Origin of the sequence: Bradyrhizobium sp., from assembly GCF_022844465.1 — a bacterium.
Lineage (GTDB): Bacteria > Pseudomonadota > Alphaproteobacteria > Rhizobiales > Xanthobacteraceae > Bradyrhizobium.
In genome coordinates this window covers 54,284-110,620 of sequence record NZ_JALHLP010000009.1, presented here as the reverse complement: position 1 = coordinate 110,620, position 56,337 = coordinate 54,284, and the positions used below count along the sequence as shown (strand labels likewise).

Sequence of the window (56,337 nt, the reverse complement as noted above, 5' to 3'; positions counted from 1 at the left end):
TCCTGATGCTTTGAAAGGCCGTGTTGAAGGCCGAACCTGAGCTACCCGAAAGCGGCAAATGGGATTTGTCCCGCCTGCGGCCAGCCGCCCGGAACAGGGCGGTTTCTAGGCCATCGCCGCCCCGAATGTCAATCCGAATAGGCCGTTTACAGCTCCATTCGATGCCGACTCCGCTTGCGATCGTGGCGCCGGCGGCTTGAAACGGCTGGCCAATTCAGTCCTGCGGAAACTCCACCATGGCCTCCCCGGTGGCGACCTTCTCGCCGGCCTGGTTCCGCACCATCACGTCGATCAGGACCCAGCGCGAATTCTTCGTCACCTGCTTGGATTTGACGACGCCATGCGGCTGGATGGTGTCGCCGGGGCGGACCGGCTTCACCCAGCGCGTCTCCAGCCGGCGGTGAACCGCGCCGGCGGGATAGGCCCAGTCGGTGATCATGCGCGAGATCAGCCCGAAATTGTTCATGCCGTGCATGATGACGCCGCCGAAATTGGTCTTGCCGAAATTGCCCTTCATGTAGTCGTCGTCCAGATGCAGCGGGTTGTAGTCGAGCGAGGCATCGCAGAACAAGCGGATGGATTCGCGGCTGACCGCGAATGCCGGCCCGTCGATGCCGTCGCCGGCCTTGAGACTTTCGAAGGTGGTGGTCATCGCGCGCTCCTCTAGCTTTTTCATTCGGGCCGGATGGTCCAGCCGCGGCCCGAGCAGATCACCTCGCCGCGCTGGTTGAAGAACACGTTGTCATGCACCACGAACAGCCGCTCGCGCTTGATGAACTTGTCGAGCGCACGGGCCTGCAGGGTGATGACGTCGCCTGCGCGCGCGGGGATATTGTAGCTCCAGGATTGTCCGGCATTGACGGTGCCCGGCGAACGCATCCAGTCGTCGGCCGGTGTGCAGGAGAACATCAAGAGGATATGGATTGAAGGTGGCGCGATCAGCCCGCGATAGCGAGTGGTTCTGGCATAGGCCTCGTCGAAATAGATCGGATGGTCCTCGCCGACCGATCTGCAGTACAGTTCGATCGCTTGCCGGGTCAGCGTGTAGGGAATGGTCTTGCGCGGCGCGCCGGGTACGATGTCGTCCCAGGCTTTACGCAAATTGGCGTCTTTCCAGAAATCGGTCTCGAAGGCTTCCGTCTCGGCCATACCGTCCTCCCTCTTGCGAGCCATTTGCCTCTGCCGCCTTGCGGAACTTGTTATATCGTATAATCAATTTCCCATAGTACGAAATCGCCTTGCCGGAAACGCCGAATGCCCAAGCTCAAACTGCCCGAAATTGACAGCGTCGTCGCCATCGACATCCACACCCACGCCGAAGAGCCCTGCGGCATGCATGGCGACGACGGCTACGATGATTTCCAGGCACGCATGGCCGACTATTTCAAGTCGCCGCACCAGCATCCGCCGACGGTCCCGGAGACCGCGGCCTACTACCGTTCCAAGAACATCGCGGCGGTGATCTTCCCGGTCGACGCCGAACGCGAGACCGGTTTTCGCCGCTACAACAATTACGAGATGCTGGAGGCGGCTTCCGACCACCTCGACGTCCTGATTCCGTTCGTCTCGATCGACCCGCACAAGGGCAAGCTCGGCGTCCGCGAGGCCAGGAAGCTGATCGAGGAATACGGCGTTCGCGGATTCAAGTTCCACCCGACCATGCAGGGCTTCTACGCCAACGACCGCATGGCCTATCCGCTCTACGAGGCGATCAGCGGCGGCGGCGCGATCGCGCTGTTCCACACCGGCCAGACCGGCGTCGGATCAGGCATGCCCGGCGGCATGGGGATGCGGCTGAAGTACTCCAACCCGATGTATATGGACGACGTCGCGGTGGATTTCCCCGACCTCAAGATCATCCTCGCGCATCCCTCGTTTCCCTGGCAGGAAGAGGCGCTGTCGGTCGCGACCCACAAGCCAAACGTCTATATCGACCTCTCCGGCTGGTCCCCGAAATATTTTCCGCCGATCCTGGTCCGCTACATCAACTCGATCCTGCAGGACAAGATGCTGTTCGGCTCGGACTGGCCGGTAATCACCCCCGACCGCTGGCTGGCCGATTTCGCCAAACTCGAGATCCGCGACGAAATCCGGCCCAAGGTGATGAAGGCCAACGCGCGGAAGATTTTGGGGATATAAAGGAACGGTCCCGATTGCAGTCCGAGCGGGAGGTGGTCGATGACGAGCCTCGCCAGAATTGCTGCCACCGCCGCCCTGCTCCTGAGCGGAAGCGCGACAGCGTGTCCCGCCGCCGATAGCTCAGACGGCCGTGTCGTCGAGATCGAAAATCCGCTGGCGAGTTCGCAGCCGCTGGTGGGTTACCTGCGGCAGCCCCGTGACGCCGGACCGTCTCCCGCGGCGTTCCTGCTTCATGGTTGCAACGGAGGCTGGCGGCGACTCGATGAGCGCTGGGGCCCACGAATCGTGTCGTGGGGTTATGTGACGCTGACCGTGGACCGCTTTGGTCCGAGCGGCCTCACCAGCACCTGCACCAGTGGCCCGCCGGCCTCGACCGTCTTCGACGCCTATCGGGCGCTGAGCTTCCTGCTGCAGCAGCCCTTTGTCGATCCCGACCGTGTTGTCGTGATCGGCTTCTCGCAAGGTGGCTTGCTTGCCCTCTCCTCGGTGGAGCGCGGCGCAATCGAGCGCACGTCAAAGGAAAAATTCCGCGCCGCCGTCGCCTTTTATCCGCCCTGCCTCGGTCTCAAGGACAGCATGACCGTTCCGACCCTGATCCTGGTCGGCGAACTCGACGACTGGACCCCGGCCAATGAGTGCCGCAACCTGGCGGCAGGCCGCGACGATTACGGAATCTCGCGTCAAGCGGGCCTCGGCGTTCCGATCGAACTCGCCGTCTATCCCGGCGCCTATCACGGTTTTGACGTGCCCAGTCTGGCGACACCCCAGCAGTTCCTCGGCCATCGCCTCGAATTCAACGAGGCGGCGCGGGACCAGTCCGTCGACGCACTCAGGAAATTCCTGTATGCGACAATCGGAAAAGAGAAACTCCCGTGACCATCAAAGCCGTTGTGTTCGATGCCTATGGCACGCTCTACGACGTCCAGTCGGTGGCTGAAGTCACCGAAGACGCCTTTCCCGGCTATGGCGGGATCATCACCCAGGTCTGGCGCATCAAGCAGCTCGAATACACCTGGCTGCGTTCGCTGATGCGGCGTTACCAGGACTTTTCCGCGGTCACCCGCGACGCGCTCGCCTATACGCTCAAATGCCTCGGGCTCGACTACGACGCCGAGACTTTTGAACGCATCATCGCGAAATACCTGAACCTCGATCTGTATCCGGATGCGATGGCGGCGCTTGAGGCGATGCGCGACCGCAAGCTCGCGATCTTCTCCAACGGCAGCCCCGACATGCTCGATGCGCTGGTGAAAAATTCCGGCCTCGCCGGCGTGCTTGACGCCATCATCAGCGTCGATGCAGGGAAGGTTTTCAAGCCGAGCCCGGACGCCTACACCCTGATCGAATCGAGGCTTCACACTCCGCCCTCAGAGGTGCTGTTCGTTTCCTCCAATCCCTGGGACGCCTGCGGCGCCAAGGCGTTCGGGCTCAACGTCGCCTGGATCGAGCGGGTGAGCCCGGAAGCGATGGCGCTGGCTTGCCTTGAAAGCGAGACGCTGCCGCCATTGACGATGTTTTGGGCGTTGCGTACCCAGATGGATGAACTCGGCGTCGTGCCCGACCATCGCATCCACAGCCTTGCCGAACTGCCCGGCCTGGTGTCTGCTATAAGGTCCTGAAATGAGTCTTGAGTCCGTCCGCGCTTTCTTCGCCGGGAAGGCGCCCGACATCACCGTGATCGAATCCCCGATGAGTTCGGCGACCGTCGCGCTCGCCGCCGAGGCCTATGGCGTCGAGCCGGCGCGGATCGCCAAGACGCTGTCCTTGCGGATCGGCGAGCGCGTGGTGCTGATCGTGGCCGCCGGCACCGCGCGGATGGACAACAAGAAGGTGAAGGCGCAGTTCGGCGGCAAGCCGAAGATGCTCGGCCTCGACGAGGTCGCCGAGATCACCGGCCACGAGGTCGGCGGCGTCTGTCCGTTCGGGCTGAAGACGCCGTTGCCGGTCTATTGCGACGTGTCGCTGAAGGCATTCGACGTCGTGGTGCCCGCCGCAGGCTCGACCCACAGCGCGGTGAAAATCACACCCGCGCGGATGGCGGAACTGACCGCGGCCGAATGGGTCGACGTCTGCGAGCACAGGCCCGCGCAGGAAACGCCGGCCTCCTCCCCCCAAGCCTGAACCGGCACGTTATTCCACCTTGCCGATCTTCTTCACCGCCGCGACCAGCCGCGCGCTGTCTTCCGCGACGAATTTGGAAAATTCCGGCGCGTCGAGATAGGCGACCGGGCTGCCGGCGGTCTCGAACGTCTTGATCACCTCGGGCGCCTTCACCGCCTGCGCCATAGCCTCGCGCAACTGCTTCATGATCGGCGCCGGCAGCGCACTCTGCGCGAACAATCCGGCCCAGATGTAGAACTCGACATCCCGGTAGCCGAGTTCGCGGAAGGTCGGCAGGTCGGGGAAACTGGTGATGCGGGCCGCGCCCCAGTTCGCCAGCACCCGCATCTTGCCGTCGTCGACCTGCTGCTTCAGCGTCCCCGGCGCGGAGGCCATCGCCTGCACGGTGCCGCCGAGCAATGCTGTCAGCGCCGGGCCGGCGCCGCGGAACGGCACGTGCAGCAACTTGATGCCGGCGCTCGCCGCAAACATTTCCATCGCCACATGCAGCGTGCCGTAGGGACCGGACGAGCCATAGGGGATTTGTCCGGGACGTTTTTTGGCGTCGTCGACGAAATCCTGCAGCGTCTTCCATGGCGCCGAGGCCGGCACGGCGAGCAAGGTCGGATCGGCGAGCACGCGCGCCACCGGCGCGAACTGCGAGACTTCATACGCCACCGGGCGGTCGAACAGCCGGTCGGCTTCCGGCAGCACGGCGAGCGAGGACAGCGTCATCAGCAGCGTATGGCCGTCGGGTTCGGCGCGCGCCGCCGCCGCATTGCCGACCGATCCGCCACCGCCGCCGGCGCGGTTGTCGACGATGACGGGCTTGCCGAGGATTTTCTCCAGCGCCTGCGCGACCGGCCGCGCCGCCAGATCGGCCTGCCCGCCGGGCGGAAACGGCACGATCATGGTGACGTTGCGCGAGGGATACGGGCTTTGCGCGAGGGCGGCGCTGGCGAGTGCGGCTTTTGCCAGCGGCAAGGCTGCGGCGGCCTTGAAAAGTTCGCGGCGGTTCATGGGCGTTCCCTTCCCGATCTTGTCTGGGTCGGTAGCGTAGAGGTTTTTCGGTTTCGATGGAATCGAAACCGGGCCGGGTTTCGACAAAGCGATGTGATGGTCCGCGAACTGCGTCGACAGCCGTCAGGCGACCGCGCTTTTCAGCCCTGATCCGGCATCGGGTTGCAGCGGCGGCGAGGCCAACGCCGGTTCGGCCCGCAACAGGTCGGCCATTTTCTCGGGTGGCAACGGCCTGGAGAACAGGAAGCCCTGCATCTCGTCGCAAGCGTGATCGCGCAGGAAACTCTGCTGATCGACCGTCTCAACGCCCTCCGCGACCACGGTCATTCCGAGCGCCTTGCCCATGCTGATGATGGCCTGCGCGATGGCCCGGTCCTCGGAATCGAAATGCAGATCGCGAACAAAGGAGCGGTCGATCTTGATGGTGTCGATCGGGAACTGCTTCATCAGCGACATCGACGAATAGCCGGTTCCGAAATCGTCGATCGCAAGGCGAATGCCGCGGCTCTGGATCGAGTCGAGCACCTTGACCGTCCGCGGCACGTTGCTCATCACCATGCCCTCGGTGACTTCAAGCTGCAACAGCAACGACGACATGCCGCTCGCCAACAGCGCCGCGTCAACGTCATGCAACAGGTGCGCATCGGCGAACTGACGGGGCGACAGGTTGACGGCCATCGCCACCGGCCGCAAGCCGCGGCGCTGCCAGGCCATGTTTTGCGCGCAGGCCTCCTTTAGCACCCAGCGTCCGATCGGGATGATCAGTCCGGTTTCCTCCGCCAGCGGAATGAATTGCGCCGGCGACACGCTACCGAGTTCGGGGTGATTCCAGCGCAGCAGCGCCTCGACGCCGGTAATCGCGCCGCTCACCATGTCGACCTTGGGCTGATAGTGCAAAGAGAACTGGTCGCGCTCCAGCGCGCGGCGCAAGGCGTTCTCCAGCGTCAGTCGCTCGATTGAAAGCGTCTTGAGTCCCTTGGCGAAGAAGTGAAAACCGTTTTTGCCGTCCTCCTTGGCAAGGTACATCGCCATGTCGGCGTTCTTGGTCAACGTCTGCACGTCGAGGCCATCGGTCGGGTACATCGCTATCCCGATCGATGCCGTGGTGTGGCATTCGTGGCCGCTCAACCGCATCGGCTGGCTGAGCACGGCGAGCAGCTCGCCGGCAATGCGCTCGACCTCATGACGTCCGGCGACTTCTTCCAGAATCACCACGAACTCGTCGCCGCCGAGCCGCGCGACCGTGTCGCTCGACCGCAGCGCGCGGCGCAGCCTGCCGCCGATCTCCACCAACAGCATGTCGCCGGCATCATGCCCCAGCGAATCATTGACGACCTTGAACCGGTCGAGATCAATGAACAGCAGCGCGAACGGCCGCTGGTGGCGTTGGGCCACGATCATGGTGTGGCGAAGCATGTCGTTGAATTTCTCGCGATTCGGCAAGCCGGTAAGGCTGTCGTGCGAGGCCAGGTACTCGATCCGCTCGTCCGCCCTGGTCTTCTCGTCGGCGCGGTCAAAATTCTCCAGCGCAAACGAAACGTTGTCGGTTAGACGCTGCAGCAGCTCGGCAAACTCCGGCGTGAACGTGTCCTTCTCGGAGGAAATAAAGAACATCACGCCGACGGGTTGACCCGAAACCATGAGCGGAAACGCCGCGCCTGACCTCGCGCCATCGGCGTGAACGAATTGTCGAAACGCGACGCCTCTGGGATCGGCGCGCAGATCGTTGGAAATGCAGGCCTGCCGGGAGCGGAACGCGTTTCCGAACAGCCCGCGCCCTTCCGGATGGTCCGCGTTGATGGAAACCCTCACCTGGCGCATGTTGGCGGCGGTCGGTCCGGCCACAGCCGCCATATCGGCAAAATCGCTGTCAGACCTGGCCAGCAGAATACCGGTGGAATTGAACCGACCACCCTTCGCCGCGGCTTCGCATACCAGCGTGAACAGCTCCGCGCGCGACGTCGCACGAATGATCGCCTCGTTGGTCGAGCTGAGCGCCGCCAGCATGCGCGCCAGCCGTTCTTTTTGCGCATCGGCCCTGGCCTTTTCGCCGGCGCGTTCAAGGCTCTCGAGCGCAAAGGAGACGTTGTCCGCGATCCGGGCCATCAGGGCGACGATCTCGTCGTCCTCCGCCCATGACCTGCCGACAAAGAACAGCAGTACGCCAATGCTATCACCGGCCTTGACCAGCGGGACGGCGACGCAAGCGGCGACGTTGGCCTCGCGCGCCGCGGCTTGCCAGGGCTGCGCCTGCGCGGATTTGAGAACGTCGGGGTTGACACACGGCTTCTGCGTCCTGAACGCCCGGCCGCAGATGCCGTTGCCGTAGGGATTGTCGGCATCGATGGAGTGTCGCGTCCGCGTGATCTGTTCGAGCGTCTCTCCCGTCCCGGCGACCGGCTTCAACCAGATGGAGTCGGGCTGCGCGAGCAGAACCAGCATGGCCGTTGAATTTCCGCTATGCACGGCAGCATCACAAACATGCTGATAGAGATCCTGTTCGGTCCTGGCGCGGAGGATGGCTTCGTTGGTCGCGATCATGGCGCCGAACATCCGGTTCAACCGCCGCATGGCGCGCTCGCCGTTCTTGCGGGCGGCCTCGCGCCCGAAATTATCGAGCGCGAACGAGACGTTCGCCACCACCCGCTCGAGCATGGCGACAGTCTGACCGTCGATCGAGCGCGTTTCGCGCAGCGTGACCAGGAATACGCCGACGCCTTCCCCGTTGCAGGTCAGCGGCAGCGCCGCCGCCGCGCCGACTTCGGCGAGTCTGGCACTCTCGTGCCAGACCTGCAAGCGCGGGTCATTCGGCACATCGTTGCTGACGCTTGTCTGTTTGTCGCGAAAGGCGCGACCGCAAACGCCCGCACCCTCGGGCGCATCGGCCGCGATCGAAATGTCGACGCCGCGCAGGCGGGCGACGTCGTCGCCGAAGCCGGCGACCAAGCGCAACAGATCGGTTTCGCCCTCCCGCAAGAAAATGGCGGCAGCCAGGAATACGCCGCTGGAGAAGGCGGCCTCGCAAACCTTCCCGTACAGTTCTTCGGGTGATTTGGCGTACAGAATCGCTTCGTTGGTGGCATTCAACGCCGCTAATGTCCGCGCGATATCGGTCTTCAACTCTCCGGCTCCCTGCCGACAACGCTGAGTTGTCTTTACCGGACTTTATGCTTGTCAGATGCTAACCGGCGTTATCGGCGGCCAGAAGTTCCGATTCAGAGTAAATGAGCGAACAATGGCAGCGCATACGCCGAGAAACGCCGAGGTTTCGTTCACGATCTATCAGCCATACGCGCGGCCAGGCGAACGCTTCGGACCGGGTCGATGTCCCGCGTTCAGCGCTCGGGGGCGGGTTGGCGGCATGTCAAAGCGGCTTTCTGCCCTTGCCCTCCCGTCACGGCTTTGAGACGATGTGGACGCCGCCCATAAGCAAGACCCGCCGCTGACGCGGGCGCGACGAGGAAATCCCATGCCGCTGGTTCAGGCCGACCGTCTCACCCGTATCGGCGCGGCGCTGCTCCGGGCCGCCGGCGCATCGGAGGAAGAGGCCGGCGCGGTGGCGCTCGGCTGCGTCAACGCCAATCTCGCCGGCCACGATTCGCACGGGGTGATCGCGATCCCGACCTATATCGACCGCATCAAGGCCGGCCACATCGTTCCCGGCGCCAAGTGGACCATCGTCCAGGAATCGCCGACCACGACCGTGATCGACGGCCATTGGGGCTTCGGCTTTCACGTCAACGCCAAGGCGATGGCGATGACCATCGAAAAAGCGAAAACCGCCAACGTCGCCGCCTGCACGGTGTTCCGGCAGAGCCATGTCGGACGGCTCGCCGCCTACCCGTTGATGGCAATGCGGGCCGGCATGATCGGAATCGCCGCCGCCGATTCCGGCCGATCGCCGAAGCATGTCGCGCCGTTCGGCGGCCGCGAGGCCCGGCTCGGCACCAATCCGATTTCAATCGCGGTGCCGTCCGATCTGGAGGCACCGTTCTATCTGGACATGGCGACCTCGGCGGTGGCGGCCGGCAAGATCGCGCTGTCGGTGGCGCGCGGCGAGCAGATTCCACAGGGCTGGATCATCGACGCCGAAGGCCGCCACACCACCGATCCGACCCAGTATCGAAAGGGCGGCGCGTTGCTCCCGCTCGGCGGCAGCGAGGGCTACAAGGGCAGCGGCCTGGCCGCGATGGTCGAGGTGCTGTGCGGCCTGCTGACGGGCCTGGGCTTCGGCGTCGAGCCGACCGGCCGCCACAATGACGGATGCTTCATGGCGGTGTTCAACGTCGCCGCGTTCCGGCCCTTGAAGGATTTCGAGCGGGAGGTGGGCGAGTTCGCGCGCTATCTGAAATCGACGCCGCCCTCGGAAGGTTCGCCCGGCGTGTTCTATCCCGGCGAACTCGAGTATCTCCGCGAGCAGCAGCGCAGGCGCAACGGCATCGAGATCGAGGACGCGACCTGGGACAGGCTGAAGGTGCTCGCCGCCGACTACAGGCTGGCCGACACGCTCGACCTGCGATGAAATCCTATCCCCCCCGCACAAGGAGAACGGCATGACGCGGCAAATGGCGCTGGTGGGTTTCCTGCAGGCGCAAAACTGCACTAATTTGCCGAGTTCATGGCGGCATCCGCAATCGCGCGACGATTCGATGTCGGCCGACTATTACCAGGAGATCGCCCGGATTCTCGAGGCCGGCAAGTTCCACATGGCGTTCTTCGACGACCGGCTGGCGATGCCGGACCGCTACGGCAACGACCACGCCCACACCGTCGAATACGGCATCCGCTGCGTGAAAATGGACCCGCTGATCGTGCTGACCACGATGGGCATGGTCACGACCAGGCTTGGGCTGGGATCGACCTGCTCGACCACCTATTACGAACCGTTCGATGTCGCGCGCCGTTTCGCGACACTCGATCTGATGTCGGACGGGCGCGCGGGGTGGAACGTCGTCACCTCGCTCAACGATGGCGAGGCCCACAACATGGGCAAGGACGCCCATCTCGAACATGACTTCCGCTACGACCGCGCCGACGAGTTCATGGAAGTGGTGCTCGGCCATTGGGACACCTGGGAAGACGGCGCGGTGATCATGGACAAGACCAGCGGCCGGTTCGCCGATCCGGCCAAGGTGAAGCGGCTCGACCACAAGGGCGCGTTCTTCAAGTCGCGCGGGCCGTTCACGGTGCCGCGCTCGGCGCAGGGCCATCCCGTCATCATCCAGGCCGGCGCGTCCGGCAGGGGCCAGCGCTTTGCTGGGCGATGGGGCGAGGTGATCTTCACCGCCGCGCGCAATCTGGCCGCCGCCAAGGAAGGCTATGCGGCGGTCCGCAACGAAGCGGCCAAAGCCGGCCGCGATCCCGAGCAGATGCGTCTCTGCAACCTCACCACGCCGGTCTGCGGCGCGACCAGGGCCGAGGCCGAGGACAAGATGGCCCTCATCAACAAGCTGCCGCTGCAGATCGACGCGTTGTCACTGCTCGCGGAGGCGCTGAATTACGATTTCGCCTCCAAGCCGCTCGACGAGCCGCTGACCACGGAAGAGCTGCAGGGCATGCAGGGCATCCTCGGCATTCGCGACGGCGTGCTGAAGACCTCAGGCAAGAGCAATCCCAGCGCGCGCGACTTCGTCACCTTCTCCGGCCGCGGCCAGGTGCATGACGCGATCGTCGGTGGTCCGAAGGAGATCGCCGACATTCTCGAGGAAATGTTCGTCGGCCGCGGCTGCGACGGCTTTGTCATCGCCGCCACCATCGTGCCCGGCTCCTACGCCGATTTCGTCAGGCATGTCGTGCCGGAGTTGCAGCGCCGCGGCCTGTTTCACAAGGATTATGCCGGCAAGACGCTGCGCGAAAATCTCGGCCTGCGGCGCCCTGCTGCCGGCGCCTGGAAAGCCAGGCCGCAGGCCGCCGCCCAATAAAAGCAAAGGATACTTTCATGCGCTGGCTCAAATTCACCGCCGCCGGAAACACATCATGGGGCCTCGTCGAGGGCGAGCGGGTGATCGCCGTCAACGGCGATCCGTTCGGCGAATGGCGGCGCGGCGCGCAATCCTACCCGCTCAAGGACGTCAAGATCGAGCTGCCGCTGATCCCGCGCACGTTCTATTGCGTCGGGCTGAACTACCTCAAGCACCTCAAGGAGGCCGCCGACAAGGCCGGCACGGTGCCCAGCGTGCCGGACCGGCCCGAGATCGGCTATCGCGCCCAGAACGCGCTGATCGCCCATGACGAGGACGTGGTAATTCCGGCTGCTGCGACCGAGAAGATCCACTACGAGGGTGAACTTGTGGTCGTCATCGGCAAGAAGGCAAAGCACCTCACCGAGGCCAACGCGATGTCCTGCGTGTTCGGCTACAGCATCGGCAACGACGTCAGCGAACGCAGCTGGCAGAAGGCCGATCGCGGCCTGTGGCGCAGCAAGAACGCCGACACCTTCAAGCCGATGGGCCCGTGGATTGAAACCGACGTCGATCTCGAGCAGATGGAAACCGTGATCCGGGTCAACGGCCGGGAGACCGGCCGTTTCCGCACCAACGACATGATCTTCGGCATCGTGCCGTTCATCGTCGAGCTGACCAAATACTTCACGCTGTGGCCGGGCGACGTGATCTGGATGGGCACCGACGGCGCCTCGCCCGACCTGAAGGCCGGCGACGTCGTCGAAATCGACATCACCGGCATCGGCACCTTGCGGAACAAGTTCGTGGCGGAGAAGATCTAGGGCCGCCTTACACCGCGGTCGCCCTGGCGAAGTCGACATAGATCTCGCGCAGCCGGCTGGTCATCGGACCGGGCTTGCCGTCGGCGACCGGCTTGCCGTCGATCGACACCACCGCCTGCACGAACACGGTGGCGCTGGTGATGAAGGCTTCCTTGGCCGCCAGCGCTTCCTCGACCGAAAACGCCCGCTCCTCGACCCGGAGCTGGCGCTCTTCCGCCAGCGCGACCACCGCCTTGCGGGTGCAGCCGGGCAGGATCGCGCTGCCGTTCTGCCGCGTCACGATGACGTCGTCCTGGGTCAGGATGAAGCAGGATGACGAGCCGCCCTCGGTCACCTTGCCGTCCTCGATCATCCAGGCCTCGCCGGCCCCGGCCGCCGCCGCCGCCTGCTTGGCGAGCACCTGCGCCAGCAGCGCCACGCTCTTGATGTCGCGCCGCGCCCAGCGCAGGTCCGGCACCGTGATCACGCCAATGCCGGTCCTGGCCGACGGTGCGTTGACGATATCCTTGACCGAGGTGAACATGACCAGTGTCGGCTTGACGCCCGTGGGAAAGGCAAAGTCGCGCCCGGTGTCGGCGCCGCGCGTCACTTCCAGGTAGACCATGCCGTTGACGAGGCTGTTGCGCCTGACCAATTCCTGCTGGATTTCCTGGATGCGCGGCAGGCTTTCCGGCAAGGCAAGCGATATCTCGCCGACCGAACGCTCCAGCCGCGCCAGATGCGAGGCGTTGTCGATCAGTTTTCCGTCCAGCACGGCGGCAACCTCATAGATGCCGTCGGCAAACAGGAACCCGCGGTCGAGGATCGAGACCTTGGCGTCGGCCAGGGGCACGAACGAGCCGTTGACGTAGGCAATCTGTTCCAAAGCGAGTTCTCCTGGAGGTAGCACAAAGCGGTTTGGCGGACTTTACAGGTAATTTGGTGAGGATGAACCCTCCCCCCGTCATTCCGGGGCGATGCGAAGCATCGAACCCGGAATCTCGAGATTCCGGGTCTGGTCCTTCGGACCATCCCGGAATGACGGCGGGACTAATGCGACAATATCTTCGACAGAAACTGCTGGGCGCGCTCGCTGCGCGGGCTGCCGAAAAATTCGGTCTTCAGCGCGTCCTCGACGATCTCGCCCCTGTCCATGAAGATCACGCGGTGCGCCACCTTGCTGGCGAAGCCCATCTCGTGGGTCACGACCATCATGGTCATGCCCTCGTGGGCCAGGTCGACCATCACGTCGAGCACCTCGCTGATCATTTCCGGATCGAGTGCCGAGGTCGGCTCGTCGAACAGCATCGCGATCGGGTCCATCGCCAGCGCGCGCGCAATCGCCACCCGCTGCTGCTGGCCGCCGGACAGTTCGGCCGGATACTTGCTCGCATGCGCGGTCAGCCCGACGCGCTCAAGCAGCTTCTCGCCCCTGGCCACGGCCTCGTCGTGCGAGCGGCCCAGCACCTTCTCCTGCGCCAGGCACAGATTCTCGATGATCCGCAGATGCGGAAACAGCTCGAAATGCTGGAACACCATCCCGACCCGGGCGCGCAGCTTCGGCAGGTCGGTCCTGGGATCGTTGACCTTGATGCCGTCGAGAATGATCTGGCCCTCCTGGAATGGCTCCAGTGCGTTGACGCATTTGATCAGCGTCGACTTCCCCGAGCCTGAAGGGCCGCACACCACCACCACCTCGCCCTTGGCGACGCGGGTGGTGCAGTCCTTCAGCACCTGGAAGTTCGGCCCGTACCATTTGTTGACGTGGCTGATTTCGATCATGCACCCTCACCGAATCTCTTCGTGAGCATGATCTCTTCGGAAAACCGGTTCCCACTTTTCCGGATCATGCTCTCACCGAACGATGGCAATGCGCGCCTGCAGGCGCCTAACGCCATAGGACGCCAAACAGGAAATCGCAAAATAAACCGCGGCCGCGAACAGGTACATCTCGACCAGCCGCCCGTCGCGCTGCGCCACCTTGCTGGCCGCGCCGAGAAAATCCGGGATCGACAACACATAGACCAGCGAGGTATCCTGGAACAGCACGATGGTCTGCGTCAGCAGCACCGGCAGCATGTTACGGAACGCCTGCGGCAACACGATGTAGCGCATCGACTGGCTGTAGGTCAGGCCCAGCGCGCTCGCCGCCTGCGGCTGTCCCTTCGAAATGGACTGGATGCCGGCGCGCATGATCTCGGAGAAATACGCAGCCTCGAACATGATGAAGGTAACAAGCGTGGAGGTGAAGGCGCCGACGCGGATCGGCCGCGGCGCGCCCGTCAGCCACTGGCCGATATAGGGCACCAGGAAGTAGAACCAGAAGATCACCAGCACCAACGGCAGCGAGCGCATGAAATCGACATAGAGGCCGGCGATGCGGCCGAGCAGTTTGTAGCTCGACAGCCGCATCAACGCGATCAGTGTGCCGAACACCAGCCCGCCCAGCGCGGCCAGCGCCGTCAGCATCAGCGTGAACGTCATGCCGTCGAAGAACAGGTAGGGAAGCGAGCGGCGGATGACGTCGAAATCGAGGTTGTCGAACATGGCTATTTCCCCGAAATGTAGCCGGGGATCGCCAGGCCGCGTTCGAGGAAGCGCATGCCGGTCACGACCACGATGTTGATCAGGAGGTACATCACCGTTGCGGCGGTGAAGGCCTCGAACACCTGAAACGAAAACTCCTGCATCGCCCGCGCCTGGCCGGTCAGCTCGATCAGGCCGATGGTGATCGCCACCGACGTGTTCTTGATGGTGTTGAGGAATTCAGACGTCAGCGGCGGCATGATGATGCGGAACGCCATCGGCAGCAGCACGTAGCGATAGCCTTGCGCCGTCGTCAGTCCAAGCGCGGTCGCCGCCTGCTGCTGCCCGCGCGGCAGCGAACCGATGCCCGCGGCCAATTGCACGGCAACCCGCGCCGACATGAACAGCCCCACCCCGATCGCCGCCGTCCAGAACGGCGCATTGGGAAGCTGCTTCATCCAGATTCCCGCCGCGCGCGGCAACAGCTCAGGCAGCACGAAGAACCAGAGAAACAGCTGCACCAACAGCGGCATGTTGCGAAAGAACTCGACGTAGCCGAACCCGATCCAGGATGCGGTCTTCGACGGCAGCGAGCGCAGGATGCCGATCACGGTCCCGAAGATCAGCGCGATGATCCAGGCCAGCAACGCGGTCTTGATGGTCAGCGCCAGTCCCGACAGCAGCATGTCGAGATAGGAGCCGGTCCCGCTCGGGGCCGGCTCGAAGAAAATGCCCCAATTCCAGTTGTAGTTCACGCCGCACCCCGCCCGCTCGCGCCGGTAACGCCAGTGGTCCTAACGCCCCAGTGGTCCCCAACGCCCATGCAGCCAACGCCTATGCAAATGTCCGGCCATTCTTCAAGTTGAATGGCCGGACTTGCAGCGACTGGCTTACTTGTAGAAATCCGGATCCGGCGAGTCCGACGGCTTGGCGAACTGGTTCTTCAGCTCGGCGCCGATCGGCACGTTCAGGTTCAATCCCTTCGGCGGAATCTTCTGGGTGAACCATTTGTCATAGATCTTCTGGCCTTCGCCGCCGGTGAAGACCGCCGCGGTCGCGGCATCGACCACCTTCTTGAACGCCGGGTCATCCTTGCGCAGCATGATGCCGTAAGGCTCGGGCTTGGAAAACGCGTCCTTGGAGATGACGTAGTCGCCCGGCGACTTCGATCCCGCGATCAGGCTCGCCAACAGGATGTCGTCCATCACAAAGGCCACCGCGCGGTCGGTCTCGACCATCAGGAAAGCCTCGGCGTGATCCTTGGCCGGGATGATGTTGACGTTGAGATTGCGCGCCCCGTTGGCCTCGGTCAGCTGCTTGATGTTGGTGGTGCCGGCGGTCGAGACCACCGACTTGCCCTTGAGATCGTCGATCGAATTGATCTTGCTCGCCTTCTTGCTGACGTAGCGGCTCGCGGTCAGGAAGTGGGTGTTGGTGTAGGCCACCTGCTTCTGGCGCTCGACGTTATTGGTGGTGGAACCGCATTCGAGGTCGATGGTGCCGTTGGCGAGCAGCGGAATCCGCGTCGACGACGTTACCGGATTGAGCTTGACCTCGAGTTTTTCCAGCTTCAATTCCTTCTTTACGGCATCGACGATCTTGTAGCAGATGTCCATGGCGTAGCCGATCGGCTTCTGGTTGTCGTCGAGATAGGAGAACGGAATGGACGAATCGCGGAAGCCGAGCGTGATGGCGCCGGTGTCCTTGATGCTCTTCAGCGTTCCGGTGAGCTCCTGCGCGTTCGCCTGGCCCGCGCAGAGCGCGGCGGCGAGCGCGTAGCCGATCAGATGAATCCGTTTCATACTGGTACTCCTCGTTTGGTTTGCCTGGATTGATCGAGAATCTCGCCGAGCACCGGCGCAATGTAGCGGCGAAACTGTTCGGGATTTTCACTCATCGGAAAATGGCCGAGCTGCTCCATGATGGTGACACGGGCGCCCCCGATCGCGCCAGCGGTCCGTTTGGTGTCTTCCGGCGTGCAGGAAAAATCATACTCGCCGGTCAGCAGAAAGAGCGGGCAAATCCTGGTGTCGATACGCTCGACCCGGCCGCGCAGGTCGCCGTCGACGCGATAAAAATACAGGTCGCCCTTGAATACGCCCGGTCCGCCCTGTTTGTAAGCCCACAAAGTCTCGGCCCGCGAATTTTCCGGGCTTTGCGGCGCGATCAGTCCAGACACGAGCGCGGCGCAGACTTCACCGCCGTGGACGTCGGGGCGATTTAGCCAGGCCGTGTCGTACCATGGCGCCTGGAAATCGGCCGCCTCCAGCCCGATCAGCGCCCGGAATTCGCAGGCGTGGTCGATCGCGAGGTTGAGAACGATGCGACCGCCGATCGAACAGCCCATCACCACCGGCTTGTCCAGCGCAAGCGCCTGGCAGAACGCGCGGATCGTCTGCGTATAGCGCGCCGTCGTCAGTTGATATTCCGCGCCGTCCCAGCCGGCCGGCGGATTCGACTTGCCGTGCCAGGGCATGTCGAAGGCGATGATCCGGAAGTTTCTGGCGAACTCCTGATCGGCCAGCAGATGCCGCCACTGCCGCCCGTCGGAGCCCGCGGTGTGCAGGCAGACCAGCGGGATGCCCGCGCCGTTCTCCTCGAAATAGATGCGACAGATCTCGCCGCCGACATCGACGTGGACGTAGCGACCGGTGATCGGCTCGATGACGCCGCTCATGTTGCGGCCGTTACGAAATGGCGTCGGGGCAGTGCCAGCATATCCTTGAAGTACTGCAGATGGGCCATGAACGGATGCAGGTCCCCCTCCAGCACCGCCTCCCCGCGCTTGGTCAAGGCCAGCAGGTCGTGGAATCCGGGACGCGGCACGGGCCGCCAATACTCCGCCCAGGCGGCGGCCGACGCGCGATAGGAAAATCGCCATGAGCGCATCAACACCGGCGCCGGCGCCAGCTCGACGATCCGCCCCTGCCGGATCGAGGCGTGAAAGGCCCGGCTCGCCGGCCCGAGCAGGCATTCGCAGTCGAGAAGCCGGCCGCGCTGGATCAGCGCCGGCGCCTGGTCAAGCAGCGCCGGAATTCCGGCGAATGCCTCGATGACCGCGGCGTCGGTTGCGGTTGAAGCTGAAATCATGGTCTCCCGCGGGGACTCCAGCCGTGCCGTCATTGGCAGGAAAATGGAACCGGTCGATCCATGATGGCCTGAACCTCGGGGCATCGCAAGGCACCGCGACCTCCGACCTGCCATGGTCATTGCTACGGACGGTCTCCGTTAACCATCCGCGCATGGCCACCGCGTCCACACACCAGTTGCCGCATCTGCAGTTCCCTGGCCCGCGGCGGTCAATAGGCTTTTCTTCTCAGGCGATTTCAGGGATGATCGGGGCCAGGAAACAACAACAAGGTGCCTCCCGTGGGTGAGGCCACAAGGGAGCCTTCATATGTCCGGACCTAGCCGATTGACCATCGCCGTCGCCGCCATCGGCATGCTGATATCAGCCGCCGCCGGCGCCCAGGAGTATCCGACCAAACCGATCACCCTGATCGTGCCGTGGCCGGCCGGAGGATCGACCGACCTCACGATGCGCGCGATCGCTGAAAGCGCATCGAAGGTCCTGGGACAGCCGATTACGATCGACAACAAGGCCGGCGGCGGCGGCACGGTCGGACCGGCCACCATGGCGGCCTCCGCCAAGCCCGACGGATACACCATCGCGCAGATGCCGATCACTGTGTTCCGGCTGCCGTTGATGCAGGAAGTGTCGTGGGATCCGGCCAAGGACTTCAGCTACATTGTCCATCTCACCGGCTACACCTTTGGCGTCACCACATCAGCCGAATCGCCGTTCAAGACCTGGAAGGACGTCGTCGATTTCGCCAAGCAGAACCCCGGCAAGGTGACCTATGCGACCCCGGGCGCCGGAACGTCGCTCCACATCGGCATGGAGCAGATCGCGGCGCTGGCCGGCATCAAGCTGACCCAGGTGCCGTTCAAGGGCGGCGCCGAAACCAACGCCGCGGTGCTTGGCCAGCACACCATGCTGCAGGCCGACTCGACCGGCTGGCGTCCGCTGGTGGACGCCGGAAAGCTGCGCCTGCTGATGGTGTGGACCTCGGCGCGGTCGCCGAACTTCCCCAACGTGCCGACGCTGAAGGAACTCGGCTACCCCATGGTCTATGACTCGCCGTTCGGGATCGCGGGTCCGAAGGGCATGGATCCGAAGATCGTGGCCAAGCTGCACGACGCCTTCAAGAAGGCGCTGGAGGATCCCGCCGTGATCGCCACGCTTGCGAAATTCGACATGGTGCCGAACTACAAGAGCACAGAGGATTACAAGAAGTTCGTTGTCGAAGTCACCAACTCCGAACGCAAGACGGTCGAGGCGCTCGGGCTGGCGAAGAAGACGAACTGAGACGCCCGTAGGCCCGGGACCCGATGCGCCGCCGCTCCAGCGGCGCCGCAGCAGCTCGGGTCCGCACTGGACCCAGCTTCTCCCGCACTTGTTCTCCCGCACTTGGCTGCCATGCAGCACAACGACCGGTAAAGGCCGCGAGAAAACCCGATGAACGATCCTGAGAACGTAAAGCTCCGTCTCAACAATTCAGAGCTGTGGGGCGGCCTGATCGGCCTGGCGCTCGGCGTTTTCGTGGTCTGGTCGGGCCTCAAGCTCAAGCTCGGCACCATCAACGATCCCGGATCCGGCTACGTGCTGTTCTACACAGGCATCCTGATGTGCGCGTTCGCGGCCACGATCATCATCGGCGCGATCACCGAGGGCAGCCCGACATTCGCCGCGCGCTGGAAAGACGCGCGCTGGACCAAGCCGCTGGTTATCATCGCCGGCCTTACCGTGTTCTCGCTGGCGCTGGACAGGCTCGGTTTCCTGCTCTCGACCATTCCGCTGATGCTGCTGCTGTTGCGCGCGATCGATCCGGTGCGCTGGTCGCTGGCGATCCCGATCGCGCTGCTTTCCCCGCTCGGGGTATGGTGGGTGCTCAAGCGCCTGCTGCTGATCCAGTTGCCGTCCGGCATCTTCGAAATCGGCTGACTGGACCTCTGGAAATGGACACCCTCTACAACGTCGCTCAGGGGCTTGGCGTCGCCCTGCTGCCGATCAACCTGCTCTACTGCTTCATCGGCGTCTTCATCGGCACGCTGGTCGGCGTGCTGCCGGGCATCGGCCCGATCTCGGCGATGTCGCTGCTGCTTCCGGTGACGCTGTCAGGGACGCCGGAGTCCGGCATCATCATGATGGCGGGAATCTACTACGGCTCGATGTATGGCGGATCGACCACCGCGATCCTGGTCAACATTCCCGGCGAGGCCGCCTCCGTCGTCACCTGCATCGACGGCCATCAGATGGCGAAACAGGGCCGCGCCGGCCCGGCGCTGGGCATGGCGGCGCTCGGCTCCTTCATCGCCGGCACGTTCGCGCTGGTGGCGCTGATGCTGATCGCGCCATCGCTGGCGAGCGTCGCAATCGCGTTCGGTCCGGCTGAATATTTCAGCCTGATGGTGCTGGGGCTGGTAGTTCTGACCTTCCTGACCCAGGGCTCGATGGCCAAGGCGCTGCTGATGGCGTGCATCGGGATCGTGCTCGGCCTGATCGGGCTGGACAGCATCACGGCGCAACCGCGGCTGACATTCGGCCGGCTGGAACTGATCGACGGCATCGGACTGGTGCCCGTGGTGATGGGCCTGTTCGGCATCGCCGAGGTGCTGATCAACACCGAACAGGTGATCAAGCGGGACGTCATCAACGCCAGGATCACCCAGCTGCTGCCGAGCAAGGCGGACTGGAAAGCCAGCGCCGGTCCGGTCGCGCGCGGAACCGTGCTCGGTTTCCTTCTCGGGATTCTTCCCGGCGGCGGCGCGGTGATCTCGTCATTCGCCTCCTATGCGCTGGAGAAGCGGTTGTCGCGCACGCCCGAACGGTTCGGCCACGGCGCCATCGAGGGCGTCGCCGGTCCGGAGGCCGCCAACAACGCCGCCGCCGGCGGCGCGTTCATTCCGCTGATGACGCTCGGCATTCCCCCCAATGTGGTGATGGCGCTGTTGCTCGGCGCATTCGTCATCCACGGCCTGCAGCCCGGTCCACTGATGATCACGCAGAACCCCGGCCTGTTCTGGGGCATCGTCGCCAGCATGTATATCGGCAACCTGATGCTGCTGGTGCTGAACCTGCCGCTGATCGGCATGTGGGTCCAGCTGCTCAAGCTGCCCTACAACGTCCTGTTCCCGCTGATCATCCTGTTCACCATCATCGGCGTCTATTGCTCCAGCAACAACGTGTTCGACGTCTATGTCATGATCGCGTTCGGCGTGATCGGCTATTTCATGCGCAAGCTCGGCTATGAGCCGGCGCCGCTGGTGCTGGCGTTCGTGCTGGGGCCGATGCTGGAGAACAATTTGCGCAAATCGCTGATCCTGTCGCAAGGCGACCTCACGACTTTCGTGCAGCGGCCGATCTCGGCCGTCTGCCTGGCGCTGGCGGTGGCGCTGCTGGTCGCGCCGCTGCTGCCGGCGCTGCGCAAGAAGCGGGAGATCGTCGCGCTGGACGAAGGGGTCTAGCTGGAACCCTTTGCGATGGAATCGTTCTATCGCGGGCGCGGCGTCTCGCCGAGATCCCAAAACAGGCCGGCCATGATGGCAAGCGCTTCTTCCGTCACCGGCAGCAGAATATGTTCGTCCGGCGCATGCTGCGAGCAGCCGGGATAGGAATGCGGCACCCATATCGTGGGCAGTCCGAGCCCTTCCGAAAACACGTCGTTCGGCAGCGAACCGCCGAAATTCGGCAGGATCGCCGGTGCCTTGCCTGTGGTCTTCAGGATCGAATTCGCCGCCCAGTTCACCCACGGGCTGTCGAAGTCGGTACGCGACGCCGAAAAACTTTGCCCGCCGCTGACCTTCACCATCGCAAAGCCGTTGCCGTGCAGATGCGTTCGCACGGCGTCAACGACCTGCTCAACACGGGTGCCGACCACGAACCGCAGTTGCAGCACGGCATGCGCCGCGCCCGGGATCGCATTGGCCGGCTGCGCGATATTGCCCGACGACATCGCCAGCACTTCCAGCGTGTTCCAGGCGTAGAGCCGCTCGGCGGCAGACAGGCCCTGCTCGCCCCAGTTCTCCGAAAGTGCGGGCTCGTCAGCCGAAGGCTTGATCTCCACATCGCCAAGCGCGGCGCGGACCTGGTTGGAAATGCGCGGCGGCTTCAATTGATCGAGCAGGATGCGCCCGCGGTGGTCGACCAGGGTGGCGATCGCGCCGGCGAGGATGGTCGCGGGATTGGCGAGCACCCCGCCCCAATTGCCGGAATGATGCCCACCGTCGGGCAAGACCACGTCGAGATGGATGCGCAGCCCGCCGCGGCAACCGAGGAAGATGGTGGGGCGATCGGCGGAAAGCCGCGGTCCGTCGGAGGCCAGAAACAGATCGGCCTTCAACTCGTCGCGCAACGCCTCGCAGACCTGCCGCAAATCGGGCGAGCCGATTTCCTCGCCGGTCTCGACGATGAATTTCACGTTGAAGCCGAGTCTGCCGCCGCGGGTCTCGCGCACCGCCCGCAACGCCGCCAGGTTGATGCTGTGCTGGCCCTTGTTGTCGGCGGTGCCGCGGCCATAGACGCGCTCGCCTGCGGTCGTGACCTGCCAGGGGTCGCGGTTGTCGCGCCATTGGCCGGCCATGCCTTCGACGACGTCGCCATGGCCATAGGTCAGGACGGTCGGCAGCGCGGCATCCTCGTGATAACTCGCCAGCAAATACGGGCCCCGGCCGCTCGGGGATTCAATCAGCCGGGTCGAGAAATCCAGCTCGGCAAAGGCCGGCTGCAGTTCCTCCACCAGATAGGCGCGCAGCGCTTCACCGCTTCCCGGATTCTGGCTCTCGGTGCGGTAGCCGACCCGGCGGCCGAGTTCACCGAGAAACGCGCCGGAGCGAAGATGTTCGCGTGCCCTCGCAACCGCGTCAGCTCTCGTCGCCATATTCTTGTCCTTCGCTTGTGTGGGGCGGCAACTTATCCGGATAGGCCGCCCGCTGGAAGCGGTGCGGGCTTGTCGAATGGGCTTTGCTTAAACCGGCGGGAATGCAACTATTTCAGGCAACCGCCCGGCATACGACCGGGCCAATGCAACGCGCATCCAGGGCCTTTCACGTCATGCCAAAGCAGATCCGGCTCAACGCCTTCGCCATGAACTGCGTGGCGCATCAGTCGCCCGGGCTGTGGACCCATCCGCGCGACCGCACCCTGAACTATTACCGCCTGCCCTACTGGATCGATCTGGCGAAGACGCTGGAGCGCGGCCGGTTCGACGGGCTGTTTCTCGCCGACGTGCTCGGCGTCTATGACGTATACGGCGGCAGCCCGGACGCGGCGCTGCGCAACGCCGCGCAGACGCCCTCCAACGAGCCCTTGATGCTGATCCCGGCGATGGCGGCGGTCACACAGAATCTCGGCTTTGGTGTCACCAGCAATCTTTCGTTCGAGCCGCCCTACCCGTTCGCCCGGCGAATGTCGACGCTCGATCACCTCACCGAAGGCCGCGTCGGCTGGAACGTGGTGACCGGCTATCTCGACAGCGCCGCGCGCGGCGCCGGCAAGGACAAGCAGACCGCGCATGACGACCGCTACGACATCGCCGACGAATATATGGAGCTGGTCTACAGCCTCTGGGAGGGAAGCTGGGAGGACGCCGCCGTGCTGCGCGACCGCGCGCGCGGGATCTTCGCCGATCCCTCCAAGGTGCATCGCATCCAGCACCAGGGGACCAACTACCGGCTCAACGCCATCCACCTCAGCGAGCCGTCGCCGCAGCGGACGCCGGTGCTGTACCAGGCCGGCACCTCGCCGCGCGGCCGGCAGTTCGCCGCGCAGCACGCCGAATGCGTGTTCATGTCGGGCCCGTCGGCCAAGATCATCGGGCCGCGGGTGGCCGCGATCCGCGCGCTCGCAGGCGAAAACGGCCGCAACCCCGCTGAAATCCTGATGTTCAGCATGATGACCATCATTCTCGGACGCACCGAGGCGGAAGCTCAAGCCAAGTACGCCGACTATCGCCGCCACATCAACCCGGAGGGCGCGCTGGCGCTGATGTCGGGATGGACCGGCGTGGACTTTTCAACCTACGACCTCGACCAGGAGGTGCGCCACGTCCAGAACGACGCCGGGCGCACCGCGCTCGACAACGTCACCCGCGCCGACCCGGACCGGGTCTGGACCGTGCGCGAGGTCGTCGAGCATGTCGGCATCGGCGGCGCCGGACCGGTCGTGGTCGGCACCCCCGAAAAGGTCGCCGACGACATCGAGGCCTGGTTCGAGCAGACCGACGTCGACGGGCTCAATGTCGCGTTCGCCACCTCGCCTGGCGATTTCGAGGATATCGCCGACATGCTGGTGCCGGAACTTGTCCGGCGCGGCCGCTACAAGCGCGACTACGCGCCGGGCACGCTGCGGGAGAAGCTGTTCGGCGCCGGGCGGGCGCGGTTGGGCGAAACGCATCCGGCGAGCCGGTATCGGCCGCATGCGGTGGCGAAGGCGGCGGAGTAGTTGCCCCTGTCATTCCGGGGCGATGCGAAGCATCGAACCCGGAATCTCGAGATTCCGGGTCTGGTGCTGGCGCACCATCCCGGAATGACGGAAAGATCAATTCACCGAATTGCTCACCACCACCTCGATCAGCTTGGCGCCGGCGCGCCTGAAGGCCGACGACAGCACCGACTTCAACTGGGCTGGGTCGGTGACCCTGATCGCCTCCAGCCCCAGCGACTTCGCCACCCCCGTAAAGTCCACCGGCGGATCGATGAAATCCATGCCGACATAATTGTCATCGCCGTGGAAAGCGAGCAGCCGCTGCTTGATGATGCGGTAGCCGCCATTGTTGACGATGACGAAGGTCAGCGGCAGCTTGTGGTTCGCCGCCGTCCACAGCGACTGGATCGAGTACATCGAGCTGCCGTCGCCGGAATAGCACACCACCGGGCGATCCGGGTTGGCGAGGCTGACGCCGACGGACGCCGGCAGGCCCCAGCCGATGCCGCCCGAGGCCAGCGCGTGATAGCCGTAGCGGTCGCGGTGCGGCCGCAACGCGATCATCTGCCGCGACGAGGTCAGTCCCTCATCGACCAAGATCGCGTTCTCTGGCATCGCCTCGACCACCTGCAGCGCCAGCCAGTCCGGATCGATCGGCGAGGTGTTGGCGGCTTTCGATATCTGTTCAACCAGTGGCTTGCGCTTCGCCGTCCAGTTCTTCGACGCCAGCACCGCTACGCCCTGCTTGGCGCGCGCCTGCAACGCGCCGCCGCCTGAGGCCTTCAACGCCGGGATCAGTACGCGGAGCGTTTCCTTGACGTCGGCTTTGAGCGCGATCTCGGCGCCGTAGTTCTTGGCGATGTCCCAATCGACCAGGCCGACCTGCACGATGGCGAGGCCGTCGGGCAACGGATCGATCTCGCTGTAGACCGACATCCGCAAGGGATCGCCGCCGAGCGCGATGATGAGGTCGTAGGGCGCCAGCGCTTCGCGGGCGAGCTTCTGGACCCGTGCGAGAGCGCCCATGAAACACGGGCTCTCGGACAGGAAGTGGGCGCCATACGGCGTCGAGGATTGATAGGCCGGGCAGCCCAGCGTTTCCGCAAGCGCAGCCGCCTCCTGCAGCGCGTCGCTCTTGACGATCTCGTCGCCGACGATGATCACGGGCTTATCCGCTTTCAGAATCCGCGCGGCCAGCGCCTGCAGCGATTCCTCCGACGGCTTGACGCGGGTATCGACCCGGGTCGAGCGGCCGAGGTCGATGCCGGCCTCGGCATTGAGGATGTCGCCCGGCAGCGAGATGAACACCGGCCCGGTCGGCGGCGTGGTCGCGATCTTGGCGGCGCGGCGCACGATCCGCGGCAGATCCTCCAGCCGCGTCACCTCGACCGCCCATTTCACCAGCGGCTCGGCCATCTGCACCAGCGGGCCGTACAGCACCGGCTCCATCAGGCCGTGACCCTGCTCCTGCTGGCCCGCGGTCAGGATCAGCGGCGTGCCGGTGAAGCTGGCGTTGTAGAGCGAGCCCATCGCGTTGCCGAGGCCGGGCGCGACATGGACGTTGCAGGCGACGAGTTTGCCCGAGGCGCGGCTGAAGCCGTCGGCCATGGCGACCACGAGGCTTTCCTGCATCGCCATCACATAGGTGAGGTCAGGATGGTCCTTCAGGGCGTGCATGACCGGCAGTTCGGTGGTGCCGGGATTGCCGAACAGATGCGTGACGCCCTCGTCTTTCAGCAGTGCAAGGAATGCGGAGCGCCCGGTGATCTTGTTTTTCATGTACCCTCCTGCCCGCCGGTTCATTGGCCCGCGGGAGGAGGCAGATGACCAAACTTCAATGACGCGCGCAATGGAGCGAGGTCATGGCTGCCCTGCGCGGCCCAGGGCAGAGGGATCGTCGCCGGCGCGCTTCTTCTTTTTCGAGCGCTGCCAGACCACGCCGGGAAAGCCCTTCAGCGGCACCAGCGGTTGGCCGGTATAGGCCCATTCCTGCAGCTCCTCGATCGCGATGTGATAGAGCGGCTGTCGCCCGGTACGGCCCGAGAACAGCGCCCGGGGAATGTTGACCATGTGCGGCGAGCGGGCGCGCGCGTAGGCGATCGGCGTGCCGCAGCCCGAGCAGAAGCTTCGCGTCGTTCCCGTCGCCTTGTCCTCGTAGCGCGTGAGGTCGTTCTCGCCCTTGGTGATGCGGAAGCGTTTGCGCCAGCTTCCGACATAGGTGGCATAGGCTGCGCCATGCGCGCGGCGGCTGGCCTGCGAATGGTCGTGCCAGGCCCAGCGCGCCGGCACGTCGATCTCGAAGGCGACCTTGCCGCACAGGCATTGGCCTGACGCGGGCTTGCCGGGTGCGACGGCTTTGGTCGTTTTCTTCTTCGCTTCCGGCTCAGGGAACATGCTTGAGACTCCGTACTCACGTCTCGTCATCGCACCGAGCCGTGCGACCAATACTCCGTCATTCCGGGGCGATGCGAAGCATCGAACTATGGTGCGCAATTGCGCACCTGAGAATCTCGAGATTCCCCGATGCGCAATTGCGCATCTGAGGTCTGGTGCTAACGCACCATCCCGGAATGACGGAAAGAGTCACGCCTGCGCGAGCTCGTTGTGCTCGGGATAATCGGTGTAGCCGGCGACGTCGCCCCCATAGAACGTGGCGCGGTTGTAGGGCGTCAGCGGAAAACCTCGTTGCAGGCGGCGCGGCAGGTCGGGATTGGAAATGAAGATGCGGCCGAAGGCGATCGCATCGGCATGGCCATCCCGGATCGCCGCCTCCGCGGCGTCGCCGGTAAAGCCGCCGGCTGATATCAGCACGCCCTTCCAGATCGGGCGGAACAGCACCATGGCCGACGGCACGTTCTGGTGGTTGACCTCGGCGCGGCCGGCGCCCGACGAGCGCGGCTCGATGAAATGCAGATAGGCCAGGCCAAGCGGATTGAGCTGTTCGACCGCGTAGCTGTAGAGCGGCATCGGGTCCGGCTCGCCGCTGCCATTGGCGACGCCATAGGGCGAAAGCCGCACGCCGACGCGGTTCGCGCCCCAGACCTCGACCACGGCCTTGGTCACTTCAAGGAGGAAGCGGACGCGGTTCGGAATCGAGCCGCCATACTGGTCGGTGCGCCGATTGGTGTGCGACTGCATGAATTGCTCGATCAGATAGCCGTTGGCGCCGTGAACCTCGACGCCGTCGAAGCCGGCCTTGAGCGCGTTCTTCGCCGCCTGGCGATAGGCGTCGATCACGCCGGGGATTTCCGCGGTCTCAAGCGCGCGCGGAGTCTCGTAGGCCACCGCCTTGCCGTCGGCGGTGCCGGTCTTGAGGTCGGCGATCGGCACCGCCGACGGCGCGACCGGCAGCACGCCGCCGGGCTGGAACGAGGAATGCGAGACGCGCCCGACATGCCAGAGCTGCAGGAAGATCACGCCGCCCTTGGCGTGAACGGCGTCGACCACCTCGCGCCAGCCCGCAACCTGCTGCTCGGTGTAGATGCCGGGCACCCCGGGGCTGCCGAAACCCGTCGCCGTCACCGGGGAGGCTTCGGCGATCAACAGGCCGCCCGGCGTGGCGCGCTGGGCGTAATACTCCGCGTTCAGGGGCCGCGGCGCCAGCGAGGGCTTGGCCGCCCGCATCCGCGTCAACGGCGCCAGCACGACGCGGTGCTTGAGCTGATAGGGACCGACCTTGAGCGGCGAAAACAGCGATGGGTAGTTCATGTCTGCGGAACCCCTGTGGTGACAGCGCTATCTAGCCGCTCGGGTTTGCTTGTGGAAGCCTCGCATCGGCCGGCGGGGCTCACGCACATCTTCCATGCAAAAACGACCACCGGTCGACCGCTCGGGCGGAGGCTGATGCCGAGCTGAAACTGTGCGATAATTGGGACACCCGAAGCCGCGCCCCGAACCGTCGAGGAAGCCTGCATGCCCCACCCCGCAATGTCGCCGAACCATGTTGCCGTCATCACCGGAGGCGCGTCGGGCATTGGCCTCGCGGCCGCGATGCGCTTTGCGAGCCTCGGGATGCGGGTATGCATCGCCGATCTCGGCGCCGAGCGGCTTGCCGCCGCCGCCGAACGGCTGGCAACCGCCGCGCAGGGCGGCGCCGCCGATATCATGACCGCGGCCATCGACGTCAGCCGGTTCGACGACGTCGCCAAGCTGGAGGCGTCGGTGCAGCAGCGGTTCGGCGGGACCGACATCCTGATGAACAATGCCGGGATCGGCCCCGACAGCAACAGCTTTGGCCCGCTGGAGAACTGGCAGCGGATTCTCGCGGTCAATCTGTTCGGCGTGATCCACGGCACCCAGGCGTTTGCGCCTCACATGGCCGAGCGCGGCCGGCCCGGCCTGATCATCAACACCGGCTCCAAGCAGGGCATCACCACCCCGCCCGGCAATCCAGCCTACAACGTTTCCAAGGCCGGCGTGAAAGCGCTCACCGAGGCGCTGCAGCACGAGTTGCGAAACCTGCCGGGCTGCCGCATCAGCGCGCATCTGATGATCCCCGGTCACGTCTTTACCGGCCTTACCGCACGCGGCCGCACCGAGAAGCCGCCGGGCGCCTGGACGCCGGAGCAGACGATCGACTTCATGATCGAACGTCTCGACGCCGGCGATTTCTACATCCTGTGCCCGGACAACGACGTGCCGCGGGCGCTCGATCAGCGGCGGATGCTGTGGGCGATCGGCGACATCGTCGAGAACCGCCCCGCGCTGTCGCGCTGGCATCCCGACTATGCGGAGGCGTTCGCGAGGTTTGTGAAGGAAGGTTAGTTCTCGCCGGTACTGTCGCCGGTCTGGCCCGCCGTCATGGCCGGGCTCTGGCGATACGAACGGCTAAAGCGTTTCCTGCTTGTGGCCGCACTGCTTGCAGGCGAACTTGACGCGCGCAGCACCCTTCTCCGCCTGCAGGCGGTTGGGCGCACCGCATTTGCCGCAGGTGGTCTCGATCCGCGTGTTGCCCTGCTTCACCACAAGGGCCTTCTTTGCCATGGTCTCGCGGATCAGGCGCTCGGCCTCCTCGCGCATCGCTTGCTTGGACATCGGCTACGCACCTGTGATGAAAACGGCCGACGCATTGTAACACGCGCCGGCCGGATGTTTAAGTGCGCCCGGCTCCCCGCCGTCAGACCGTCAGCACGGTCGATCCCGTGGTCTTGCGCGCGGCGAGATCGGTGTGGGCCTTCGCTGCGTCCTTCAGCGGATAGGTCTGGTGCACCTCGATCTTGACCGCGCCTGACTTCACCACGTCGAACAGTTCCTTGGCCATGGCGACGAGGTTCTCGCGCTTCGCCGCATAGGTGTTCAGGGTCGGGCGGGTGACGTAGAGCGATCCCTTCTGCGCCAACAGGCCGAGATTGAGCGGTTCGACGCCGCCGGAGGATTGCCCGAACAGCGCGGCGACGCCAAGCGGCGCGAGACAATCCAGCGATTTGAGGAACGTGTCCTTGCCGACGGAATCATAGACCACGGGAACTTTCTTGCCGCCGGTGATCTCGTCGACGCGTTTGACGAAATCCTCGCGCGTGTAAACAATCGTGTGGGCGCAGCCATGCGCCTTGGCGAGTTTGGCCTTTTCGTCGCTGCCGACGGTGCCGATGACGGTGGCGCCGAGATGGCTGGCCCACTGGCTGAGGATCAGGCCGACGCCGCCGGCGGCGGCGTGCAGCAGGATGGTGTCGCCCGCCTTGACCCGATAGGTCTGGCGGATCAGGTATTGCGTGGTCAGACCCTTCAGCATCATGGCGGCGGCAGTCTTGTCGTCGATGCCGTCGGGCAGCTTGAGCAGGCGATCGGCCGGGATCAGCCGCGCTTCGGCATAGGCCCCGATCGGCGCGTTGCCATAGGCGACGCGATCGCCGGGCTTGAGGTCGCTAACGCCGGAACCGACTTCCTCGACCACGCCGGCCGCCTCGCCGCCGAGCCCGCTCGGCAACTGCGCGGGATAGACGCCGGAGCGGTTGTAGATATCAACGAAGTTCAGCCCGACCGCGGTGTGGCGGATGCGCGCCTCGCCCGCACCGGGCTTGCCGACCGCGACTTCCTCCCAGACCAGAACTTCCGGACCCCCGGTCTTGTGAAAGCGAATGGCGTGCGTCATGGCATGGCTCCTTGGTAAGATAACGGTGAAGGGAAAATTTTGGCGGCCGTGACCGGCGGCGGCGGCGCCTCAGGTTTCGATGATGACGTAACTGTCCTCGACATGCACGGGAAAGGTTTCGGCGACGTAAGGCCCTTTCTGCAGTTCCTCGCCGCTCTCCACCGCAACCGGAAAAGAGCGGATCTTAACCCGCTTCGGGTCAAAATACGATTGCCCGTTGCGCATGTCGAATTCCCAGCCGTGCCAGGGGCAGCGCAGCAGCTCGCCGACGCGCGAGCGCCGATAGACGCCCGGCTCCGGCGAGGTGAGGTGCGCGACGCAGGCTGCCTTCGCCAGCGGCGCGCCCTCGTGCGGGCAGCGGTTGAGCAACGCAAAGAACTCGCCATTGACATGGAACACGACGATGTCGCGGCCATCGACGCCGACGACCTTGTTGCCGCCGGGCGGGATATCGGTGGTGCGCGCGACGATGTGCCGGGCCATGCGATCCCTGACTCAGAGCTTGTAGAGCGCGCGGGCGTTGCCGTTGAAGATCTTGCGACGCTCGGCTTCCGTCAGCGGCGTCTTGAAGGCGTAGCGCGGATCGTCGAAATCCCAATGCGGATAATCCGACGAGAACAACAGCCGATCGGCGCCGACCCAGTCGATCAGCGAGCGCAGATGCCTGCCCTCGTCGGGCTCGTCGATCGGCTGCGTCGTGAACCAGAAATGCTCCTTGACATATTCCGACGGACGACGCTTGAGGTGCGGCACCTCGCTGCGGAAGGCCTCGAAATGCCGGTCCATCCGCCAGGTCGCCGAAGGAATCCAGCCGAAGCCGCCCTCGATGAAGACGATCTTGAGTTTCGGGAAGCGTTCCGGAATGCCCTCAAGCACCAGGCTGGTGAGCTGCGCCGCCATGGTATGGGCGTTCGACTGGTGCTCCTCGACGTAGAAAGATGGCCAGCCGCCGCCGGTCGGCGCATGCCCGCCATAGCCGCCGACGTGAATGCCGAGCGGCAGGCCAAGCTCCTCCGCGCGCGCGTAGATCGGCCAGTAGCGACGACGCCCGAGCGGCTCGTTGGCGCGCGGGCAGACGTTGATCTGGACGTAGCGGCCGATCCTGGCGCAGCGCTCGATCTCGGCGATCGCAAGCTCCGTGTCGTCCTGCCCGGCCAGGATCGAGGCCTTCAGCCGCGGCTCGCGGTCGGACCAGAACGCGAGCTGCCAGTCGTTGATGGCGCGCTGGATCGCGGCGCCGAATTCGAGATTCTGCTGCGAGAAGATGAAGAGGTCGAGCACCTGGAGGATGCCGTACTCGACCTCGAGCGGATCGAGATGCTGCTTGCGCATGAAATCGAGATCGGAACCGGGCGGCCCGCCGGTCGGCGGCCAAGCGTCGCGGCGCGCGATCAGCGGCGACGAGCGCGGATAGGGCGTGGTGCCGATATAGGGCGTGCGCAGATGGCTGCCGTAAGTCCGCAGATGTTCCCGCCAGCGCTTCGACATGAATTGTTCGATATCGGATTGCGCGTGGATGCTCGGATGCACGTCGCAGTCGATGATGCGCAGCCGGCTTTTGGCGGCGGCCTCTTCTTCGAGGACGGGGCGGTCGATGACATCACTCATGCGATCCTCCTTGCTTGCTCGGCTTCACGCCGCAAGCTTCAGGCGCGGAAATGTTTCAAGCGGATTGTCGACGCACATGCGCGAAACGATGCTTGCCGGCAAATACGGCGGCATCGGATCGTCACCCTCGAACTGCCAGTGCGGGTAGTCGGACGCAAACAGGAACATCTTGTCGGAGCCGACCTGCTCGATGATGTCGGCGACGCCGGCGGCGTCCGGCGGGCCGTCGAACGGCTGCATGGTGACGCGGACGTGGTCGCGGATGATCGCGGCCGGTTCGCGCTCGACCCAGGGCACCTCGACGCGGACGCCGCGCCAGGTCTTGTTGGCCCGCCACATGAAAGCCGGCAGCCAGCTCACACCGGATTCCATCAGCACGACCTTCAGTTCAGGAAATTTGCCGAACACACCCTCATAGACCAGGCTCAGTAGCTGGGCCTGGAACGCCTGCGCCTCGGCGAGATAGTATTCATAGCGATAGGACGGCCAGCCGATCGAACTCGGCGCGCCGCGATAGGCGCTGCCGGCATGGATCGCGATCGGCAGTTTGTGTTTCTCCGCAGCCTTGTAAACCGGCCAGAACTGTCGTTTTCCGAGCAGGCTGTCGCCCTGCGCCAGCACCAGCACGGAGACGAAGCGGTTGTCGGCCGCGCGCCGCTCGATCTCCTCCACCGCCAGATCCGGCGCCTGCAGCGGCACCACGATCGACGCGCTCAGCCTTGAATCCCTGGATAGCCATTCCGCCGCGATCCAGTCGTTGATCGCCTTGCAGAAGCCGGCCGCCATATAGGGATCGAACACCGCCTGCGCGCCGTAGACCACGTTGCAGATGGCGTGGCTGGAGCCGAGCTGGTCGAACGCGCCGCGCTGCACCATCGCGAGTTCGCCGCCCGGCTTGCCGCTCGCCGGCCGCCAGTCGGCGCGGCCCGAGAACGGCATGTTGGGCGGATAGGAATTGAGATCGAGGCCGTCGATGGCGCGGCTGACCACCTGCTCTTTCCAGTGGTCGTCGAGGTAGGGCAGCAGCGTGGTGCGGGTTCCGCCTACCGCTGGATGGATGTCGCAGTCGATCCGCGTGGCCGCCATGGAAGTTCCTCTTGCACCGGTCTTTGCCGATCGCGATGTCGCGCACCGAATGTGCCGCCGATGCCGCGGCGGCGCAAGCGCATAAGCGCGGGGCCGCCCTGCGTGGCAGGACCGGCGGCGCGGCGACAAGCGCCCCCGTGTTCTCGCGGGCAAGTATGAACTAGCTCACGTTCGCCGCCGGCCGCCCATGCTACCGACTCGCCATCGCGAACGCGGAGGAGACGACAATGAAATCAGCCAAGCTGACGGTCCTCGCCTCTTTACTGGTTGCAGCCGGTTCAACCGCAGCCCAGGCAGCTCCGATCACCGCCGACGGACCGGCGGCGCTGGCGCTGGCCGGGGTGGTGGCCTCGCACTCTCCGCTGCTGTCGACCGCCGAGAAGAAAGCCGTTGTGTCGTTCTTCGCCGGCAACGCCGACACCGCCTATCCGAAGAAAATCTCGGTGACCGCGGACAAGATCGTCTGCCGGATCAGCCATGTCGATATCACGTCGCGCTCCTGCGACCTGACCTTCGGACATATCAAGCACACCGTGGCCGGACGCCAGGCCAACGAAATCTTTGCAACGCAAGTGCTCGCCGGCGTCCCCTCCGATGGCGCTGCCGGCGCCATGCTCGAGAGCCTCGCCCGGCTGAACTGCACGCTCGATCCCGCGGAGATCAGGGAAAAGGCCGGTGTCGGCGCCAGATGCTCATTTGAAGCCGGAGAACAAGAAGCCACGTCCTCGTTTCCCGTGGTGACGCGGTCGCCGCGCAATTGACAGGGCCATCGTTCCCAACCCAAATGCCCGCCCAGCAATTGACGAAACGGGGCGGAGCGCGTGGCGGGCAACCAACAAGAAATCAAAAAAGCCGGTGAACAGGAGACTCATGAATACGACGTGGTTGTGGTCGGCTCCGGCTGCGCCGGCATGGCGGCGGCGGTTACCGCCGGGCATCACGGGCTCACCGTTCTGATCCTGGAGAAGGAGCCGCGCTTTGGCGGCACCACCGCCCGCTCCGGCGGCTGGCTGTGGATCCCCGGCACATCGCTGGCGAAGGCGTGGGGAATCGAGGAAAGCCCCGACCAGGCCCGGATCTATCTGCGTCACGAGGCCGGCAACAGTTACGACGCCGCGCGCGTCGATGCGTTTCTTTCCGAGGGCCCCAAAGCCGTCGATTTCTTCACCACCAAGACCGCGCTGCGGTTCGACATGCCGCTGACCTTTCCGGACTATCACGCCGAAGCCCCCGGCGGCGCGCAGGGCGGGCGCTCGATGGTGACGCGGCCGTTCGACGCGCACGAACTCGGAGCTCACATCAGGGATATCGGCAGCCCGCTGCCCGAACTCACCGTGTTCGGCATGATGCTGGGCTCCGGCAAGGAGATCATCCATTTCATGCGCGCGACCAAGTCGCTGGCCTCGGCGTTCTATGTCGCCAAGCGCCTGTCGCGGCACGCGATCGACGTGATGCGGCACGGCCGCGGCATGACGCTGACCAACGGCAATGCGCTGGCCGGGCGGCTCGCCAAGTCGGCGTTCGACCTGAAGATTCCGCTGTGGCTGTCATCGCCGGTGCGCGAACTGATCGTGGAGGACGGCGCGGTCCGCGGCGCGATCGTCGAACGCGACGGCAAGCCCGTACGGGTGAATGCCAGGCGCGGCGTGGTACTCGCCTGCGGCGGCTTCCCGCATGATGTCAAGAGGCGCAGGGCGATGTTCCCGCACGCCGGCGACGGCACCGCGCATGTCTCCCCGGGCCCGGTCGGCAACACCGGCGACGGATTGCGGCTGGCGGAGGCCGCCGGCGGACGGATCGAGGACAGCCTGCCGAACGCGGCGGCCTGGGTGCCGGTCTCGATCACCGAGCGAAAGGACGGCAGCAAGGGCGTGATGCCGCATTTCATCGACCGCGCCAAGCCCGGCGTGATCGCGGTCATGCGCGACGGCAGGCGCTTTGCCAACGAGGGCAATTCCTATCACGATTTCGTGCAGGAGATGATGAAGGCGGCGAGGCCCGGCGAGGAGATCACGGCATATCTCGTCTGCGATCACCGGGCGCTGCGCAAATACGGGCTCGGATGCGTGCCACCGTTCCCGATGCCGCTGCGGCATCATCTCGCCACCGGCTATCTCAAGCGCGGAACGACGCTGGCCGAACTCGCCGACTGCGCCGGCATCGATCCAGGGGGGCTGGCGGCGACGATCGCCGAATTCAACGCCTCCGCCGCGGAGGGCCGCGATCCCGCTTTCGGCAAGGGATCGCGCGCCTATAACCGCTACCAGGGCGATGGGTTGCACGGCCCCAACCCCTGCATCGCTCCGATCAAGGACGGGCCGTTCTATGCGATCAAGATGGTGATCGGCGATCTCGGCACCTACGCGGGCATCAAGACCGACGCCCACGCCCGCGCGCTGGACCAGCATGGCCGGCCGATCGAAGGTCTCTATGCCGCCGGCAACGACATGGCGAGCATCATGGGCGGCAATTATCCCGGCGCCGGCATCACGCTGGGGCCGGCGCTGACGTTCGGCTATATCGCTGGCAAGCACATCGCCGGCGAGACTGCGCGCTAGGGTCGCCGGCGGTTCAAGGGAAATCTCGGTCGCGGCTGGAACGAACATCGATCGATCCGATTGCTTTTCGATTGCAACCGGAGACCGGTCCATGCGCGCGCGCCTGTCCGCCGCCCTCGTGCTTTCATTAACTTCTGCCCTCGTTCCCGAGCACGCCCTCGGTGGCGAGATGGAGTGGCGCCGATACGTGATCCCGAGCACCGGGACCAGCGTTGAGATGCCGGTCACGCTCTTCAACAAGGATGCCGGGCCGCCGGAAGGCGGGACAGGACGGCGCTTTTTCACCGACGACAACCGCGCGGACCTGACGGTGCAGTCCGTTCCCAATCCCGACAATGCTTCTCCGGCCACGTTTCTGGCCCGGCAGAGCCCGCCGCCGGGCATCCTGTACCAGCGCGTCACGCCGAACTTCTTTGTCGTGTCCAGCATTCGTAACGGCCGCATCTGGTACAACCGCTGCAACCGCGCAAGAGGCAGCATGAACTGCGTGCTGATCAACTATCCCGCAACGGAAAAGCGGCAATGGGATGCCGTGGTCACGCGGATAAGCCGTACGCTCGGGCGACAGGGCTAAAAACGGTTCCGGGGCAAGGAACTCGCGGTTTCGCGCGGCGTTGCTGAGAGGTCCCATTCCAGCAACCGCGGAATTTGTTTCGTGAACCGCAGAGACTTCCTCGCCGCTTCAGCGTTGCCGTTGCTATCGGTCGCGGCACCCGGGCTTGTCTCGCGTGCGCATGCGCAGCCGGCGCCGTTCGACCGATCCGTGATCCGGCAGATGGCGCGGGATCTCGCCGCCAAGCCCTACAAGGCCGCCAGCGACAAGCTTCCCGACAACCTCAAGAACATCGACTACGATCGCTATCGCACTATCCGCTTCCTGCCCGAGCGCGCGCTCTGGCGCGGCGAGAAACTGCCGTTCGAGGCGCAGTTCTTTCATCGGGGATTCTTTTATCAGAACAAGATCGACATCTTCGAGGTAAAGAACGGCCAGGCCTCGAGGATCGCCTATCAGCCGGATCTGTTCTCGTTCGGCGATCTGGCGCCGCCTGCCGCTGGGGTCGATCTCGGCTTTGCCGGCTTCCGGCTTCATGCGCCGATCAACAGGTCGGATTATTACGACGAGGTCTGCGTCTTTCTCGGCGCAAGCTATTTTCGCGCCGTAGCCAAGGGGCAATTATACGGCCTTTCCGCGCGCGGCCTGTCGATCAATACCGGCCAAGCAAAGGGCGAGGAGTTTCCGTACTTCAAGACGTTCTGGATCGAGAAACCGGCCCCAGGCGCCAGTTCCATTGTCGTGCACGCGCTGCTGGACAGTGAGAGCGCGGCGGCGGCCTATCGATTTACCATCCGACCCGGCGACGTCACCGTGTTCGACGTCGAGATGGCGCTCTATCCGCGCGTGAATCTGGACCACGCCGGCCTCGCGCCATTGACGAGCATGTTCTTCTTCGGACCGAACGACCGCAAGGACGTCGACGACTTCCGTCCGTCCGTCCATGATTCGGACGGCCTTGCCATCGCTAACGGCCGGGGCGAAGAACTCTGGCGACCCCTGCACAATCCGCGCGATCTTCAGATCTCCTCGTTTTCCGATCTCAACCCGCGCGGCTTCGGCCTGATGCAGCGGCAAAGGGATTTCCAGGCCTATCAGGACCTTGAATCCAATTTCGAACGCCGGCCGAGCCTGTGGGTGGAGCCGATCGGCGACTGGGGCGAAGGCTCCCTGAAACTGCTCGAGATTCCCACAACCGAAGAAGTCCACGACAACATTGCCGGCTTTTGGCACCCCAAGGCTCCCCTGGCGGCCAAGAGCGAGCACACGTACACCTATCGCCTGCACTGGGGGCCGGATACGCCGAAGCCGAGCGGGCTTGCGCGATTTTCCCGCACCGGCGTCGGTGCACGCGGCGACAACGCCACGATCTTCGTGCTCGACGTCGTCGGCGACAAACTGAAATCCCTCGATCCGAAAGCCCTGCGAGGCCTGGTGACGGCCGACAAGGGCAAGGTCCAGAACATCGTCACCCAGCCGAATCCGGCCACCGGAGGCTGGCGGTTAAGCTTCGAACTGGTCAAGGAAAAACTCCCGGTCGAACTTCGCGCATCGCTCATGCACAACAACGACGCCGTGTCGGAAGTCTGGGTCTACCGATGGACACCCTGACGAAAATCCGATCGCCGGCAACCGGCGCCGGTCCATCAGGCAAATTCCTTCCCGAGGAAGCGCCGATGGAGATGGCGGTCCAGCCGTTACGGCGGTTTGAGCCGCCGCCTGCCCCGCGTTTTGCGCCGATGTGGACCCGGCGCGCCGTCATCCTTACCGGCACCGCGATCATGACCGCGGCAGGTTGCTACGTGATGTACCGGGTTCTCCAGGTCGGAGGCGTCACGATTCTGGAGTCGGTGATCCTTGCGCTGTTCGTGCTGTTGTTCGCCTGGATTGCCTTTTCCTTCATGTCGGCCCTGGCCGGCTTCTTCGTGCTGTTGCTGCGGAAGAAAGACGAACTGGGAATCGATCCCGGCACGCCGTTGCCCACGCTGCGGAGCCGCACCGCGATGTTGCTGCCCACCTACAACGAGGACCCCTATCGCGTGCTTGCGAGACTTCGCGCGATCCATGAGTCGGTCGAGGACACCGGCAACGGCCCGCATTTCGACTGGTTCATCCTCAGCGACACCACCGACCCCGCGATCTGGATCGCCGAGGAGATGTGCTTCTTGCAGCTTCGGCAGGAGGTCGGCGGAGCTCCGATATTCTATCGCCATCGCCCGGAAAATACCGCGCGCAAGTCCGGCAATATCGAGGAATGGGTGCGGCGGTTCGGCGCCGATTACGAGTGCATGCTGATCCTGGATGCCGACAGCCTCATGACCGGCGACACCATCGTTCGCCTTGCGGCCGCGATGGACGCGCATCCCAGGGTCGCCCTGATCCAGACGCTGCCGATCATCGTCAATGCCAGGACCCTGTTCGCGCGATGTCAACAATTCGCCGGGCGATTATACGGCCCGATGCTGGCGGCGGGGATCGCATGGTGGCACGGCGCAGAGGGAAACTACTGGGGACACAACGCCATCATTCGAGTCCGCGCCTTTGCTCAACATGCCGGGCTGCCCGAACTCGGCGGGCGCAAGCCGTTCGGCGGGCATATCCTGAGCCACGACTTCATCGAGGCGGCGCTGATGCGTCGCGGCGGCTGGGCCATCCACATGGCGCCGGGGCTCGGCGGCAGCTACGAGGAATCCCCGCCCACGCTTTCGGATTTCGCCGCACGCGACCGGCGCTGGTGCCAGGGCAATCTGCAGCATCTGGCCCTGCTTCCGACCCGCGGCTTTCACTGGGTGTCGCGGCTGCACTTGCTGACCGGAATCGGTTCGTATCTCACCGCGCCGCTGTGGCTGATGTTTCTGGTGTTCGGCATCCTGGTCTCGCTGCAGGCGCAATTTGTCCGGCCCGAATACTTTCCAAAGGGGTTTTCGCTGTTTCCGCAATGGCCGGCGCAGGATCCGGTCCTCGCGGCCTGGGTGTTCGTCGGCACGATGGGAATGCTGATCGCGCCAAAACTGCTCGCCTTCGTCGTGCTGCTCACCGATCGCGACGCCCGCAGGAAATTCGGAGGAGGATTTCGTGTGCTGGCGGGCATCGTCGCCGAGACGGTTCTCTCGGGTCTCACCGCGCCGGTCATGATGATCTTCCAGTCGTCCGCCGTTGCCGAAGTCCTGCTCGGGCGCGACGCCGGATGGCAGGTTCAGCGACGCGACGACGGTGGCGTCTCGTATCGCGACATCGTCCGCACCTATTCGGTGCCGACGTTGTTCGGGATCGTCATGGCGGTCAGCGCCTACGCGGTGTCGCTGCCGTTGCTGCTGTGGATGCTGCCGGTGATTCTCGGCCTGTTGCTGGCGATTCCGATCACCATGCTGTCGTCATCGGCTCGCTCAAAACGGGGCTTTGCGCTGTTCAGGACCCCCGAGCAGACCTCGCCGCCGCAGGTCCTGACAAAGGCGAACGAACTGGCCGAAGCGCCGCATCCGCCCGTTGGCTGTCCGCTGCGCGAACTGCACCGCGACGCCGGTTTGCGCGAGGCGCATCTGAGCAATGTTCAAGCCGAGCCGCGGCGAAAGCGCGGCGACATCGATCCGCACCTCGCCATCGCGCGCGCCAAGATCGAGGATTCCGATGATATCGATGAGGCGGCAGGCTATCTCAGCCGGCGCGAGACCTTCGCGGTGCTGAATTCGCCGGCGATGCTTGCGGCGGTGCTGGCGTTGCCGGGACGGCGGTAGCTTGCGGCCAACAGCCCGCCTTCGCCAGGTGGCTTCGGCGCGGCAGCCTTCGCTTGCTTCGCTACGATAGAGCACGGCGTGGCTCGCCAAGCCGTAGCTTGCGAAGCAAGCGAAGGCTGGTGGGCGCGACAGGGATCGAACCTGTGACCCCTACCATGTCAAGGTAGTGCTCTCCCGCTGAGCTACGCGCCCTAGAATGGGATGACCAGGTCATCCCGCTCCAGCATTAATCCGTATTGGGTCGGGTCCGTATATCGGCTCCAAAGCGCCCCCGCAAGGACGCCCGGACGTAATTCGCGGCGTGATTCCGCGGCAAGCGCGGCTGGTCAGGCCGCCAGCATCTTGTTCACTTCGCTGACGAGTTCGCGCAGGTGAACCGGCTTGGCCAGCACCTTGGCGTTCTTGGGCGCCTGCGAATCGGAATTCAGCGCGACCGCGGCAAAGCCGGTGATGAACATGATCTTGATATCGGGGTCGAGTTCCGAGGCGCGGCGCGCCAGCTCGATGCCGTCCATTTCCGGCATCACGATATCGGTGAGCAGCATCTCGAACGGCTCCTCGCGCAGCCGCTGATAGGCCGACATGCCGTTGTCATGCGACGAGACCTCGAATCCGGCGTTTTCCAGCGCCTTGACCAGGAAGCGGCGCATGTCGTTGTCGTCTTCGGCGAGGAGGATTTTGTGCATGGGGATCTGTCGTCGAATCCGGCTTTGAGGATCAATCCGTACACTAAGCCCGACAGAGGGTAAATTTCGGGTGAAGGGTACGGCGTCACCGTGGTGGGAAGCGCGCGGTTGCCGCGCCGGGTGACCACCAAGACCAGCCGAGACAGGCTTTTTTCAGGCGTTTGCGAGGCGTTCCGGCAATCCACGGCTTTTTCACTTGGCAGAATGGCTGCGATTGCGGACAATACGTCCCTCATAAGACCCCTCCTTGGGCCCAATCAATCGTGCAAGGAGAAATGCGGACATTCAGGGGACGACGCCCGACGATGAACCGGCTTGATGGCGAATTGTCGCCCCCGTTCGAGATCGTGGAGCCGGTTCACTGGCGCGCGCCGATCATCTTCAACTCGCCCCATTCCGGCTCGGTCTATCCGCGCGAATTTCTCAGCGCCTCCCGGATCGATATCGCCGCTCTGCGCCGTTCCGAGGATTCGTTCATGGACGAGTTGATCGGAGGCTTGAGCGGCCAGGGTTTTCCGACGGTTCGGGTCAATTTTCCCCGCTCCTATGTCGACGTGAACCGCGAGCCCTATGAACTCGATCCGCGCATGTTCATCGGCCGACTGCCCAGTTTCGCCAACACGCGCTCGATGCGGGTCGCCGGCGGGCTCGGCACCATCCCCCGCGTGGTCGGCGACGGGCAGGAGATCTATCGCGAACGGATCTCGATCGACGACGCCATGGGGCGGATCGAGGCGCTCTACAAGCCCTACCACCGCGCGCTGCGGCGGCTGCTCAACAAGGCCCATCAGGCGTTCGGGACCGCGATCCTGGTGGACTGCCATTCGATGCCGTCGGTTGGCGTGTCCCGCGACGAGCCGCGGCGGCCCGATATCGTGATCGGCGACCGCTACGGCACCAGTTGCGTTGGCCGGCTGGCCGATGTCGTGGAGGAAGTCATGGGCGGGCTCGGCTATTCGGTCGGGCGCAACAAACCCTATGCCGGCGGCTTCATCACCGAACACTACGGCAACCCGGCCAGCGGCCTGCACACCGTGCAACTCGAACTCAACCGGGCGGTCTACATGGATGAGCGGCGGCGGGAGCGCGGCCCCCGCTTTGCGCAGGTCAGCGCCGATTTCACCGCGCTGGCCGACGCGCTGGCCCGGCTTCCGCTCGGCGATCTCGGGCCGTTCCAGGCGGCGGCGGAGTAGGATCTGGCACCGTCATTCCGGGGCGCGGAGCGAACCCGGAATGACCGCGCATAACAGAAAAAAGGGCCGCTTGAATGAACAAGCGGCCCAAGTCTAGGGAGGAAACGCCCAAGGAGGGCAGCGATAGCGCGAGGCGCTACCGCACCGCAACAATATGCGACCGCGACGCACAAAACGCAAGAGGTTTTTAAGCATTTCCATGGCAATCCCGGTCGTGACGCCCGGCGCGCTCAACGACTGGATGAGATATCTGTTTTACAATGATTTCAATGGCATAATCGAGTGTGTTAACGAGACGTTAAGGTACCAGGAACACGGCCTCGCCAAAACTCGCGACTTCGTGATTGTTAAGAATGCGGACCAAGCCGAAGCCGATTCGAAGCCGGTTCCCCTGCCCGGGGCGGCAACAATAACCTTCCGTTAACCGTGCGCCGCCGCCCGGATTGGGTTAGGCAGGAGGGCATTCTTTTTCCGGTAAGGAACAGCCGTGACGGTCATCGATTTCACAGCCTTCATCGGCCGCCTTGCGACCTCGTCCGGCGAAACCATCCTGCCGTTCTTCCGCACCTCGCTCTCGATCGACAACAAGAGCGCGAGCGACTTCGATCCCGTCACCGAGGCCGACCGCGCCGCCGAGGCGGTGATGCGCCGCCTGATCAAGGCCAGCTTTCCCCAGCACGGCATCGTCGGCGAGGAATTCGGCAACGAGCGCGAGGACGCCGAATATGTCTGGGTGCTCGATCCCATCGACGGCACCAAATCCTTCATCGCGGGCTTTCCGATCTGGGGCACGCTGATCGCGCTGTTGCACAGGGGCACGCCGGTGTTCGGCATGATGCACCAGCCCTATATCGGCGAGCGCTTTTCCGGCGATTCCGGCTCGGCGCATTATTCCGGGCCATCGGGCGAACGGAAGCTGACGGTGCGGCGCTGCGCCTCGCTGAAGGACGCGACCTCCTTCACCACCAGTCCGCTGTTGATGAACGCCGCCGACCGCGAGATTTTCGGCCGGGTCGAGCGCGCCGTAAAGCTGTCGCGCTATGGCGGCGACTGCTACTCCTACTGCATGCTGGCGGCCGGCCATCTCGACCTCGTGGTCGAAACCGAACTCAAGCCCTATGACATCGCCGCGCTGATCCCGATCATCACCGGCGCCGGCGGCGTCGTCACCAACTGGGAGGGCAAGCCGGCCCAGGCCGGCGGCCGCATCATCGCCGCTGGCGACCCGCGGGTGCATGAAGCGGCGATGAAATTGCTGAACAGCCAGGACGCGTGACGGGATCGATGCGGTTTGCGCGCGCATGAGCTGAAGGGGCTGGCGCGCCGCTGGTGATGCTGCGCGTCTCGGCGACCGCGATGAAGATCGACCAGATCGAGACCACTCAACCCTCATCGTGAGGAGGCGCAATAGCGCCGTCTCGAACCATGAGGCCCGAGTTTCGCCCGCGGCCATCCTTCGAGACGCGCGCCATGCGCGCTCCTCAGAATGAGGACGGCGTGCGCGCGCATCATCAGCCTTCGCCATAAGCGAAGGCATCTCCGTAACCTCCAGATTGTGCCTGATGCGCCGATCGGTCAATGTCGCCCGATGTTCGATTCCCTGCTGGTTTTCATCGCGCTTGCCTTCCTGCTGGCCGGCTTCATCAAGGGCGTGCTCGGGCTCGGCCTGCCGACGGTGGCGATGGGCCTGCTGGCGCTGACGATGCCGCCGGGGCAGGCGATCGCCATCGTGATCGTGCCCGCGATCCTCACCAATATCTGGCAGACCTTCGTCGGCCCTTACCTGCGCGACATCATGCGGCGGCTGTGGCCGCTGATGGCCGGCACCGTCGCCGGCATCTGGCTCAACGCCGGACTGCTGACCGGACCCTATGCGTCCTACGGCACCGTCGTCCTCGGCGCCCTACTGGTGATCTACGCGGTGCTTGGCCTGAGCAAGATCAGCTTCAAGGTCGCGCGCCGCGACGAGAAATGGATCGGCGGCATTGTCGGCCTGATCACCGGCGCGGTGTCGGCCGCCACCGGCGTGCAGGTGATCCCCTCGATGCCGTATCTGCAGGCGATCGGCATGGAGAAGGACGAGCTGGTGCAGGCGCTCGGCATCTTCTTTACGGTCGCGACGGTGGCGCTCGCCTTCAACCTCACCGCCGCGGGCCTGTTGACGGCGGCAACCGCGCTGCCGGGCGCGGTGGCGATGGCGGCGTCCTTTGCCGGCATGTTCATCGGCCAGGCGGTGCGGACGCGGATGCAGCCGGAAGTGTTTCGCCGCTGGTTCCTGATCGCGATGATTCTGCTGGGGCTCTATCTGGCCGGCAGCGCCCTGGCCAAAATTCACGGCTAGCGAAAGCGCGCGAGCGCCCGTAACGCGAAATCAACGACCTCGCCGGTTCCCCGGCCCGCCCCTGCGGATCTGACAAGTTCTCGAACTATCTGAATACTTTACCATCGTGAAGTTATGGGATTTCCGGCTACCGCAGCGTGCTCTATAAGCATCGCACCCGGACAGGCCCGCTCCGGGCGCGCTGAGGACATACTGGGATCATGGAAAGACGCCTGGCAGCCATCGTCTGCGCCGACGTCGCCGGCTATTCCCGCATGATGGGGGTCGACGAGGCGGGCACGCACGCCGCGTTCAAGGCGCACCGCACGGCGATCTATCCTGTGATCCTCAACCATGGCGGCCGGCTGGTGAAGAACACCGGCGACGGCTTCCTGCTGGAATTTCCCAGCATCGTCGGCGCCATCGAGGGCGCGATCGCCATGCAGACGGCGATGGCGGAGCGCAACCACCACCTGCCCGCCGATCGCATCATGCAGTTCCGCATGGGCATCCACATGGGCGACGTGATGGCCGACGAGGAAGAGGTGTTCGGCGACGACGTCAACATCGCCGTCCGCCTCGAATCGGTTGCGCCGCCCGGCGGCGTTGCCGTCTCCGGCAAGGCCTGTCACGAAGCCGGCAAGCGTCTCAGCGTCGCGCTGGTGGACGCCGGCCCGCACCGCTTCAAGAACATCGAGGAGCCGATCCAGGTCTGGACCTGGCAACCCGTGGGATCCGACGCCGGGACCAAAGCCGCGAGCGAAACCTCCGCCGCCAACCTTCCGGCGCAATATCGGACGGCGATCGTCGGCGTGCTGCCGTTCGCGAATCTCAGCGAAAGCGCGGACGAGTATTTTTCCGACGGGCTAACCGAAGACCTGATCCACGCCCTTTCGCTGCAATCGTTCTACCGGGTGCTGGGCCGCAACGCGACGTTCGCGTTCAAGGGCAAGAACGTGAGCACGCGGCTGATCGCGCGCGAGATCGATGCGACCTACCTGGTCCAGGGCTCGGTACGGCGCGCCGCGAGCAAGGTTCGCGTCACCGCCGAACTGATTGCGCCCGAAACCGGCCAGCAATTATGGACCGGCCGGTTCGACCGCGACATCGGCGACCTGTTCGCAATGCAGGACGAACTCACCACCAACCTGTCGGCGGCGATCGCCGCCGAGATCTACCGCGCGGAAGCCTCAGCCCCGCCGCGCGCGAACCCGAACTCGAACGACCTCACCGCGTGGGATCGCTTCCTGAAAGGGCTGTCCTACTACTACTTGCAGACCAAAGCGGATTTCGACACCTCGATCGGGCTGTTCAAGGAAGCCATCGCGCTCGATCCGACGCTGTCGATCGCCCGGGCCTATCTCGCCACCATCCAGATCCAGGGCATCCAGTTCGGCTGGATCCGAAGCACGCGCGAATTGTGGACCACGGCGATCGACCTTGCCGAGAGCAGCGTCAGGCTTGATCCGCGCTCGTCCTTTGCCTTTCAGATCGTCGCCTATCTGCACGCCCTGGAAGGCCATCACGAGGAGGCCTTGGACGCCGCCAAGCGTGCGGTCGCGTTGAACCCGTACGACATGGGCGCCCGCGGCGTGCTTGGCTTCTGCTATCTCTACACAGGCGAACACCGGCAGGCGATCGAGCTGCTTTCGATGGCGGCGCAGCGCGGCAACTCCGATCCCCGCTATCAATGGGCGGCCGTCAACGCGTTCTGCCACTACCTCGTCGGCCAATATGACGCCTCGCTGTCCTGGGCGCGCGAGGCGCTGTATGTGAATCCCAATCATCTGCAGGCGCTTGCGATCCGGGCGGCGGCGCTGGCCCAATTGGGCCGCGGTGCGGAAGCCGCCCGCGCCGCCGAAGCCTTGCTTGGAAACTATCCCGGCTTCACCGTCGAACGGCATTTGCAAAACTTCCACTGGAAGAAGCCTGAAGACGTCGCCCATTACCGCGATGGCCTCGTGAAGGCTGGCGTCCCCTTGGGCAGATTGACGCAGCTTCAATCCTCGCCAAAGCTCGCCGCCGATTCCTGACAGCGTGCATCGGTTCGGTTGACACCGGCTCGAATTCCGCGGAACTTCCAAGCATACTGCAGTGGCGCAGCGGCCGAGTTTTAATCTCAGTCCGTCCTTCTGGGCGCGAATCCTGAATTTTTTCATATTATGCTTTTGAGGGCTCAGCTCCATGTCCAATGATCGCATCATGACGGCGCCGGGCGCCGTGCCCGCCGGGCAAATCGCCGTTTCCCCCGGCAATCCCTGCCCTTTCCTCCGCGCGCTCGTCGCCAATGGCTACGTCGGCGGTCATGTCGTGCCGCTTTCGAAACTGTCCGACATTGTCGGGGACGCCAGCGGGCAAACCGGCCTTGGCGAGAAGAAGATGCGGCTGGCCACCTGGCTGGTCGCGGTGATCGCAAACGGTCTCGGGCCGGCGCGCCTCTTGAAGAGCGCGACCACCGGCGCCGTACTCGACGAATTGCGCGACGGCCCGCTCGACAAACATGGCGGCGGCTCCCGCATTCTGGGCGTCGATGCCAAAGTTCGCGAAGACGAGATCGAGCGGCTCGCCGGCTTCGGCACCGATTGCAGAAACCCCGCCGGCGGAACCGAGCGCGGGCTGACGGCAAAACAAGTCGACGCCTTCATGAAGGCGAACCTGCAGCGCGATGGTGACGCGGCGCGCTGGTATTTTCCCCTGCTGATGAAGGGGGAGTGGCCGGTGCTGCTGAAGATCATGGGCAAGGGCGAAGGCGAGGCGCGCTACCTCAGCGTCGCCGAGGTCAGGACGCTGTTCGTCGAACGGCGCCTGCCCGAACGAATCACGGCGCGGCTGCCGAAGCCGCCCTCAAGATAGACGCCCTCAAGACAGACGGCATCACTTGAATAGCGGCGTGCCCGGCACGAAAGCGTCGAACGCCGCCCAGAACTGCGCGCGATAGCGGTCCTGCTCCTGCAGGATTTCATGCCTTGCGCCCGCGATCACCAGATGCGAGCCGGCACGCAGATGATACGCGAACTCCTCGATCGCCGCCGTTGAGACGATGGTGTCGCTGCTGGCCGCAAGCATCAGGATAGGCTGGCGGATTTCGGCTGGGTAGTTGGCGCCGCGAAACGCATGCATCGCCCGGAAGGCGGTATCGGCCCAGGCCACGGTCGGCGAGCCGATGCCGAGGGTGGGATCTTCTTCCAGAATCGCAGCGTTGCGGGCGAAGCGCACGGGATCGCTGGTGAAAGGGTTGTTGATGAATGATTCCGATCCGGTCAGCGCGTCGCTGCCGCCGGGCACGTAGCGGCCGCCCTGCCCCGCCAGCCGCATGATCCGCAACAAGGCCCGCGCCGGGAACGCGGTGGTGCGCCCCGGCAGGTCGATCATGGGAGCCGACAGCACCATGCGGTCGAACCAGCGCTTGCCCGCGTGCGCGATCCGCAGCATGACGGCGCCGCCCATCGAATGCGCCAGCGCGAAATAGGGTGGCGGGCAGTCCGGCAGCATCACCTGCCGAACGAAAGTCTCGACGTCGATCTCGAAATCGGAGAAGTCGCGGACGTAGCCCTTGCGCGGATCGCGCAGGCGGCGCGACGAATGCCCCTGGCCGCGCCAGTCGATCATCGCCACGGCAAAGCCGCGCTCGCGAAGGTCGCGCACGGTCTCGAAATACTTCTCGATCTGCTCGCTGCGCCCGGTGAAGACGCAGACTGTGCCCTTGCGCCCCGCCGGCGGCGCCCAGCGCGCAAAACGCAGCTCGGCGCCGTCGGGGGTCTTGATGGTGCCCGAGACGACATCCTCCGGAACCGGATTGGCGGGAATCGAGACGAGCGTCATGGCCGGGACCGGATAGGTGAAAAGGGCTGGAAATCAAGGCGGACGGCCTCAAAAAGCGGCTTGTTTGCCCCTCTTGAACGCCGATTGCCCCCTCCCATATCATTTTCGTGCAGGCCGATACCAGCGTTTCAAGGTCGAAACGCAAGGCTGCACGGAAGCTAGGCCCGGCCCGATGGCGGGCGGGTTATCTGAAACAGTCGCTCAATGGAGGACTACACATGCGTACCTACGACCTCACCCCGTTCTATCGTTCCACCGTCGGCTTCGACCGCTTCTTCAACCTGCTCGACCAGGTGACGGCAGACGGCAGCCCCGGCTATCCCCCCTACAATATCGAGCGCACCGGCGAGAACGCCTATCGCATCAGCGTGGCGGTTTCCGGCTTCGCGCAAGGCGAGCTTTCGATCGTCGCCAAGGAAAACACCCTGACGATCAAGGGCGAGAAGTCGGCCAACGAGAACGGCAAGGACAGTTCCGAGGTGCTCTACCGCGGCATCGCGGCGCGGGCCTTTGAGCGCGCTTTCCAGCTTGCCGATTTCGTACAGGTGAAGAACGCCTCGCTCGAGAACGGCCTGCTCCACGTCGATCTCGTCCGCGAGATCCCCGAGGCCAAGAAGCCGCGCAGCATTCCGATCAACGCTGGCGCCGGCGCTCCCCAGGTGGTCGACGCCTCGGTCGCCGCGTAACGCGGCCAGGCTTCGGCCGGTATCGGCTGAAAATCGAAACGCCCCGGGAAGCCGGGGCGTTTTTTGCGATGACCCGAAAACGCTGGAGGTTACTTATTCCAGCCCCTGCACGTTCGGCATGTCCTGGGTAGGCGCGACCTGCGGCAGCGGCTTGGCGGAAGCTGATCCCGTCGTGACCGGCCGCGGAGCCGCCGCCTGCACCTCTGCCGGTTTCGGCGCGGGCGCCGCCGCCTGCTGGACTGGTTCGGCGGCAGGCCTGGCGGCGAGCGGGTTGGCCTTCGGCAGCGGCACGGTCCGGCTCGCGACCTGCGGCGACGAGGGTGGCGGGCCGGTCACATGAGTTCCCGTCACATGGGACGATGCCTGGGTGGGTCTTGGCGGCCCCGCGGGCCCGTAGACCGCCATGGGCGCCGCGTTGAAATTTCGACCCATTCGGTAGCCCGGAGTGAAGCGAATAATGCGACCGTCGCGGGCGTCGATGATCAGCCGGCCGTCCTCGCCGCTGCGATCGATCACCGCGATCGTATAGTAGAAGCCGCGCAGGCTGGGGACGCCGAGTGGCGAAAACCCGCTCTCGCGGAGCACGGCATAGACCTCCATCGGCGGCAGCAGCATTGGTCCGTGGCCTTGGCCGTAGCCCTGACCGTAGCCCTGCCTCTGGCCGTAGCTGAGGTGATCATATGGCGCCGCATAGGGGCTGCCGATGTCGGATACCGGCGCATATGGCGCGTGCCTCATTTGATGGGGTGCCTGCGCCTGCGCGCTGGCCGACAGCAGCGCCAGCCCTGCCGCCAATAATCCCGAGCATAACTTCATTACCGTCTGCTCCTGTACGCTGTCGCGCTTGCGGGCCTACCCGCTCGGCCTTTCGCTCTCGCGCAGGCCCCGACGGGATCGAACTTCATCGCCAAATCAGGCGGTCCTTGGGCCGGACCGGGGCAGCGTCTGCCGCAAATCTAGCAAGGCCGGTCGGCATCGCGGGGCATGGCGATCGGCATGCGGGCAGGGACTTTCACGCGCTTGTGTGATAGATAAATATTTGGCATGGTCGGCGTTAGGACAGTATCGCTGTCTCAATTGCGGAGCCGTTCCGGCACATGGATTGCACCTTATCCGTGGCGCCACCAGCTCCAGGGCAGTGCAGGCAAGGCCGTTCCTCAGGGACGTTGAACGCCCAGGCCTGAATTTAGGACATTGCGGCTCGCGGAGGACGAGCGGTGGCCCGGTGGGTGCCGCAAGCGCCCAAGCTGCGCCGATCTTGATGGTGAGGCCCTACAGCCTGATTGAGAGGAACGAGATGAGCGGTTCGGAATTCGAGCGCGACAACATCGTGGCAGAAACCCTGTCGGCGACCGCGGCCTCGAAACCGGCCGACCTGTCGCTTGAAAATCCTCCGCGCGAGCACAGCTGGCGCCCGCCGGCCGAGGGGATGTACGACCTTTCCCTGGAAAAGGATTCCTGCGGCGTCGGCTTCATCGCCAACATCAAAGGCAAGAAGTCGCACCAGATCGTCTCCGACGCGATCAGCATTCTCTGCAACCTTGAACATCGCGGCGCGGTTGGCGCCGATCCGCGCGCCGGCGACGGCGCCGGCATCCTGGTGCAGATTCCGCACGGCTTCTTCAAGCGCAAGGCCGCCGAGATCGGCTTCAAGCTTCCGGAGCCGGGCCACTACGCCATCGGCGCGCTGTTCATGCCAAAGGAGACGGCGTGGCGGAAGGTGATCCAGAGCATCATCGCCGAACAGATCAAGGCGGAGGGCCTGCGGCTGCTCGGCTGGCGCGACGTGCCGTCCGACAATGCCTCGCTCGGCGAAACCGTCAAGCCGACCGAACCCTACCACATGCAGGTCTTCATCGGCCGCAACGGCACGGCGAAAACCGAGGACGAGTTCGAGCGCCGGCTCTACATCCTGCGCAAGTCGATCTCGCAGGCGATCTACCAGCGCCGCGACCGCGGGCTGGCCGGCTATTATCCGGTCTCGCTGTCGTGCCGCACCTTGATCTACAAGGGCATGTTCCTCGCCGACCAGCTCGGCAAGTATTATCCTGACCTGCACGAACCGGATTTCGAGAGTGCGCTGGCGCTGGTGCATCAGCGCTTCTCGACCAACACCTTCCCGACCTGGTCGCTGGCGCATCCCTACCGCTTCATCGCCCACAACGGCGAAATCAATACCCTGCGCGGCAACGTCAACTGGATGGCGGCGCGCCAGGCCTCCGTGCATTCGGAGCTTTACGGCAAGGACATCAGCCGGCTGTGGCCGATCTCCTATGAAGGCCAGAGCGACACCGCCTGCTTCGACAATGCGCTCGAATTCCTGGTGCAGGGCGGCTACTCGCTGCCGCACGCCGTCATGATGATGATTCCGGAAGCGTGGGCCGGCAACCCGCTGATGGACGAGACCCGCCGCGCGTTCTACGAATACCACGCCGCGCTGATGGAGCCGTGGGACGGACCGGCGTCGATCGCCTTTACTGACGGCCGCCAGATCGGCGCGACGCTGGACCGCAACGGGCTGCGCCCGGCGCGCTATCTCGTCACCAAGGACGACCGCATCGTGATGGCGTCCGAAATGGGCGTGCTCAAGATTCCCGAGGACGAGATCATCACCAAGTGGCGGCTGCAGCCCGGCAAGATGCTGCTGGTCGACCTTGAACAGGGCCGTCTCATTCCCGACGACGAGATCAAGGCCTCGCTCGCCAACAGCCATCCCTACAGCGAATGGCTGCACCGCACCCAGATTCAGCTGGAAGAACTGCCGGACGTGGTGACCAAGGGCCTGCGCTCCAACCTGCCACTGCTCGACCGGCAACAGGCGTTCGGCTATTCGCAGGAAGACATCAGCATCCTGATGACGCCGATGGCGGCCACCGGCGAGGAAGCCGCCGGCTCGATGGGCAACGACACGCCGATCTCGGCGCTGTCGGACCGGCCAAAGCCGCTGTTCACCTATTTCAAGCAGAACTTCGCGCAGGTCACCAACCCGCCGATCGATCCGATCCGCGAAGAACTGGTCATGAGCCTGGTCTCGATCATCGGGCCGCGGCCGAACCTGTTCGACCTGCAGGGCATGGCCTCGACCAAGCGGCTCGAAGTGCGCCAGCCGATCCTCACGGACGCGGATCTCGAGAAGATCCGCTCGATCTCCGATGTCGCCGACAGCCATTTCAGGTCGCGCACGCTCGACACCACCTTCCATGCCGGCCTGGGCGCGGCGGGAATGGAGCAGGTACTGGACGAATTATGCGCCCGCGCCGAGGGCGCGGTGCGTGAAGGCGTCAACATCATCATCCTGTCGGACCGCATGGCCGGCTCGGACCGGATTCCGATTCCCTCGCTGCTGGCCTGCGCCGCCGTGCATCATCATCTGATCCGAACCGGGCTGCGGACCTCGGTCGGGCTCGTTGTCGAATCCGGCGAGCCGCGAGAAGTTCACCATTTCGCCTGCCTGGCCGGTTACGGCGCCGAGGCGATCAACCCCTATCTGGCGTTCGAGACCATCATCGCGATGAAGGACCGCCTGCCGGGCTCGCTCGACGAATATGAAATCGTCAAGCGCTACATCAAGTCGATCGGCAAGGGTCTCCTGAAGGTGATGTCCAAGATGGGCATCTCGACCTACCAGTCCTATTGCGGCGCGCAGATCTTCGACGCCGTTGGGCTGCGGGCCGACTTCGTCGTCAAGTATTTTGCCGGCACCCATACCCGGATCGAGGGCGTGGGCCTGGCCGAGATCGCCGAGGAAACCGCGCGCCGCCACGCCGACGCGTTCGGCGACGCCCAGATCTACAAGACCGCGCTCGACGTCGGCGGCGAGTATGCCTACCGCACCCGCGGCGAGGATCACGCATGGAACGCCGAATCCGTCTCCGCGCTTCAGCATGCGGTGCGCGGCAACTCGCTGGAGCGCTACCAGGCGTTTGCAAAGATTCTCAACGAGCAATCGGAGCGGCTGTTGACGCTGCGCGGCCTGTTCCGGATCAAGACCGCCGAGGACGAGAAGCGCAAGCCGGTCAAGCTCGACCAGGTCGAGCCGGCCAAGGATATCGTCAAGCGCTTCGCCACCGGCGCCATGTCGTTCGGCTCGATCTCGCGCGAGGCCCACACCACGCTCGCCATCGCCATGAACCGGATCGGCGGCAAGTCCAACACCGGCGAAGGCGGCGAGGAAGCCGATCGCTTCAAGCCGCTGCCGAACGGCGATTCGATGCGCTCGGCGATCAAGCAGGTTGCCTCGGGCCGCTTCGGCGTGACCACGGAGTACCTGGTCAACTCCGACATGATGCAGATCAAGATGGCGCAGGGCGCCAAGCCCGGCGAAGGCGGACAATTGCCCGGACACAAGGTCGACGCCACGATCGCGCGGGTGCGGCACTCGACGCCGGGCGTCGGCCTGATTTCGCCGCCGCCGCATCACGACATCTATTCGATCGAGGATCTGGCGCAGCTGATCTACGACCTCAAGAACGTCAATCCGGACGGCCAGGTCTCGGTCAAGCTGGTGTCGGAAATCGGCGTCGGCACGGTGGCCGCGGGCGTCGCCAAGGCGCGGGCCGACCACGTCACCATCGCGGGCTTCGAGGGCGGCACCGGCGCCTCTCCCCTCACCTCGATCAAGCACGCCGGCTCGCCGTGGGAGATCGGCCTTGCCGAAACCCACCAGACGCTGGTGCGTGAACGGCTGCGCAGCCGCATCGTGGTCCAGGTCGACGGCGGCTTCCGCACCGGGCGCGACGTCGTGATCGGCGCGCTGCTTGGCGCCGACGAGTTCGGCTTCGCCACCGCGCCCCTGATCGCGGCCGGCTGCATCATGATGCGCAAGTGCCATCTCAACACTTGCCCGGTCGGGGTCGCGACGCAGGACCCGGTACTGCGCAAGCGCTTCACCGGCCAGCCCGAGCACGTCATCAACTATTTCTTCTTCGTCGCCGAAGAAGTCCGCGAGATCATGGCGCAGCTTGGCTACAAGAAATTCGACGAGATGGTCGGTCAGACCCAGATGCTCGACCAGTCGACCCTGGTGGCGCACTGGAAGGCCAAGGGCCTCGATTTCTCCAGGCTGTTCGTGCGGCAGAAGGAACTGCCCGGCCAGAAGATTCATCACGCCGAGGCCCAGAACCACCATCTGGAAGCGGTGCTTGACCGCCGGCTGATCGAGAAGGCAAGGGCCGCGCTCGACCGCGGCGCGCCGGTGAAAATCGAGGAGGAGATCAACAACACCAACCGTTCCGCCGGCGCGATGCTGTCGGGCATGGTTGCCAGGATCTACGGTCATGCCGGGCTGCCGCATGACACGATCCAGGTCAGCCTGAAAGGCACCGCGGGCCAGGCGTTCGGCGCGTGGCTGACGCGCGGCGTCACTCTCGATCTCGAAGGCGAGGCCAACGATTATGTCGGCAAGGGCCTGTCGGGCGGCCGCATCATCGTCAAGCCGCCGAGGAATTCCGGCATCGTGCCGGAAGAGTCCATCATCGTCGGCAACACGGTGATGTATGGCGCGATCGAGGGCGAGTGTTATTTCCGGGGCATCGCCGGCGAGCGCTTCGCGGTGCGCAACTCCGGCGCGGTCGCGGTGGTCGAAGGCGCCGGCGATCATTGCTGCGAATACATGACCGGCGGCATCGTCGTGGTTCTGGGCAAGACCGGCCGCAATTTCGCGGCCGGCATGTCCGGCGGCATCGCCTACGTGCTGGACGAGGCCGGTGACTTCGCGAGACTCTGCAACATGGCGATGGTCGAACTGGAGCCGGTGCTTTCGGAGGAGATGATCAACCAGAACACCTATCACCAGATGGGGGACCTCGAAGCCCATGGCCGGGTCGACGTGTTCCAGAACCTGCTCGAGTCCGACATCGAGCGGCTGCACGTCCTGATCACGCGGCACGCGAGGCTGACCGGCTCGAACAAGGCCGCAGCGATCCTCGCCGACTGGAAAGCCTGGCTGCCGAAATTCCGCAAGGTGATGCCTGTGGAATACCGCCGCGCGCTCCGGGAACTGAAGGCCAGGACGGACGCCGAACCGAAGATCGCGATCGGCGCATAGTTGGACCAAACCGTCATTGCGAGCGCAGCGAAGCAATCCATAGCGCCACGAACCGAAACATGGATTGCTTCGTCGCTCCGCTCCCCGCAATGACGGGAGCATGGCGGGAAAGACAAAAACGAACGAGAGATGCAGGGACGTCAGGGTTAAATGGGCAAGATCACCGGGTTCCTCGAAATCGACCGGCACGACCGCAAATATGCGCCGGTCGCCGAGCGCGTGAGCAACTATCGCGAATTCGTCATTCCCCTGAGCGAGAAGGACACCCGCGACCAGGCCGCGCGCTGCATGAATTGCGGCATCCCCTATTGCCACGGCACCGGTTCGGTGGCGCCGGGCGCGCCGGGCTGTCCGGTCAACAACCAGATCCCCGACTTCAACGACCTCGTCTACCAGGACAATTGGGAAGAGGCCTCGCGCAACCTGCACTCGACCAACAATTTCCCGGAATTCACCGGGCGCATCTGCCCGGCGCCGTGCGAGGCGTCCTGCACGCTCAACATCGACGACAACCCCGTCACCATCAAGACCATCGAATGCGCCATCGTCGATCGCGCCTGGGAGAACGGCTGGATCAAGCCCGAGATCGCGCCGGCCAGGACCGGCAAGAAGGTCGCGATCGTGGGCTCGGGCCCGGCGGGGCTGGCGGCCGCGCAACAGCTCGCGCGCGTCGGCCATGACGTCCATGTCTACGAGAAGCTCGCCAAGGCCGGCGGGTTGCTGCGCTACGGCATCCCCGACTTCAAGATGGAGAAGCATATCATCGACCGCCGCCTCCAGCAGATGGAAGCCGAGGGCGTGACGTTCCATTACGGCGTTCATGTCGGCGCAGATGGCGCGATCGATCCGCGCCAACTGCTCGACCAGTATGACGCGGTGGCGCTGACCGGCGGCGCCGAAGCCGCCCGCGATCTGCCGATCCCCGGCCGCGACCTCGACGGCATCCATTTCGCCATGGATTTCCTGCCGCAACAAAACCGCCGCGTCGCTTCCGAGCCGCTCGGCGGCGTCAAGGACATCCTCGCCGGCGGCAAGCATGTCGTCGTGATCGGCGGCGGCGACACCGGGTCGGACTGCATCGGCACATCGTTCCGGCAGGGCGCAAAGTCCGTCACTCAGCTCGAAATCATGCCGGCGCCGCCCGAGCACGAGGACAAGGGCCTGACCTGGCCGAACTGGCCGCTGAAGATGCGGACTTCGTCGAGCCAGGCCGAAGGCGCCAACCGCGAATTCGCGGTGCTGACCCAGAAATTCTCCGGCGGCGACGGCAAGGTCCAAAAACTGCATTGCGTCAGGGTGGACGAAAAATTCAAGCCGATCACCGGCACTGAGTTCGAACTCGAGGCGCAACTCGTGCTGCTGGCCATGGGCTTTGTGCATCCCGTGCACGAGGGCCTGCTGAAGAGCCTCGGCGTCGATCTCGACCAGCGCGGCAACGTCCGCGCCAACACCGCCGACTACAAGACCTCGTTGCCGAAGGTATTCTCGGCCGGCGACATGCGCCGCGGGCAATCGCTGGTGGTGTGGGCGATCCGCGAGGGACGTTTGTGCGCGCGGGCGATCGACCAGTATCTGATGGGAGCGACGACGCTGCCGCGATAGGCGAGCGTCATTGCCGCCGTCGGCCATGACGGCCTAACGGGCGCGAACCTCGAACGGTATCTTGCCAGCGTGTACATCGCAGTCCGAGCGTGTACACTGCAGTTTAGGTGCGACCGCATCGCATCGCCCCCGTCCGGTTGATCCAGGACAACGCGCGTCGTTTCGCCGGCAGGCATCACTCAAGCGCAACCAGAAAGGCGTCAGTATGAGAACTCAGAAAACCGGCGGTGGCGTACGCCGCCGCATCACATCCGTGCTCTCGGCAGCCGTTCTGCTGTTCATGTACGCCTTCGGCATGATTGCCACGACCGGCGCCTTTGTGGCGGCGGGCGTCTCACCGGCCTTCGCGCAGCGCGGCCGGGGCCGCGGGCGGGGCCGCG

Annotated in this window: 50 protein-coding genes and 1 tRNA gene (1 of these 51 running past the window's edge); 27 read left to right on the top strand and 24 right to left on the bottom strand. The window is 64.7% G+C overall.

The window, feature by feature from the left end:
• Positions 1 to 214 precede the first annotated feature (214 nt).
• Positions 215 to 652 carry a MaoC family dehydratase gene (locus Q0D31_RS15770; protein ID WP_291852754.1) on the bottom strand — a complete coding sequence of 146 codons (438 nt, stop codon included), beginning with the start codon at positions 650 to 652 and terminating at the stop codon, positions 215 to 217.
• Between the two features lie 20 nt (positions 653 to 672).
• The gene (locus Q0D31_RS15765; protein WP_291852750.1) at positions 673 to 1,149 is read right to left on the bottom strand and encodes a MaoC family dehydratase N-terminal domain-containing protein; all 477 of its coding nucleotides are present in this window, start codon (positions 1,147 to 1,149) and stop codon (positions 673 to 675) included.
• Positions 1,150 to 1,254: 105 nt separating this feature from the next.
• Between Q0D31_RS15765 and Q0D31_RS15760 the strand changes: the two genes are divergently transcribed.
• From Q0D31_RS15760 to Q0D31_RS15745, 4 genes are read left to right on the top strand one after another with little or no spacing between them, the layout of a single operon-like run.
• The gene (locus Q0D31_RS15760; RefSeq protein ID WP_291852746.1) at positions 1,255 to 2,139 is read left to right on the top strand and encodes an amidohydrolase family protein; all 885 of its coding nucleotides are present in this window, start codon (positions 1,255 to 1,257) and stop codon (positions 2,137 to 2,139) included.
• 39 nt (positions 2,140 to 2,178) lie between these two features.
• Positions 2,179 to 3,015 carry a dienelactone hydrolase family protein gene (locus tag Q0D31_RS15755; RefSeq protein ID WP_291852743.1) on the top strand — a complete coding sequence of 279 codons (837 nt, stop codon included), beginning with the start codon at positions 2,179 to 2,181 and terminating at the stop codon, positions 3,013 to 3,015.
• Positions 3,012 to 3,758, top strand: a complete 747-nt coding sequence (locus Q0D31_RS15750) for a haloacid dehalogenase type II (protein WP_291852739.1) — start codon at positions 3,012 to 3,014, stop codon at positions 3,756 to 3,758. Before Q0D31_RS15755 ends, Q0D31_RS15750 begins: the two co-directional genes overlap by 4 nt.
• 1 nt (position 3,759) lies before the next feature.
• The gene (locus Q0D31_RS15745) at positions 3,760 to 4,260 is read left to right on the top strand and encodes a YbaK/EbsC family protein (protein ID WP_291852736.1); all 501 of its coding nucleotides are present in this window, start codon (positions 3,760 to 3,762) and stop codon (positions 4,258 to 4,260) included.
• Between the two features lie 9 nt (positions 4,261 to 4,269).
• Here the strand turns inward: Q0D31_RS15745 and Q0D31_RS15740 are convergent, their stop codons facing one another.
• Both Q0D31_RS15740 and Q0D31_RS15735 read right to left on the bottom strand, forming a co-directional pair.
• Entirely contained in the window at positions 4,270 to 5,259 is a 990-nt protein-coding gene (locus tag Q0D31_RS15740; protein ID WP_291852732.1) for a tripartite tricarboxylate transporter substrate binding protein, read from the bottom strand.
• A 123-nt stretch (positions 5,260 to 5,382) separates the two neighbouring features.
• Complete coding sequence (locus Q0D31_RS15735) at positions 5,383 to 8,379, bottom strand: EAL domain-containing protein (RefSeq protein ID WP_291852730.1); 2,997 nt, start codon at positions 8,377 to 8,379, stop codon at positions 5,383 to 5,385.
• Between the two features lie 349 nt (positions 8,380 to 8,728).
• On the opposite strand from Q0D31_RS15735, the gene Q0D31_RS15730 reads away from it, so the two are divergent.
• Genes Q0D31_RS15730 through Q0D31_RS15720 form a run of 3 tightly spaced genes read left to right on the top strand, consistent with a single transcriptional unit; the run spans position 8,729 to position 11,983 of the window.
• A complete protein-coding gene (locus tag Q0D31_RS15730; protein WP_291852728.1) occupies positions 8,729 to 9,781 on the top strand; it encodes an Ldh family oxidoreductase in 1,053 nt (350 codons plus the stop codon).
• A gap of 31 nt (positions 9,782 to 9,812) precedes the next feature.
• Complete coding sequence (locus tag Q0D31_RS15725; RefSeq protein ID WP_291852726.1) at positions 9,813 to 11,180, top strand: LLM class flavin-dependent oxidoreductase; 1,368 nt, start codon at positions 9,813 to 9,815, stop codon at positions 11,178 to 11,180.
• Positions 11,181 to 11,197: 17 nt separating this feature from the next.
• Entirely contained in the window at positions 11,198 to 11,983 is a 786-nt protein-coding gene (locus Q0D31_RS15720) for a fumarylacetoacetate hydrolase family protein (protein WP_291852724.1), read from the top strand.
• A gap of 7 nt (positions 11,984 to 11,990) precedes the next feature.
• Here the strand turns inward: Q0D31_RS15720 and Q0D31_RS15715 are convergent, their stop codons facing one another.
• The 7 genes from Q0D31_RS15715 to Q0D31_RS15685 all read right to left on the bottom strand — a co-directional run bounded on the left by Q0D31_RS15715 (position 11,991) and on the right by Q0D31_RS15685 (position 17,578).
• A complete protein-coding gene (locus tag Q0D31_RS15715; protein ID WP_291852722.1) occupies positions 11,991 to 12,848 on the bottom strand; it encodes a D-amino-acid transaminase in 858 nt (285 codons plus the stop codon).
• A gap of 164 nt (positions 12,849 to 13,012) precedes the next feature.
• Positions 13,013 to 13,744, bottom strand: a complete 732-nt coding sequence (locus Q0D31_RS15710) for an amino acid ABC transporter ATP-binding protein (RefSeq protein ID WP_291852720.1) — start codon at positions 13,742 to 13,744, stop codon at positions 13,013 to 13,015.
• A gap of 72 nt (positions 13,745 to 13,816) precedes the next feature.
• Entirely contained in the window at positions 13,817 to 14,509 is a 693-nt protein-coding gene (locus Q0D31_RS15705; RefSeq protein ID WP_291852718.1) for an ABC transporter permease subunit, read from the bottom strand.
• A gap of 2 nt (positions 14,510 to 14,511) precedes the next feature.
• A complete protein-coding gene (locus Q0D31_RS15700; protein ID WP_291852716.1) occupies positions 14,512 to 15,243 on the bottom strand; it encodes an amino acid ABC transporter permease in 732 nt (243 codons plus the stop codon).
• 135 nt (positions 15,244 to 15,378) lie between these two features.
• Complete coding sequence (locus Q0D31_RS15695) at positions 15,379 to 16,290, bottom strand: amino acid ABC transporter substrate-binding protein (RefSeq protein WP_291852713.1); 912 nt, start codon at positions 16,288 to 16,290, stop codon at positions 15,379 to 15,381.
• Positions 16,287 to 17,165 carry an alpha/beta hydrolase gene (locus Q0D31_RS15690; protein WP_291852711.1) on the bottom strand — a complete coding sequence of 293 codons (879 nt, stop codon included), beginning with the start codon at positions 17,163 to 17,165 and terminating at the stop codon, positions 16,287 to 16,289. Before Q0D31_RS15690 ends, Q0D31_RS15695 begins: the two co-directional genes overlap by 4 nt.
• The gene (locus Q0D31_RS15685) at positions 17,162 to 17,578 is read right to left on the bottom strand and encodes a hypothetical protein (protein WP_291852708.1); all 417 of its coding nucleotides are present in this window, start codon (positions 17,576 to 17,578) and stop codon (positions 17,162 to 17,164) included. The genes Q0D31_RS15690 and Q0D31_RS15685 overlap by 4 nt, the downstream gene beginning before the upstream one ends.
• A 307-nt stretch (positions 17,579 to 17,885) precedes the next feature.
• On the opposite strand from Q0D31_RS15685, the gene Q0D31_RS15680 reads away from it, so the two are divergent.
• The 3 genes from Q0D31_RS15680 (at position 17,886) to Q0D31_RS15670 (ending at position 21,016) form a co-directional block, all read left to right on the top strand.
• Positions 17,886 to 18,857 (top strand): tripartite tricarboxylate transporter substrate binding protein, encoded by a 972-nt coding sequence (locus Q0D31_RS15680; protein WP_291852705.1) that lies wholly within the window; start codon positions 17,886 to 17,888, stop codon positions 18,855 to 18,857.
• 150 nt (positions 18,858 to 19,007) lie between these two features.
• Positions 19,008 to 19,493 carry a tripartite tricarboxylate transporter TctB family protein gene (locus Q0D31_RS15675; RefSeq protein ID WP_291852702.1) on the top strand — a complete coding sequence of 162 codons (486 nt, stop codon included), beginning with the start codon at positions 19,008 to 19,010 and terminating at the stop codon, positions 19,491 to 19,493.
• A gap of 14 nt (positions 19,494 to 19,507) precedes the next feature.
• Positions 19,508 to 21,016: a tripartite tricarboxylate transporter permease gene (locus Q0D31_RS15670; RefSeq protein ID WP_291852700.1), complete on the top strand. Its 1,509-nt coding sequence runs from the start codon at positions 19,508 to 19,510 to the stop codon at positions 21,014 to 21,016.
• 26 nt (positions 21,017 to 21,042) lie between these two features.
• Here Q0D31_RS15670 and Q0D31_RS15665 read toward each other — a convergent pair whose 3' ends face one another.
• Positions 21,043 to 22,428: a M20 family metallopeptidase gene (locus tag Q0D31_RS15665; RefSeq protein ID WP_291852697.1), complete on the bottom strand. Its 1,386-nt coding sequence runs from the start codon at positions 22,426 to 22,428 to the stop codon at positions 21,043 to 21,045.
• Positions 22,429 to 22,601: 173 nt separating this feature from the next.
• On the opposite strand from Q0D31_RS15665, the gene Q0D31_RS15660 reads away from it, so the two are divergent.
• Positions 22,602 to 23,990, top strand: a complete 1,389-nt coding sequence (locus tag Q0D31_RS15660) for an LLM class flavin-dependent oxidoreductase (RefSeq protein WP_291852694.1) — start codon at positions 22,602 to 22,604, stop codon at positions 23,988 to 23,990.
• Positions 23,991 to 24,086: 96 nt separating this feature from the next.
• Here Q0D31_RS15660 and Q0D31_RS15655 read toward each other — a convergent pair whose 3' ends face one another.
• The 3 genes from Q0D31_RS15655 to Q0D31_RS15645 form a co-directional block, all read right to left on the bottom strand.
• Positions 24,087 to 25,751 (bottom strand): thiamine pyrophosphate-binding protein, encoded by a 1,665-nt coding sequence (locus Q0D31_RS15655; RefSeq protein WP_291852692.1) that lies wholly within the window; start codon positions 25,749 to 25,751, stop codon positions 24,087 to 24,089.
• 81 nt (positions 25,752 to 25,832) lie between these two features.
• Positions 25,833 to 26,366, bottom strand: a complete 534-nt coding sequence (locus Q0D31_RS15650) for a GFA family protein (RefSeq protein ID WP_291852689.1) — start codon at positions 26,364 to 26,366, stop codon at positions 25,833 to 25,835.
• Between the two features lie 189 nt (positions 26,367 to 26,555).
• The gene (locus tag Q0D31_RS15645) at positions 26,556 to 27,680 is read right to left on the bottom strand and encodes an alkene reductase (protein ID WP_291852685.1); all 1,125 of its coding nucleotides are present in this window, start codon (positions 27,678 to 27,680) and stop codon (positions 26,556 to 26,558) included.
• A gap of 204 nt (positions 27,681 to 27,884) precedes the next feature.
• Here Q0D31_RS15645 and Q0D31_RS15640 point away from each other — a divergent pair, with 204 nt between their 5' ends.
• On the top strand, positions 27,885 to 28,736 hold the full coding sequence (locus Q0D31_RS15640) for an SDR family NAD(P)-dependent oxidoreductase (protein WP_291852682.1): 852 nt from the start codon (positions 27,885 to 27,887) through the stop codon (positions 28,734 to 28,736).
• 63 nt (positions 28,737 to 28,799) lie between these two features.
• Here the strand turns inward: Q0D31_RS15640 and Q0D31_RS15635 are convergent, their stop codons facing one another.
• From Q0D31_RS15635 to Q0D31_RS15615, 5 genes are all read right to left on the bottom strand, one after another.
• Entirely contained in the window at positions 28,800 to 29,006 is a 207-nt protein-coding gene (locus Q0D31_RS15635) for a hypothetical protein (protein WP_291852679.1), read from the bottom strand.
• Between the two features lie 82 nt (positions 29,007 to 29,088).
• Entirely contained in the window at positions 29,089 to 30,063 is a 975-nt protein-coding gene (locus Q0D31_RS15630; protein WP_291852676.1) for a quinone oxidoreductase, read from the bottom strand.
• A gap of 69 nt (positions 30,064 to 30,132) precedes the next feature.
• Positions 30,133 to 30,546, bottom strand: a complete 414-nt coding sequence (locus Q0D31_RS15625) for a Rieske (2Fe-2S) protein (RefSeq protein ID WP_291852673.1) — start codon at positions 30,544 to 30,546, stop codon at positions 30,133 to 30,135.
• 12 nt (positions 30,547 to 30,558) lie between these two features.
• Positions 30,559 to 31,671 (bottom strand): amidohydrolase family protein, encoded by a 1,113-nt coding sequence (locus Q0D31_RS15620; RefSeq protein ID WP_291852670.1) that lies wholly within the window; start codon positions 31,669 to 31,671, stop codon positions 30,559 to 30,561.
• A 24-nt stretch (positions 31,672 to 31,695) separates the two neighbouring features.
• Positions 31,696 to 32,757, bottom strand: a complete 1,062-nt coding sequence (locus Q0D31_RS15615) for an amidohydrolase family protein (protein WP_291852667.1) — start codon at positions 32,755 to 32,757, stop codon at positions 31,696 to 31,698.
• 227 nt (positions 32,758 to 32,984) lie between these two features.
• Here Q0D31_RS15615 and Q0D31_RS15610 point away from each other — a divergent pair, with 227 nt between their 5' ends.
• The 5 genes from Q0D31_RS15610 (at position 32,985) to mdoH (ending at position 39,602) form a co-directional block, all read left to right on the top strand.
• Complete coding sequence (locus Q0D31_RS15610; RefSeq protein WP_291852663.1) at positions 32,985 to 33,518, top strand: hypothetical protein; 534 nt, start codon at positions 32,985 to 32,987, stop codon at positions 33,516 to 33,518.
• Between the two features lie 81 nt (positions 33,519 to 33,599).
• Positions 33,600 to 35,315 (top strand): FAD-dependent oxidoreductase, encoded by a 1,716-nt coding sequence (locus Q0D31_RS15605; protein ID WP_291852850.1) that lies wholly within the window; start codon positions 33,600 to 33,602, stop codon positions 35,313 to 35,315.
• Between the two features lie 91 nt (positions 35,316 to 35,406).
• Positions 35,407 to 35,889 (top strand): hypothetical protein, encoded by a 483-nt coding sequence (locus Q0D31_RS15600; protein ID WP_291852660.1) that lies wholly within the window; start codon positions 35,407 to 35,409, stop codon positions 35,887 to 35,889.
• Between the two features lie 81 nt (positions 35,890 to 35,970).
• Positions 35,971 to 37,479, top strand: a complete 1,509-nt coding sequence (locus tag Q0D31_RS15595) for a glucan biosynthesis protein G (protein ID WP_291852657.1) — start codon at positions 35,971 to 35,973, stop codon at positions 37,477 to 37,479.
• Positions 37,467 to 39,602 (top strand): glucans biosynthesis glucosyltransferase MdoH, encoded by a 2,136-nt coding sequence (mdoH, locus tag Q0D31_RS15590; protein ID WP_291852653.1) that lies wholly within the window; start codon positions 37,467 to 37,469, stop codon positions 39,600 to 39,602. Before Q0D31_RS15595 ends, mdoH begins: the two co-directional genes overlap by 13 nt.
• A gap of 117 nt (positions 39,603 to 39,719) precedes the next feature.
• On the opposite strand, the gene Q0D31_RS15585 is transcribed toward mdoH, so the two are convergent.
• Together Q0D31_RS15585 and cpdR are read right to left on the bottom strand one after the other, a co-directional pair.
• Positions 39,720 to 39,794 (bottom strand) — tRNA-Val (locus tag Q0D31_RS15585).
• A 134-nt stretch (positions 39,795 to 39,928) separates the two neighbouring features.
• The gene (gene cpdR / locus Q0D31_RS15580; RefSeq protein WP_291852650.1) at positions 39,929 to 40,288 is read right to left on the bottom strand and encodes a cell cycle two-component system response regulator CpdR; all 360 of its coding nucleotides are present in this window, start codon (positions 40,286 to 40,288) and stop codon (positions 39,929 to 39,931) included.
• A gap of 305 nt (positions 40,289 to 40,593) precedes the next feature.
• Between cpdR and Q0D31_RS15575 the strand changes: the two genes are divergently transcribed.
• The 6 genes from Q0D31_RS15575 to Q0D31_RS15550 all read left to right on the top strand — a co-directional run bounded on the left by Q0D31_RS15575 (position 40,594) and on the right by Q0D31_RS15550 (position 46,654).
• Positions 40,594 to 41,481: an N-formylglutamate amidohydrolase gene (locus tag Q0D31_RS15575; RefSeq protein ID WP_291852648.1), complete on the top strand. Its 888-nt coding sequence runs from the start codon at positions 40,594 to 40,596 to the stop codon at positions 41,479 to 41,481.
• A gap of 199 nt (positions 41,482 to 41,680) precedes the next feature.
• Positions 41,681 to 41,905 (top strand): hypothetical protein, encoded by a 225-nt coding sequence (locus tag Q0D31_RS15570; protein WP_291852645.1) that lies wholly within the window; start codon positions 41,681 to 41,683, stop codon positions 41,903 to 41,905.
• Positions 41,906 to 41,968: 63 nt separating this feature from the next.
• Entirely contained in the window at positions 41,969 to 42,757 is a 789-nt protein-coding gene (gene hisN, locus Q0D31_RS15565) for a histidinol-phosphatase (protein ID WP_291852642.1), read from the top strand.
• A gap of 312 nt (positions 42,758 to 43,069) precedes the next feature.
• Positions 43,070 to 43,822 (top strand): sulfite exporter TauE/SafE family protein, encoded by a 753-nt coding sequence (locus tag Q0D31_RS15560; protein ID WP_291852639.1) that lies wholly within the window; start codon positions 43,070 to 43,072, stop codon positions 43,820 to 43,822.
• Between the two features lie 200 nt (positions 43,823 to 44,022).
• The gene (locus Q0D31_RS15555; protein ID WP_291852635.1) at positions 44,023 to 45,834 is read left to right on the top strand and encodes a tetratricopeptide repeat protein; all 1,812 of its coding nucleotides are present in this window, start codon (positions 44,023 to 44,025) and stop codon (positions 45,832 to 45,834) included.
• A gap of 151 nt (positions 45,835 to 45,985) precedes the next feature.
• Complete coding sequence (locus Q0D31_RS15550) at positions 45,986 to 46,654, top strand: hypothetical protein (RefSeq protein ID WP_291852632.1); 669 nt, start codon at positions 45,986 to 45,988, stop codon at positions 46,652 to 46,654.
• A 21-nt stretch (positions 46,655 to 46,675) separates the two neighbouring features.
• Here Q0D31_RS15550 and Q0D31_RS15545 read toward each other — a convergent pair whose 3' ends face one another.
• Positions 46,676 to 47,623, bottom strand: a complete 948-nt coding sequence (locus tag Q0D31_RS15545) for an alpha/beta hydrolase (protein ID WP_291852629.1) — start codon at positions 47,621 to 47,623, stop codon at positions 46,676 to 46,678.
• A 218-nt stretch (positions 47,624 to 47,841) separates the two neighbouring features.
• On the opposite strand from Q0D31_RS15545, the gene Q0D31_RS15540 reads away from it, so the two are divergent.
• On the top strand, positions 47,842 to 48,309 hold the full coding sequence (locus Q0D31_RS15540) for an Hsp20 family protein (protein WP_291852626.1): 468 nt from the start codon (positions 47,842 to 47,844) through the stop codon (positions 48,307 to 48,309).
• Between the two features lie 93 nt (positions 48,310 to 48,402).
• Here Q0D31_RS15540 and Q0D31_RS15535 read toward each other — a convergent pair whose 3' ends face one another.
• Positions 48,403 to 49,125 carry a hypothetical protein gene (locus Q0D31_RS15535; RefSeq protein ID WP_291852623.1) on the bottom strand — a complete coding sequence of 241 codons (723 nt, stop codon included), beginning with the start codon at positions 49,123 to 49,125 and terminating at the stop codon, positions 48,403 to 48,405.
• 481 nt (positions 49,126 to 49,606) lie between these two features.
• Between Q0D31_RS15535 and gltB the strand changes: the two genes are divergently transcribed.
• The 3 genes from gltB to Q0D31_RS15520 all read left to right on the top strand — a co-directional run.
• Complete coding sequence (gene gltB, locus Q0D31_RS15530) at positions 49,607 to 54,355, top strand: glutamate synthase large subunit (RefSeq protein WP_291852620.1); 4,749 nt, start codon at positions 49,607 to 49,609, stop codon at positions 54,353 to 54,355.
• 150 nt (positions 54,356 to 54,505) lie between these two features.
• Positions 54,506 to 55,957: a glutamate synthase subunit beta gene (locus Q0D31_RS15525; protein WP_291852617.1), complete on the top strand. Its 1,452-nt coding sequence runs from the start codon at positions 54,506 to 54,508 to the stop codon at positions 55,955 to 55,957.
• Between the two features lie 205 nt (positions 55,958 to 56,162).
• Positions 56,163 to 56,337 carry the beginning of a BA14K family protein gene (locus tag Q0D31_RS15520; protein ID WP_291852615.1) on the top strand. Its footprint extends 191 nt past the window's final position, so only the first 175 of its 366 coding nucleotides appear in the window; it begins with the start codon at positions 56,163 to 56,165; the stop codon falls past the right edge of the window.

What these genes read in the sequence shown, in the direction of transcription:
- Q0D31_RS15765 (WP_291852750.1), bottom strand. Translation starts at nt 1,149, where the DNA reads ATGGCCGAGACGGAAGCCTTCGAGACCGATTTCTGGAAAGACGCCAAT.
- Q0D31_RS15695 (WP_291852713.1), bottom strand. Translation starts at nt 16,290, where the DNA reads ATGAAACGGATTCATCTGATCGGCTACGCGCTCGCCGCCGCGCTCTGC.
- mdoH (WP_291852653.1), top strand. Translation starts at nt 37,467, where the DNA reads ATGGACACCCTGACGAAAATCCGATCGCCGGCAACCGGCGCCGGTCCA.
- Q0D31_RS15635 (WP_291852679.1), bottom strand. Translation starts at nt 29,006, where the DNA reads ATGTCCAAGCAAGCGATGCGCGAGGAGGCCGAGCGCCTGATCCGCGAG.
- Q0D31_RS15760 (WP_291852746.1), top strand. Translation starts at nt 1,255, where the DNA reads ATGCCCAAGCTCAAACTGCCCGAAATTGACAGCGTCGTCGCCATCGAC.
- Q0D31_RS15655 (WP_291852692.1), bottom strand. Translation starts at nt 25,751, where the DNA reads ATGAAAAACAAGATCACCGGGCGCTCCGCATTCCTTGCACTGCTGAAA.
- Q0D31_RS15660 (WP_291852694.1), top strand. Translation starts at nt 22,602, where the DNA reads ATGCCAAAGCAGATCCGGCTCAACGCCTTCGCCATGAACTGCGTGGCG.
- Q0D31_RS15690 (WP_291852711.1), bottom strand. Translation starts at nt 17,165, where the DNA reads ATGAGCGGCGTCATCGAGCCGATCACCGGTCGCTACGTCCACGTCGAT.
- Q0D31_RS15575 (WP_291852648.1), top strand. Translation starts at nt 40,594, where the DNA reads ATGAACCGGCTTGATGGCGAATTGTCGCCCCCGTTCGAGATCGTGGAG.
- Q0D31_RS15740 (WP_291852732.1), bottom strand. Translation starts at nt 5,259, where the DNA reads ATGAACCGCCGCGAACTTTTCAAGGCCGCCGCAGCCTTGCCGCTGGCA.
- Q0D31_RS15650 (WP_291852689.1), bottom strand. Translation starts at nt 26,366, where the DNA reads ATGTTCCCTGAGCCGGAAGCGAAGAAGAAAACGACCAAAGCCGTCGCA.
- Q0D31_RS15600 (WP_291852660.1), top strand. Translation starts at nt 35,407, where the DNA reads ATGCGCGCGCGCCTGTCCGCCGCCCTCGTGCTTTCATTAACTTCTGCC.
- Q0D31_RS15645 (WP_291852685.1), bottom strand. Translation starts at nt 27,680, where the DNA reads ATGAACTACCCATCGCTGTTTTCGCCGCTCAAGGTCGGTCCCTATCAG.
- Q0D31_RS15550 (WP_291852632.1), top strand. Translation starts at nt 45,986, where the DNA reads ATGTCCAATGATCGCATCATGACGGCGCCGGGCGCCGTGCCCGCCGGG.
- Q0D31_RS15560 (WP_291852639.1), top strand. Translation starts at nt 43,070, where the DNA reads ATGTTCGATTCCCTGCTGGTTTTCATCGCGCTTGCCTTCCTGCTGGCC.
- Q0D31_RS15545 (WP_291852629.1), bottom strand. Translation starts at nt 47,623, where the DNA reads ATGACGCTCGTCTCGATTCCCGCCAATCCGGTTCCGGAGGATGTCGTC.
- Q0D31_RS15710 (WP_291852720.1), bottom strand. Translation starts at nt 13,744, where the DNA reads ATGATCGAAATCAGCCACGTCAACAAATGGTACGGGCCGAACTTCCAG.
- Q0D31_RS15555 (WP_291852635.1), top strand. Translation starts at nt 44,023, where the DNA reads ATGGAAAGACGCCTGGCAGCCATCGTCTGCGCCGACGTCGCCGGCTAT.
- gltB (WP_291852620.1), top strand. Translation starts at nt 49,607, where the DNA reads ATGAGCGGTTCGGAATTCGAGCGCGACAACATCGTGGCAGAAACCCTG.
- Q0D31_RS15685 (WP_291852708.1), bottom strand. Translation starts at nt 17,578, where the DNA reads ATGATTTCAGCTTCAACCGCAACCGACGCCGCGGTCATCGAGGCATTC.
- Q0D31_RS15730 (WP_291852728.1), top strand. Translation starts at nt 8,729, where the DNA reads ATGCCGCTGGTTCAGGCCGACCGTCTCACCCGTATCGGCGCGGCGCTG.
- Q0D31_RS15625 (WP_291852673.1), bottom strand. Translation starts at nt 30,546, where the DNA reads ATGGCCCGGCACATCGTCGCGCGCACCACCGATATCCCGCCCGGCGGC.
- Q0D31_RS15525 (WP_291852617.1), top strand. Translation starts at nt 54,506, where the DNA reads ATGGGCAAGATCACCGGGTTCCTCGAAATCGACCGGCACGACCGCAAA.
- Q0D31_RS15610 (WP_291852663.1), top strand. Translation starts at nt 32,985, where the DNA reads ATGAAATCAGCCAAGCTGACGGTCCTCGCCTCTTTACTGGTTGCAGCC.
- Q0D31_RS15720 (WP_291852724.1), top strand. Translation starts at nt 11,198, where the DNA reads ATGCGCTGGCTCAAATTCACCGCCGCCGGAAACACATCATGGGGCCTC.
- Q0D31_RS15540 (WP_291852626.1), top strand. Translation starts at nt 47,842, where the DNA reads ATGCGTACCTACGACCTCACCCCGTTCTATCGTTCCACCGTCGGCTTC.
- Q0D31_RS15640 (WP_291852682.1), top strand. Translation starts at nt 27,885, where the DNA reads ATGCCCCACCCCGCAATGTCGCCGAACCATGTTGCCGTCATCACCGGA.
- Q0D31_RS15745 (WP_291852736.1), top strand. Translation starts at nt 3,760, where the DNA reads ATGAGTCTTGAGTCCGTCCGCGCTTTCTTCGCCGGGAAGGCGCCCGAC.
- Q0D31_RS15630 (WP_291852676.1), bottom strand. Translation starts at nt 30,063, where the DNA reads ATGACGCACGCCATTCGCTTTCACAAGACCGGGGGTCCGGAAGTTCTG.
- Q0D31_RS15620 (WP_291852670.1), bottom strand. Translation starts at nt 31,671, where the DNA reads ATGAGTGATGTCATCGACCGCCCCGTCCTCGAAGAAGAGGCCGCCGCC.
- Q0D31_RS15570 (WP_291852645.1), top strand. Translation starts at nt 41,681, where the DNA reads ATGGCAATCCCGGTCGTGACGCCCGGCGCGCTCAACGACTGGATGAGA.
- Q0D31_RS15615 (WP_291852667.1), bottom strand. Translation starts at nt 32,757, where the DNA reads ATGGCGGCCACGCGGATCGACTGCGACATCCATCCAGCGGTAGGCGGA.
- Q0D31_RS15665 (WP_291852697.1), bottom strand. Translation starts at nt 22,428, where the DNA reads ATGGCGACGAGAGCTGACGCGGTTGCGAGGGCACGCGAACATCTTCGC.
- Q0D31_RS15670 (WP_291852700.1), top strand. Translation starts at nt 19,508, where the DNA reads ATGGACACCCTCTACAACGTCGCTCAGGGGCTTGGCGTCGCCCTGCTG.
- Q0D31_RS15755 (WP_291852743.1), top strand. Translation starts at nt 2,179, where the DNA reads ATGACGAGCCTCGCCAGAATTGCTGCCACCGCCGCCCTGCTCCTGAGC.
- Q0D31_RS15675 (WP_291852702.1), top strand. Translation starts at nt 19,008, where the DNA reads ATGAACGATCCTGAGAACGTAAAGCTCCGTCTCAACAATTCAGAGCTG.
- Q0D31_RS15705 (WP_291852718.1), bottom strand. Translation starts at nt 14,509, where the DNA reads ATGTTCGACAACCTCGATTTCGACGTCATCCGCCGCTCGCTTCCCTAC.
- cpdR (WP_291852650.1), bottom strand. Translation starts at nt 40,288, where the DNA reads ATGCACAAAATCCTCCTCGCCGAAGACGACAACGACATGCGCCGCTTC.
- Q0D31_RS15535 (WP_291852623.1), bottom strand. Translation starts at nt 49,125, where the DNA reads ATGAAGTTATGCTCGGGATTATTGGCGGCAGGGCTGGCGCTGCTGTCG.
- Q0D31_RS15680 (WP_291852705.1), top strand. Translation starts at nt 17,886, where the DNA reads ATGTCCGGACCTAGCCGATTGACCATCGCCGTCGCCGCCATCGGCATG.
- Q0D31_RS15770 (WP_291852754.1), bottom strand. Translation starts at nt 652, where the DNA reads ATGACCACCACCTTCGAAAGTCTCAAGGCCGGCGACGGCATCGACGGG.
- Q0D31_RS15725 (WP_291852726.1), top strand. Translation starts at nt 9,813, where the DNA reads ATGACGCGGCAAATGGCGCTGGTGGGTTTCCTGCAGGCGCAAAACTGC.